Origin of the sequence: Pseudomonas sp. AU11447 (assembly GCF_001672555.2) — a bacterium.
GTDB classification, from domain to species: domain Bacteria; phylum Pseudomonadota; class Gammaproteobacteria; order Pseudomonadales; family Pseudomonadaceae; genus Pseudomonas; species Pseudomonas nitroreducens.
On the sequence record NZ_LZDG02000046.1, the window covers coordinates 1 to 57,671 of the forward strand.

Here is a 57,671-nt window from a genome sequence, read left to right on the forward strand (position 1 = left end):
TGTGTTCAYCGCSCGCAGCGTGGAATACGCCGAGGACCGCAGCTGGGTGGTGTTCAACCTGCGCCCGGAAGCACGCTTCCACGACGGCAAGCCGATCACTGCCTATGACGTTGCGTTTTCCTACCGCACCCTGCTCAAACACGGCCACCCGATGTACCGCACCAACCTGCAGGAAGTGCAGCGGGTCGACATCCTTTCTGCTCGGAGCATCCGCTTCGTCTTCAAGCGCCACGACAACCCCTTGCTGATCCTGCGCCTGGGCGAAATGCCGGTGCTGCCGCAACACTACTGGAAAGGCCGCGATTTCCAGGCCACCACGTTCGATCCACCACTGGGCAGCGGGCCGTACCGGATCACCGAAGTAGTGCCGGGACGTCGCCTGGTGTTCGAGCGGGTCAAGGACTGGTGGGGCAAGGACCTGCCGGTGAACCGCGGCAAGTACAACTTCGACCGCGTCGAGGTGGACTTCTACCGCGACGCCGGCATCGCCTTCGAAGCCTTCAAGGCCGGCGAATTCGACATCTACATCGAGCACCAGGCGAAGAGTTGGCGCAGCAACTACCGCTTCCCGGCGGTTCGCCGGGGCGAGGTCGTCAAGGTGGAAATCCCCCACCAGATCCCCACCCAGACCCAGGCGCTGTTCCTCAACACCCGCCGGGCGACCTTCGCCGACCGCCGCCTGCGCGAGGCGCTGGGGATGATGTTCGACTTCGAGTGGACCAACCGCGCCCTGTTCAACGACGCCTACGCGCGCGCCAGCAGTTACTACCCCAACAGCACCTTCGCCGCCACCGGGGCGCCCCAGGGGAAGGAATGGCTGCTGCTGTCCCCGTATCGCCAGCAACTACCCGAAGCGTTGTTCAAGCGTCCCTTCACCGTACCGGTGACCAAGGGCGCCGGCATCCCGCGGGAAACCCTGCGCCACGCATTGGGTCTATTGGCCGAAGCCGGCTGGAAGCTCTCCGGCGACCGGCTGCTGGATGCCAACGGCAAACAGCTGCGTTTCGAAATCCTGCTGGTCAATCCCAGCCTGGAGCGGATACTCCAGCCCTATCGCGAGAACCTCGCCAGCATCGGTATCGATGCGAGCTTGCGCACCGTGGACCGCGCCCAGTACAAACAGCGTCTGGACCAGTTCGACTACGACATGATTCTGATGACCCTGCCACAGACCCTCAGCCCCGGCCTCGAACAATGGCAGTACTTCCATTCCAGCCAGGTGGCGGTCAAGGGCAGCAAGAACTATGCGGGCATCGCCAATCCCGTAGTGGACGCGATGCTCGAAAAACTGCTGGGCGCCACTGACCGCGACCAGCAGGAAGCCGCCGCTCGCGCCCTGGACAGGGTGCTGCTGTGGCAGCACTACAGCATTCCCAACTGGTACCTGAACAAACATCGACTGGCGTACCGCAACCGCTTCGCCTTCGTCACCACGCCGCCCTATACATTGGGCCTGCGCGCGTGGTGGCAAAAAGACCAGGAGAACACCCTATGAAAAGCCCCCGCCGCGCCGCGCTCTGCGCCGGCCTGTTGCTGGGACTGCTGGGCAGTGCGCAGGCCGCGCCGCAGCACGCCATCACCCTGTATGACGAGGCGCCGAAATACCCGGCGAACTTCAAGCATTTCGACTTCGTCAATGCCGATGCGCCCAAGGGCGGCACGTTGCGTCTCTCCGACTTCGGCGGCTTCGACAGCCTCAACCCCTTCATCGCCAAGGGCAACTCGGCGCCGCAGATCAACCTGATCTACGACACCCTCACCTTCCACTCCCTCGACGAGCCGTTTACCGAATACGGCCTGCTCGCCGAGAAGATCGAGAAGGATCCGGAGCACCGTTTCGTGCGCTACTACCTGCGCCCCGAGGCACGCTTCCAGGACGGCACGCCGGTCACCGCCGAGGACGTGGTGTTCACCTTCGAGACGCTGATGAAGGATGGCGACCCGATGTACCGCAACTACTACGCGGACGTCGACAAGGTGGTGGCCGAGGACAAGCTGCGCGTGCGCTTCGACTTCAAGCACGGCGACAACCGCGAACTGCCGCTGATCCTTGGCCAGCTATCGATCCTGCCCAAGCACTGGTGGGCCAACCGCGACTTCAACAAGACCAACATGGAACCGCCGCTGGGCAGCGGACCGTACCGCATCGCCAAGGTCGAGGCCGGCCGCTCGATCCGCTACGAGCGGGTCAAGGACTGGTGGGGCGACAAGCTGCCGGTGAACCGCGGCTTCAACAACTTCGACGCCGTGGTGGTGGAGTCCTACCGCGATCTGACCGTCGCCCTGGAGGCCTTCAAGGCCGGGCAATTCGACTTCAACGACGAGCGCATCGCGAAGAACTGGGCGACCGCCTATGATTCGCCCGCCGTGCGTGACGGCCGCATCGTCCGCGAGGAGCCGGTGAACGGTAATCCGTGGGGCATGCAGGCCTACGCCTTCAACATCCGCCGCCCGGTGTTCCAGGACCCGCGCGTGCGCGAAGCGATCACCAACCTGTTCGACTTCGAGTGGACCAACAAGCAGCTGTTCTTCGGCTCCTACCTGCGCGACGGCAGCTACTTCGAGAACTCCGAGATGGCCGCCAAGGAGTTGCCTGACGCGGAAGAGCTGAAAATCCTCGAACCGCTGCGCGACAAGCTGCCACCGCAGGTCTTCACCCAGGTCTACGTACCGCCCACCAGCGACGGCAGCGGCATCATCCGCGAGCAGAAGCGCAAGGCCTACCAACTGCTGCTGGAGGCCGGCTACAAGATCGAGAACGACAAGATGGTCGGTCCGGACGGCAAGCAGCTGAGCTTCGAGTTCATGCTCGCCCAGGCCGACTTCGAGCGTGTGCTGCTGCCCTTCAAGCGCAACCTCGCGGAGCTGGGCATCGACATGCAGCTGCGCCGGGTCGACGTCTCGCAGTACATCAACCGCCTGCGTTCGCGGGACTACGACATGATCGTCAGCAGCTGGCCGCAATCCAGCTCGCCGGGCAACGAGCAGCGCGAGTTCTGGCACTCCAGCAGCGCCGACAAGCCGGGCAGCCGCAACTTCATCGGGCTGCGCGATCCGGGCATCGACGCCCTGGTCGAAGGCCTGATCAACGCCGGCTCCCGCGAAAGCCTGGTGCGCCACGCGCGCGCCCTCGACCGCGCGCTGCTCTGGGGCCACTACGTGGTGCCCAACTGGTACCTGGGCAACTGGCGCATCGCCTACTGGAACCGCATCGCCCACCCGGAAAAGCTGCCGCCCTACAGCTATGCGCTGCAAACCTGGTGGCAGGCCCGCGAAAAAGCCGAGCCGACCAAGACCGTAGCCAAGGCTGCAGCCGAAGCGCCAGCTGACAGCGCCGTCGCCCAAGGGGCCAACTGATGCTGGCCTACATCCTGCGGCGCCTGCTGCTGATCATCCCCACCCTGTTCGGCATCCTGCTGATCAACTTCATCATCATCCAGGCCGCCCCCGGCGGCCCGGTGGAACAGATGATCGCCAAGCTGGAAGGCTTCGATGCCGCCAGCGGCGGCGCCACCGGGCGTATCTCCGGCGGCGGAGGCGAAGTGGCCGCGGCGGGTACGCACTATCGCGGGGCCCAGGGCCTGGACCCGGAGCTGGTGAAGGAAATCGAAAAGATGTACGGCTTCGACAAGCCGGCACCCGAACGCTTCTGGATCATGCTCAAGAACTACGTGCACCTGGACTTCGGCCAGAGTTTCTTCCGCGATGCCAAGGTCACCGACCTGATCGTCGAGAAGCTGCCCGTCTCCATCTCCCTGGGGCTTTGGAGCACGCTGATCATGTACCTGGTGTCGATCCCGCTGGGCATCGCCAAGGCGGTGCGCCACGGCAGCCATTTCGACGTCTGGACCAGCTCGGCGATCATCGTCGGCTACGCGATCCCCGCTTTCCTCTTCGCCATCCTGCTGGTGGTGCTGTTCGCCGGCGGAAGCTACTGGGACTGGTTCCCGTTACGAGGGCTGACCTCCAACAACTTCGACGAACTGACCTGGGCCGGCAAGGTCCGCGACTACTTCTGGCACCTGGCGTTGCCCATCACCGCCCTGGTGATCGGCAACTTCGCCACCATCACCCTGCTGACCAAGAACAGCTTCCTCGACGAGATCGGCAAGCAGTACGTGGTCACCGCCCGCGCCAAGGGCCTGACCGAACGCCGCGTGCTCTACGGCCATGTGTTCCGCAACGCCATGCTGCTGATCATCGCCGGCCTGCCCTCGGCCCTGCTGGGCATCTTCTTCACCGGCTCGCTGCTGATCGAGGTGATCTTCTCCCTCGACGGCCTGGGCCTGCTCAGCTTCGAGGCGGCGCTGAACCGCGACTACCCGGTGGTGTTCGGCACGCTGTTCATCTTCACCCTGTTCGGCCTGATCATGAAGCTGGTCAGCGACGTCCTCTACACGCTGGTCGATCCGCGCATCGACTTCGAGAACCGGGAGTAATCCGATGCGCCTTTCTCCCATCAATCTGCGCCGCTGGGCGCGCTTCAAGGCCAACAAGCGTGGCTGGTGGTCGCTCTGGCTGTTCCTCACGCTGTTCATCCTCAGCCTGGGCGCCGAGCTGATCGCCAACGACAAGCCCCTGGCGATCCACTACGACGGCCAGTGGTACTTCCCGGTGGTCAAGCGCTACCCGGAAACCGCCTTCGGCGGCGAGTTCCCCATGGAGGCCAACTACAAGAGCCCGTACATGCGCGAGCAGATCGCGCAGAAGGACGGCTGGATCCTCTGGCCGCCGATCGCCTACAGCTACGACACCATCAACTATGACCTGCGCGTGCCGGCTCCTTCGGCGCCCACCGCGGAGAACTGGCTGGGCACCGATGACCAAGCCCGCGACGTGATGGCACGGGTGATCTACGGCTTCCGCGTATCGGTGCTGTTCGCCCTGATCCTCACCGTGCTCAGCTCCATTGTCGGCGTCGTCGTGGGCGCGCTGCAGGGCTTCTATGGCGGCTGGATCGACCTGCTCGGCCAGCGCTTCCTGGAAATCTGGTCGGGCCTGCCGGTGCTCTACCTGCTGATCATCCTCGCCAGCTTCGTGCAGCCGAGCTTCTGGTGGCTGTTGGGAATCATGCTGCTGTTCTCCTGGATGAGCCTGGTGGACGTGGTGCGCGCCGAGTTCCTCCGTGGCCGCAACCTGGAGTACGTGCGCGCGGCGCGCGCCCTGGGCATGCGCAACGGGGCGATCATGTTCCGCCACATCCTGCCCAACGCGATGATCTCCACCCTGACCTTCATGCCCTTCATCCTCACCGGCGCGATCGGCACCCTGACCTCCCTGGACTTCCTCGGCTTCGGCCTGCCCGCCGGCGCGCCGTCGCTGGGCGAGCTGGTCGCCCAGGGCAAGTCCAACCTGCAGGCGCCCTGGCTGGGCATCACCGCTTTCGTGGTACTGGCCGTGATGCTGAGCCTGCTGGTATTCATCGGCGAAGCGGCCCGCGATGCCTTCGACCCGAGGAAGTGAGATGAACCAGAACGAGAACCTCATCGAAGTCCGCGACCTGTCCGTCGATTTCCTCTGCGGCGACGAGCAGGTGCGCGCGGTGGAACACATCAGCTTCGACATCCGCAAGGGTGAGACCCTGGCACTGGTGGGCGAAAGCGGCTCCGGCAAATCGGTGACCGCGCACTCGATCCTGCGCCTGCTGCCCTACCCCACTGCCAGCCATCCTTCGGGCAGCATCCATTACGCCGGCAAGGACCTGCTCAAGCTGCCCGAGCGCAAACTTCGGGGTATTCGCGGCAACCGCATCGCCATGGTGTTCCAGGAACCCATGACCTCGCTGAACCCGCTGCACAGCATCGAGAAGCAGATCGGTGAAGTATTGGCGCTGCACAAGGGCATGAACGGCGCCCAGGCACGCGCGCGCACGCTGGAGCTGCTGGAGCTGGTGGGCATCCCCAACCCGGCCAGCCGCCTCAAGGCCTATCCGCACGAACTCTCCGGCGGTCAGCGCCAGCGGGTGATGATCGCCATGGCCCTGGCCTGCGAGCCGGAACTGCTGATCGCCGACGAACCGACCACGGCGCTGGACGTCACCGTGCAGCTGAAGATCCTCGACCTGCTGCGTGAGTTGCAGGAGCGGCTGGGGATGGCCTTGCTGCTGATTACCCACGATCTCAACCTGGTGCGGCGCATCGCCCACCGCGTCTGCGTGATGCAGCGCGGCTGCATTGTCGAGCAAGCGGATTGCGAAGCCCTCTTCGAGGCCCCCCAGCACCCCTACACGCGCGAATTGCTCGGAGCCGAGCCCAGTGGTACCCCCGCACAGAACGAGCCAGGAGCGCCCTTGCTGGAGGTCGACGACCTGCGCGTGTGGTTCCCGATCAAGAAAGGCGTGTTCCGCAAGACCGTCGATCACGTCAAGGCCGTGGACGGCATCGACTTCAGCCTGCCGCGTGGCCAGACCCTGGGCATCGTCGGCGAGAGCGGCTCAGGCAAGTCGACCCTCGGCCTGGCCATTCTGCGCCTGATCAACAGCCAGGGCGGCATCCGCTTCGAGGGACAGGCCATCGAAGGCATGAACCAGGCGGAAGTCAGGCCCCTGCGGCGCGAGATGCAGGTAGTCTTCCAGGATCCGTTCGGCAGCCTCAGCCCGCGCATGTCGGTGGGCCAGATCGTCGGCGAAGGCCTGGAGATCCATGGCATGGGCACAGCCGAGGAACGCGAGCAGGCGATCATCGATGCGCTCAGGGAGGTCGGGCTCGACCCGGACACCCGACACCGCTACCCCCACGAGTTCTCCGGAGGCCAGCGGCAGCGCATCGCCATTGCCCGAGCGCTGGTGCTCAAGCCAGCGCTGATCCTGCTGGACGAACCGACCTCGGCACTGGACCGCACCGTGCAGCGCCAGGTTGTCGAGCTGCTGCGCGGCCTGCAGACCAAGTACAACCTGACCTACCTGTTCATCAGCCACGACCTGGCGGTGGTGAAAGCCCTCAGCCACCAGTTGATGGTGATCCGCCATGGCAAGGTGGTCGAACAGGGCATGGCCGAGGATGTCTTCGCCGCGCCGCAGCATGCGTACACACAGCAACTGCTGGAAGCAGCGTTCATGGTCCCGGCACCGACCTGACCTCACATGATCAAGGAGTGAATATGGGATTTCTCGCAGGCAAGCGCGTACTGATCGTCGGAGTCGCCAGCAAACTGTCCATCGCCTCCGGTATCGCTGCGGCGATGCACCGGGAAGGCGCCGAACTCGCCTTTACCTACCAGAACGACAAGCTCAAGGGCCGCGTGGAAGAGTTCGCTGCTGGCTGGGGCTCCAGCGCGGAGCTGTGCTTCCCCTGTGACGTCGCCAACGACGCGGACATCGCAGCCGTGTTCGCCGAGCTGGGGAAGCAGTGGGATGGCCTGGACTGTATTGTCCACTCGGTGGGCTTCGCACCGGGCGACCAACTCGACGGCGACTTCACCGAGGTCACCACCCGCGAAGGCTTCCGGATCGCCCACGACATCAGCGCCTATAGCTTCATCGCCCTGGCCAAGGCCGGCCGCGAGCTGATGCAGGGCCGCAACGGCAGCCTGCTCACCCTCTCCTACCTGGGCGCCGAGCGCACGATGCCCAACTACAACGTCATGGGCATGGCCAAGGCCAGCCTGGAAGCCGGCGTGCGCTACCTGGCCGGCAGCCTCGGCCCGGAGGGTACTCGGGTCAACGCCATCTCCGCAGGCCCCATTCGCACGCTCGCCGCCTCGGGCATCAAGAGCTTCCGCAAGATGCTCGCCGCCAACGAACGCCAGACACCGCTGCGGCGCAATGTGACCATCGAGGAAGTCGGCAACGCCGGTGCATTTCTCTGCTCGGACCTGGCCAGTGGCATCAGTGGCGAAATCCTCTATGTCGATGGCGGTTTCAACACCACGGCGATGGGTCCGCTCAGCGACGACTGAGGCTTTGCGACAGGCAAAGAAAAAGGCCGCGAATGCGGCCTTTTTTCTTTATCGGATAAAACGAGGGCCGCTTGCGCGGCCCCGGTCTCTTACTTCTTGGCTTCGTCGAATTTCTCGACTTTCGCCTGATCCTGCAGGTAACGGCGGAAGGCGGAGAAATCATCCTGGCCGCTACGCGAGGCGAGGAAGCGCTGGTACATCGCCTTCTCTTCCTCGGTCGGCTTGGCCTCCGGCTCGCTCACACCGCTGAGCTTGACCAGCACGAAGTCACCGTTCTGCAGCGCGACACCGCCCAGGCTGGGCTTGTCGGCACCTTCCGGACGCGCCATGCGGAACACGCTCTGCAGCACGACCGGATCGACACCTTCCTGACCACGGGCAGCCGCTTCCACGACCTTCCACTGCTGGCCTTCCTGGGCCTGGGTCAGCGGGATCTTGCCATCGCGCAGGCCAGCCAGCAGAGCTTCACCGCGGGACTTGGCATCGACTGCTGCGTGCTCGACCTGCAGGCGCTTGAGGATATCGGCACTGACCTGCTCCAGGGTTTCCTGCTCAGGCTTGTGGTGTGCCTTCACGCGCAGCACGACCACGGTGTCCGGATCCAGTTCGATGGCGCCGCTGTTGGCACCCTCCTCCAGCACTTCGGGGCTGAAAGCGGACTGAATGACCTGGCGATTGGCCGTAACACCTTCGCCGCCTTCCTTGCCGAACGGCTTGCTGGTCTGCACCTTCAGGCCCATGTCCTGAGCCGGCTGGCCCAGATCGGAAGCCTCGTAGGCGGAGCTTTCCAGCTGCTTGGTGGCATCGACGAAACGCTGCTCGACCAGTTGGGTCTTGGCTTCGTGCTCCAGCTTGGCTTTCAGGCTGTCGAAAGTCGGAACTTCCGGCGCTTCGACGCCCAGCAGCTTGATCAGGTGCCAGCCGTAGGAGGTTTTCACCGGAGCAGAGACTTCGCCCTTCTTCAGCGCGTACAGCGACTCTTCGAAGGCCGGGTCATACACGCCACGACCAGCGAAACCGAGGTCACCACCGTTGGCGGCAGAGCCGGTGTCGTTGGACAGCTCCTTGGCCAGCTTGGCGAAGTCCTCGCCCTTGTCCAGGCGCGCCTTGATCTCGTCGATCTTGGCCTTGGCCTGTTGGTCATTCTGCTTGTCGTTCACCTCGATCAGGATGTGCGCGGCGTCGCGCTGCTCGGCCAGGCCGGCGATTTCCTTCTGATAGAGGGCATCGAGGTCTTCCTTCTTCACCTCGACCTGGTCGAAGAAGGCGGACTTCTTCAGCTCGACATAGTCGATGGTGACCTGTTCGGGAGTCATGAACTCGGTGCTGTGGGCGTCGTAGTACGCCTTGATCTCGCTGTCCTCGACCTTGCTCTTGGCCGGGTCGGCCTTGAGAGTCAGGGTGGCGAAGTCACGGGTCTGCTTCTCCAGGCGAGCGAAGGCGTTCAATTCGTCATCGGTGACGAAGCCGGTACCGGCGATGCCAGCGCGCAGTTGGCCGATCAGCATTTCCTCGCCGAACATGCGGCGGAACTGCATGCGGTCATAGCCCATCTGGCGAATGACCTGATCGAAGCGGTCGGCGTTGAACTTGCCGTCTACCTGGAACTCGGGAGTCGACAGGATCAGTTGGTCCAGCGCCTGCTGGGAAAGCGCGAACTTGTCGTTCTGGGCGGCCTGCAGGACCAGCTTGCGCTCGATGAGCGACTTCAGCGCGGAATCCTTGAGCAGCTTGTCGTCGAGCATGGACGAATCGAAGTCCTTGCCCAGGCGCTGCATCAGCTGGCGACGCTGCATGTCCGCAGCCTGCTGCAGTTCCGGCAGACTGATGTCCTCACCGTTGACCTGAGCAGCGACGTTCTCGTGGTGGGTTGCGCGAATGATCTGATCGAACCCGGTCAAAGCCATGAGGACAACGATCACGCCCAGGATGGTCTTGGTGATCCAGCCTTGGGAATTGTCCCTGATGTTTTGCAGCATGCGGCCCCCGACGCGGCCACGGCCCACCGTCAATGGCGGCGCGGCGTGGAAAAAAAAGCGGATATAAGAAAGGCGCATCCGAGGATGCGCCTTCTCGTAACTGGTGGAGCTTGCGGGCGTTGAGCCCGTGACCCCTGATGATTCCAACCGACCTACGCCAGCCGGGTCATCGCTCCGTGACCGGCCCAACCGAAGTTGAACCGGTCCAGGTCAAGTCCAAAAAGACGCTTAGTTGACAGCGTCCTTGAGGGCTTTACCGGCCTTGAAGCCCGGGATCTTAGCAGCAGCGATCTTGATCGGCTTGCCGGTTTGCGGGTTGCGACCGGTGCGAGCAGCACGCTCTTTGACAGCGAAGGTGCCGAAGCCGACCAGTACGACGGAGTCACCAGCCTTCAGGGCGCCAGTTACGGACTCGATCACCGCGTCCAGAGCGCGACCGGCAACAGCTTTCGGGATATCAGCAGATGCGGCGATAGCATCGATCAGTTCCGACTTGTTCACTCTAAGTCCCCTTATTTCTGTTGAGTATGTTTCTATGTGTTAGGTGTAAGCAAAAGCAGGTGCTGGTTTGCCAACTGACAAAGCAAGTGCCGCTTTATAACAAGGGCTCAAAAACAGTGTCAAGAAAGCCCCCCAACTAATGCGTGCTGATTCGCTCCTTGGAATCAGACTCGCGCTTCTCATCCTTTGCAACCATCTCGGGAGCCGCATCGGGCAAGGGCTCCGGGGCGTATTGCAGCGCAATTTGCAGGACCTCGTCAATCCATTTAACCGGTTTAATAACGAGATCGGCCTTAATATTATCCGGAATTTCCCTAAGGTCTCGCACGTTTTCCTCGGGAATGATCACAGTCTTGATTCCACCCCGGTGCGCAGCCAGAAGTTTTTCCTTCAGGCCACCAATGGCCAGCACCTGACCCCGCAGGGTGATTTCGCCGGTCATGGCAACGTCGGCCCGAACGGGAATCTGGGTGATCGCCGAGACCAGCGCCGTGCACATGCCGATGCCCGCGCTAGGGCCGTCCTTGGGCGTCGCGCCCTCCGGCACGTGGATGTGGATATCGTGCTTCTCGTGGAAGTCCGAGGCGATGCCCAGGCTCTTCGAACGGCTACGAACCACAGTCAACGCAGCGGTGATGGACTCCGCCATGACATCGCCCAGCGAGCCGGTCTTGGTCAGTGCGCCCTTGCCGGGGACCATGGCCGATTCGATGGTCAGCAATTCGCCGCCCACCTGCGTCCACGCAAGGCCGGTCACCTGGCCGATCTGGTCCTGCTGCTCGGCCAGGCCGTAGCGGAACTTGCGCACGCCCAGGTAGTTCTCCAGCGAATCCGGAGTCACCACTGCATCGATGCGCTTGGCCTTGCCACCATCCTTGACCGCCTTGCGGCAGACCTTGGCAATCTGGCGCTCCAGGCTCCGCACACCGGCTTCGCGGGTGTAATAGCGGATGATGTCACGGGTAGCCGCTTCCTCGAAGACCAACTCGCCCTTCTTGAGACCATTGGCCGCAGTCTGTTTCGGTACAAGATATTTCGAGGCGATGTTGATCTTCTCGTCCTCGGTGTAACCCGGCAGGCGGATGACCTCCATGCGGTCCAGCAGCGGCGCCGGAATATTCATGGAGTTCGCCGTGCAGAGGAACATCACGTCGGAAAGGTCGTAGTCGACTTCGAGGTAGTGGTCGTTGAAATTGTGGTTCTGCTCCGGATCGAGCACTTCCAGCAGCGCAGACGCGGGGTCGCCACGCATGTCGCTGCCCATCTTGTCGATCTCGTCCAGCAGGAACAGCGGGTTGCGCACGCCGACCTTGGTCATTTTCTGGATCAGACGACCGGGCATGGAGCCGATGTAGGTACGGCGGTGACCGCGAATCTCAGCCTCGTCACGCACGCCCCCCAGGGCCATGCGCACGAACTTGCGGTTGGTCGCACGGGCGATGGACTCGGCCAGCGAAGTCTTGCCGACGCCGGGTGGGCCGACCAGGCAGAGTACCGGGCCTTTCAGCTTCTTCACGCGCTTCTGCACGGCGAGGTACTCAAGGATGCGCTCCTTGACCTCCTCCAGGCCGTAGTGGTCCGCATCGAGGATATCCTCGGCCTTGTCCAGGTCGTGGCGTACCTTGCTCTCTGCCTTCCACGGCACATTCACCAGCCAGTCGATGTAGGAACGCACCACAGTCGCTTCGGCGGACATCGGCGACATCTGCTTGAGCTTGTTCAGCTCGGCAGTGGCCTTGGCCAAGGCTTCCTTGGTCAGACCAGCGGCATCGATGCGCTTCTTCAGCTCCTCGACTTCGTTGTGGCCCTCGTCGATGTCACCCAGTTCTTTCTGGATGGCCTTCATCTGCTCGTTGAGGTAGTACTCGCGCTGGCTACGCTCCATCTGCTTCTTCACGCGGCCGCGGATGCGCTTCTCGACCTGCAGCAGGTCGATTTCGGCGTCCAGCATGGCCAGCACGTGCTCGACGCGGGCGGACAGCTCGGTGATCTCGAGGATTTCCTGCTTCTGCTCGATCTTCAGCGCCATGTGCGCGGCCATGGTGTCCACCAGGCGACCGGGCTCGTCGATGCTGTTGAGCGAGGACAGGACCTCGGCGGGCACTTTCTTGCCCAGTTGCACGTATTGTTCGAACTGGCTGAGCAGGCTGCGGGTGAAGACTTCCGACTCGCGCTCGCCGACGGAAACCTCGTCAATGATCGAAACTTCGGCGCGGCAGTAGGCCTCCTCATCGATGAAGCGCTCTACCTGGCCGCGCTGCTCGCCTTCGACCAGCACCTTGACGGTGCCATCGGGCAGCTTCAGCAGTTGCAGGACGGTGGCCACGGTGCCCATGCGGTACAGGCCGTCTGCACCCGGATCATCGTCAGCCGGGTTTTTCTGCGCCAGCAACAGGATCTGTTTGTCGCCGGTCATGGCGGCCTCGAGGGCCTCGATGGATTTCTCACGTCCCACGAACAGCGGGATGACCATGTGCGGATACACCACTACGTCACGCAGGGGCAGCAGGGGCAACTCGACGAGTGTTTTCATGATATTCGGCTCTACAGCGGCACTTGGCCAAAACGATGGGATTGAACCCTTCGGCCTAAGATGGGGTTAGGACTGTGAAAAAACAAGCGCGGTAGATGGGAAGAAAAAAGGGGCCCTAGGGCCCCTTCTGGTTTCAGGCGTCAGGTGCCGCCTTGGCCGGCTGCTCGCTGTTCTCGTAGATCAGCAGCGGCTGGGAGGAGCCATCGATGACACTTTCGTCGATGACCACCTTGCTCACATCGTTCTGCGAGGGGATCTCGTACATGGTGTCGAGCAGGATGCCTTCGAGGATCGAACGCAGGCCACGGGCACCGGTCTTGCGCTCCAGCGCGCGGCGGGCGACGGCCTTGAGCGCATCCGGACGGAACTCGAGGTCCACACCCTCCATTTCGAAGAGCTTGGCGTACTGCTTGGTCAGCGCGTTCTTCGGCTCGGTCAGAATCTGCATCAGCGCAGGTTCGTCCAGCTCGTCGAGGGTCGCGATGATCGGCAGACGGCCGACGAATTCGGGGATCAGGCCGAATTTCACCAGATCTTCCGGCTCGACCTCTCGCAGCGCTTCACCGACCTTCTTGCCCGCTTCCTGGCTGCGAACTTCGGCGTTGAAGCCGATGCCGCCCTTGGTGGAACGATTCTGGATGACCTTTTCCAGGCCAGCGAACGCGCCACCGCAGATGAACAGGATGTTGCGGGTGTCGACCTGCAGGAACTCCTGCTGCGGGTGCTTGCGGCCGCCCTGGGGCGGTACGGAAGCCACAGTGCCTTCGATCAGCTTCAGCAGGGCCTGCTGAACGCCTTCGCCGGACACGTCGCGGGTGATCGACGGATTGTCGGATTTGCGCGAGATCTTGTCGATTTCGTCGATGTAGACAATGCCCATCTGGGCTTTCTCAACGTCGTAATCGCACTTCTGCAGCAGTTTCTGGATGATGTTCTCGACATCCTCGCCCACGTAGCCAGCCTCGGTGAGGGTGGTGGCATCGGCGATGGTGAAGGGAACATTGAGCAGGCGCGCCAGGGTCTCGGCGAGCAGGGTCTTGCCCGAGCCGGTCGGACCGATGAGCAGGATGTTGCTCTTGCCCAGTTCGACGTCGTCCTTGCGCTCGCGCTGATTCAGGCGCTTGTAGTGGTTGTACACCGCTACTGCCAGGGTTTTCTTGGCACGTTCCTGGCCGATCACGTACTGATCGAGGATGGTGCGGATCTCTTTCGGCGCCGGAAGCTTGTGCGCACTGCTCTCTGCCTGTGCTTCCTGCACCTCCTCGCGGATGATGTCATTGCACAGGTCGACGCACTCGTCGCAGATAAAGACCGAGGGGCCGGCAATCAACTTGCGCACTTCGTGCTGGCTCTTGCCGCAGAAGGAGCAATACAGCAGCTTGCCGTTGTCCTCGCCGTTGCGGGTGTCAGTCATTCGATCGTTCCAATCGGGGATATACGTGAAGGACAAGATGAAGGCATTCGCAGGCATTTTCAAGCCCGCGAGCGGCCGGATTACCGGCCGCAGTGCAGCGGAGAGACTCAGGCGGCAGAAGGACGCTGAGTGAAGACCTGATCGATCAGACCGTACTTGACAGCATCGTCGCCACTCATGAAGCGGTCACGGTCGGTATCGCGGGCGATGACATCCAGCGGTTGGCCGGTGTGGTGCGCCAGCACCTGGTTCAGGCGCTCCTTGATGAAGAGGATTTCCTTGGCATGGATCTCGATGTCCGAGGCCTGGCCCTGGAAGCCGCCCAGCGGCTGGTGGATCATCATCCGCGAATGCGGCAGGCAGTAGCGCTTGCCAGCGGCGCCGCCAGCCAGCAACAGGGCACCCATGCTGCACGCCTGGCCCACGCAGATGGTGGACACGTCGGGCTTGATGAACTGCATGGTGTCGTAGATCGACATGCCGGCAGTCACGGAGCCGCCCGGGGAGTTGATGTAGAGGTGGATGTCCTTGTCCGGATTCTCCGCCTCGAGGAACAGCAACTGGGCCACCACGAGGTTGGCCATGTAGTCCTCGACCTGGCCGACCAGGAAGATGATCCGCTCCTTCAGCAGGCGCGAATAGATGTCGTAGGAACGCTCACCGCGGGCGGACTGCTCCACCACCATCGGCACCAGACCACCAGCAGCCTGAATGTTCGGAACTTGCGGCATATAAGGATTATGCATGTCCGACGATCACTCCCTAATAAAAAGTCATATCTCTATAGACGCACAAGCCAGCCCGAAGGCTGGCTTGTGACAATCGAACGAAGCGCTGGATCAGGCTGCTTGCGGAGCTTCTGCAGGCTTGACCGCGTCTTCGTAGGATACCTGCTTGTCGGTCACATTGGCCTTCTGCAGGACAGTATCTACAACTTGTTCTTCCAGTACAACCGAACGGACTTCGTTCAGTTGCTGGTCGTTCTTGTAGTACCAGGAAACAACTTGTTCCGGCTCCTGATAAGCGGAAGCCATCTCTTCGATCATTTCGCGAACGCGGGCTTCATCAGCCTTCAGCTCGTGCTGCTTGACCAGTTCAGCGACGATCAGACCCAGCACGACGCGGCGCTTGGCCTGCTCTTCGAACAGCTCGGCCGGCAGTTGGTCGGGCTTGATGTTGCCACCGAACTGCTGGACAGCCTGGACGCGCAGACGGTTGACTTCGTTACCGATCAGGGCTTTCGGAACTTCGATCGGATTGGTCTCGACGAGACCTTCCATCACCTGGTTCTTCACCTTGGACTTGATGGCCTGACGCAGCTCACGCTCCATGTTCTTGCGAACTTCGGTGCGGAAGCCTTCCAGAGTGCTTTCCTTCACGCCGAACAGAGCGAAGAACTCTTCGTTCAGTTCCGGCAGTTTCGGCTCGGCAACGCTGTTGACAGTAGCGGTGAACTCGGCGGCTTTGCCGGCCAGGTCCAGGTTCTGGTAGTCCTCGGGGAAGGTCACGTTCAGCACGCGCTCTTCACCGGCCTTGGCACCGACCAGGCCCTCTTCGAAGCCCGGGATCATGCGGCCGGAACCCAGCACCAGCAGGGTGCCCTTGGCGGAACCACCAGCGAAGGCTTCGCCGTCGATCTTGCCGACGAAATCGATGTTCACCTGGTCGTCGTTCTGAGCGGCACGGTCAACGGCTTCGAAGCGGGTGTTCTGCTTGCGCAGGATTTCCAGCATGTTGTCGAGATCGGCATCAGCCACGTCGGCCTGCAGACGCTCAACCTTGATGCCGTCGAAACCGGCAACCTGGAACTCGGGGAAGACTTCGAAGGTAGCGATGTACTCGAGGCCCTTCTCCTTCTCGAACACCTTCGGCTCGACCGACGGTGCGCCAGCCGGGTTCAGCTTCTGCTCGACCACGGCTTCGTAGAAGGTTTCCTGGATCAGGTCACCGAGGGCTTCCTGACGAGCGGCGGCTTCGTAGCGCTGACGGATCACGCTCATCGGCACCTTGCCGGGACGGAAGCCAGGAACCTTGGCGCGACGAGCGGTCTGCTGCAGACGCTTGTTGACTTCGGTCTCGATACGCTCGGCCGGCACGCCAACGGTCATGCGGCGCTCAAGAGCGGAGGTGCTTTCAACGGAAACTTGCATGGATATTCCTCGTGGCACAGACGTAAGCCGGTCCTTCCGGCTCCCAGAATCAAGGGCAAGCATTCTAGTAGCTAGAAATGCAGAAGTCACCCTGAGTGGAAGCTGCGGAAATTCACGGATGCGAGAGCTTATGGAAAGAAGATGGTGCGGACGGAGAGACTCGAACTCTCACAGCTTGCGCCACTGGAACCTAAATCCAGCGTGTCTACCAATTTCACCACGTCCGCAGGGTACCGCAGAAACGAAAACGCCAGGCTCAAGGCCTGGCGCTTCGGAATATGGGGTGGACGATGGGAATCGAACCCACGACACCAGGAGCCACAATCCTGTGCTCTACCAACTGAGCTACGCCCACCATATTACACTTGCTTGTACCGAACGCCACATGGCGCACCCGGCAGGACTCGAACCTGCGACCATCCGCTTAGAAGGCGGATGCTCTATCCAGCTGAGCTACGGGCGCTTTAAGTGGCGGCAACCCTTGCTAAGCAGACTCAGTGAAACCACTGAATCGGTTGGCACCGCCTCTTTCGTGTTTCAGGCTGTGCTCGGCAAGCGGGGCGCATGTTATCGATGAGGCCCTACCCCGTCAACAACTTTTTTAAAAAAAATTCAAAGAGATAAAGGAGTTACGGCAAATCAGGGGTGCGCGCCTTTGCCTTATGGAGGCAGCGTGCGAAAATGCGCGCCTTCTTTTCACCCGCCTTAATGGTTATCCCCCCGACATGACTGCAAAACTGATCGACGGCAAAGCGATCGCCGCCAGCCTCCGCCAGCAGATTGCCCAACGCGTCAACGAACGCCGCCAGCAAGGACTGCGCATCCCCGGCCTGGCAGTGATCCTGGTCGGCAGCGACCCCGCCTCTCAGGTCTATGTCGCGCACAAGCGCAAGGACTGTGAAGAGGTCGGCTTCCTCTCCCAGGCGTACGACCTTCCCGCCAGCACCACCCAGGAAGAACTGCTGGCGCTGATCGACCGCCTGAACGCCGACCCGGCCATCGACGGCATTCTGGTGCAGTTGCCGCTACCCGCCCACCTCGATGCGTCCCAGTTGCTGGAGCGCATCAACCCGGACAAGGACGTGGACGGTTTCCATCCCTTCAACGTTGGCCGACTGGCCCAGCGCATCCCGCTGCTGCGCCCCTGCACGCCGAAGGGCATCATGACGCTGCTGCAAAGCACCGGTGTCGACCTGTACGGCCTGGACGCCGTCGTCGTAGGCGCTTCCAACATCGTCGGCCGCCCCATGGCGCTGGAACTGCTGCTGGCCGGCTGCACCGTCACCGTCACCCACCGCTTCACCCGCGACCTGGCCGACCACGTTGGCCGTGCCGATCTGGTCGTGGTTGCCGCCGGCAAACCCGGCCTGGTGAAGGGCGAATGGATCAAGGAAGGCGCCATCGTCATCGACGTGGGCATCAACCGCCAGGAAGACGGCAAGCTGGTGGGCGACGTGGAATATGACGTGGCTGCCGAGCGCGCCAGCTGGATCACCCCGGTTCCGGGCGGCGTCGGCCCGATGACCCGCGCCTGCCTGCTGGAAAATACCCTGTACGCCGCCGAACACCTGCACACCTGACAGGTTTTCGACGAGCAAGAAAAAGGCCGCTGATCAGCGGCCTTTTTCATTTCCAGGGAAGCTATTACTCGGCAAGACGCCAGGTAGTGCCGCCCTTGCCGTCTTCCAGCACCACGCCCAGAGCGGTCAGCTCGTCGCGGATGCGGTCGGATTCGGCCCAGTTCTTTGCCGCGCGAGCATCCAGGCGCGCCTGGATCAGCGCATCGACCTGCGCCGCATCGACCTTGCCGGCCGCGCCTGCCTGGAGGAACTCGTCGGCGTCCATCTGCAGCACGCCGAGCAGAGCACCCAGTTCACGCACACGCGCAGCCAGCGCGGCAGCCGCTGCCGGATCGCTGTCACGCAGGCGGTTGACCTCGCGGACCATCTCGAACAGCACGGCCACCGCTTCCGGCGTACCGAAATCGTCATCCATGGCCGCGCCGAAACGCTCGACGAACTCCTCGCCACCTCGGGCAGCCACCTGCGGAAGGCCGCGCAACGCGGTGTAGAAACGCTCCAGCGCGCCCTTGGCTTCCTTCAGGTTGTCTTCGGAGTAGTTGATCGGGCTGCGGTAGTGGCTGGAAACCAGCAGGAAGCGCACGACTTCCGGGTGGTACTTCTCCAGCACTTCGCGAATGGTGAAGAAGTTGCCCAGGGACTTGGACATCTTCTCGCCGTCCACGCGCACCGCGCCGGCATGCATCCAGCTAGCGGCATAGAGCTTGCCGGTGGCTGCCTCGCTCTGGGCGATTTCGTTCTCATGGTGCGGGAACACCAGGTCCGGGCCGCCGCCATGGATGTCGAAGGTCTCACCCAGGCAGCAGGTGGACATCACCGAGCACTCGATGTGCCAACCCGGGCGACCGGCACCCCAGGGCGACTCCCAGCTCGGCTCGCCCGGCTTGGCGCCTTTCCAGAGCACGAAGTCCAGCGGGTCTTCCTTGGATTCGTCGACCTCGATGCGCGCACCGATGCGCAGGTCTTCGATCTTCTTGCGCGACAGCTTGCCGTAGCCGGCGAACTTGCCGACCCGGTAGTAGACGTCGCCGTTACCGGGCGCGTAGGCGTAGCCCTTGTCGATCAGGGTCTGGATCATCTCGTGCATGCCGGCGATGTGACCGGTGGCGCGCGGCTCGATGTCCGGACGCAGGACCGACAGGCGTGCCTCGTCCTCGTGCATCGCAGCGATCATGCGGGCGGTCAGGTCTTCGAACGATTCGCCGTTCTCCTGGGCGCGACGGATGATCTTGTCGTCGATGTCGGTGATATTGCGCACGTAGGTCAGGTCATAGCCGCGATGGCGCAGCCAGCGGGCGATGACATCGAACGCGACCATTACGCGGGCATGGCCGATGTGGCAGAAGTCGTAGACCGTCATGCCACACACGTACATGCGCACCTGGTTGCCGACCAGCGGCTTGAAGGTGTCCTTGGTCTTGGACAGCGTGCTGTAGATCTGCAAGTCAGCCATCCCTTACTGCCCCCAGGAATCGCGCAGGGTCACGGTGCGGTTGAACACCAAGGCGCCAGCCTTGGAATCCTTGGCGTCGGCGCAGAAGTAGCCTTCGCGCTCGAACTGGAAGCGGTCCTCGGCGGTGGCGCTGGCCAGCGACGGCTCGGCGCGGCAGCCCTTCAGCACCACCAAGGATTCGGGGTTGATGTTGTCGAGGAAGCTGCCACCCTCTTCCGATTTCTCCGGGTTGGCGGAGCGGAACAGGCGGTCGTACAGGCGCACTTCGCACTCGACGCTCTCGGCGGCCGGCACCCAGTGGATCACGCCCTTGACCTTGCGGCCCTCGGGGTTCTTGCCCAGGGTGTTCTCGTCGTAGCTGCAGCGCAGTTCGACGATGTTGCCGGCGGCGTCCTTGATGGCTTCATCGGCGCGGATCACGTAGCTGCCGCGCAGGCGCACTTCGCCACCCGGGATCAGGCGCTTGTAGCCGGCCGGCGGGACTTCCTCGAAGTCGCTGGCGTCGATGTAGATCTCGCGGCTGAACGGCAGCGCACGCACGCCCATGTCCTGCTTCGGATGGCGCGGCAGTTCGAGGTTCTCGACCTGGCCTTCCGGGTAGTTGGTGATGACCACCTTCAGCGGCTTGAGCACGCACATGGCGCGACCGGCGTTGGCATCCAGGTCGTCACGGATGGCGAACTCCAGCATGCCGATGTCCACCAGGCCGCCGGCGCGGTTCACGCCGATCATGTCGCAGAAGGCACGGATCGACGCCGGGGTATAGCCGCGGCGGCGGTAGCCGGAGAGGGTCGACATACGCGGGTCGTCCCAGCCATTCACGTGGTTCTCATCCACCAGTTGCTTGAGCTTGCGCTTGCTGGTGATGGTGTAGTTCAGGTTCAGGCGCGCGAATTCGTACTGGCGCGGCTGGGCCGGGACCGGCAGGTTGGCCAGGAACCACTCGTACAGCGGGCGGTGATCCTCGAACTCCAGGGTGCAGATGGAGTGGGTGATGCCCTCGATTGCGTCCGACTGGCCATGGGTGAAGTCGTAGCTGGGATAGATGCACCACTTGTCGCCCGTCTGGTGGTGATGCGCATGACGGATGCGATAGAGGATCGGGTCGCGCAGGTTGATGTTCGGCGAGGCCATGTCGATCTTCGCGCGCAGCGAACGGGCGCCGTCCGGGAACTCGCCGGCCTTCATGCGGGCGAACAGGTCCAGGTTCTCTTCCACGGAGCGATCACGGAACGGGCTGTTCTTGCCCGGCTCGGTCAGCGAACCGCGGTAGGCGCGCATTTCCTCGGCGTTGAGATCACAGACGAAGGCCTTGCCGGCCTTGATCAGGTCTACCGCCCAATCGTGCAACTGGTCGAAATAGTTGGACGCGTAGCGCACCTGGCCGGCCCACTCGAAGCCCAGCCACTTCACATCGGCCTCGATGGCGTCGATGTATTCCTGGTCTTCCTTCGCCGGGTTGGTGTCGTCGAAGCGCAGGTGGCAGTCACCGCCGAACTCCTTGGCCAGGCCGAAGTTCAGACAGATGGACTTGGCATGACCGATATGCAGGTAGCCGTTGGGCTCCGGCGGGAAGCGGGTGACGATCTTCTGGTGCTTGCCACTGTCCAGGTCGGCCTGGACGATGGGGCGCAGGAAGTTGGCGGCAACAGTGGCTTCTTTCGTATCGGCGGTAGGCTTGCTCATGGTGTCCTTGATCATTCCGTCGTTCAGCCAGGGTAGGCCGGCCAAACCAAAGCGCTTATCATAGCCGAAGCTGTCAACCCCCTGACAGGCCTTCGATTTTTCCAAAGAGCGGAATTCCCTGATGACTACCACCGTCAAACTGCAGACCAACTTCGGCGATATCACCCTTGAACTCTTCGACGACAAGGCGCCGGAAACCGTGGCCAACTTCAAGGAGTACGTTAAGGCCGGCCACTACGACAACACCGTGTTCCACCGCGTGATCAACAACTTCATGATCCAGGGCGGCGGTTTCGAACCGGGCATGAAGCAGAAGAGCACCCGCAAGTCGATCAAGAACGAAGCCAACAACGGCGTTGGCAACAAGATCGGCACCGTCGCCACGGCCCGTACCATGGAGCCGCATTCGGCCAGCGCGCAGTTCTTCATCAACGTCGCCGACAACGACTTCCTCAACCACAGCGCGCCGACCGTGCAGGGTTGGGGCTACTGCGTGTTCGGTGAAGTGAAGGACGGCATGGACGTGGTCAACAAGATCAAGACCGTCGCTACCACCATGCGCTCCGGCCACCAGGACGTACCGGCCGACGACGTGATCATCGAGAAAGCCGAAATCATCGGCGAGTGAGTCGATGAGCGTCCTGTTCATCTCGGACCTGCATCTCGAAGCGGAACGCCCGGACATTACCCGGGCGTTCTTGCATTTCCTCTCCACCCGCGCCCGCAGCGCGCAAGCGCTGTACATCCTCGGCGACTTCTTCGAAGCCTGGATCGGCGACGATGGCATGGACGAGTTCCAGCATTCCATCGCCCGCGCCCTGCGAGAACTGACCGACAGCGGCACGCGCATCTACCTGATGCACGGCAACCGCGACTTCCTGATCGGCAAGGCATTCTGCCGCGAAGCCGGGTGCACCCTGCTGCGCGACCCGAGCCTGATCGACCTGGGCGGCGAGAAGATCCTGCTGATGCACGGCGACAGCCTGTGCACCCTCGACGTGGCCTACATGAAGCTACGCCGCTGGCTGCGCAACCCGCTGACGCTGTTCATCCTGCGCAACCTGCCGCTGGCTACCCGCCACAAGCTGGCACGCAAGCTGCGCAAGGAAAGCCGCGCGCAGACGCGCATGAAGGCCAGCGAGATCGTCGACGTCACCCCGGCGGAAGTGGAGAAGATCATGCGCGACAAAGGCGTGCGCATCCTCATCCACGGCCACACCCACCGCCCCGCCGTCCACGAACTGGAGATCGACGGCCGCCCCGCGCGGCGCATCGTCCTCGGCGACTGGGATCGCCAGGGCTGGGCGCTGGAAGCCGACGAACAAGGCATGCAGCAGGCACCCTTCCCTCTCTGATCGGCACGGCCACTCCTGTAGTGGCCTTCTGATGCCGACCCAATCGCACTATCAGACGTTTCCACTTGACCGATACTCGCAATCTTACGCAGCATCGCCGGCTCGCTCATTCAAGGAAGAAACATGCTGATCTCCAAGGGAAATCTCATCAAATTCGGCGCTGCTCCTCTGGCGCTGGTCGCTGCCGGCTTCATCCTGTTCAACGGGGTCTTCTTCTATAACGAAGCGGGCTTCATGACCCACGTGCGGACCATCTTCGGCGACGAGAAGATCGTCGACGACGTGGGCTACGCCACCAAGTGGTTCGGTCGCGCCACCACCTGGAAGAAGGCCATCAGCGTGCAGTCCGTTCTGATCATGGACGACAACGACAACAACCCGGACAACGACGGGCTGGGCGCCACCATCGAAGCCTTCCCCATCGTCTTCCTCGGCAACGTCGACGCCAAGGTCGAGTCCTCCGCGCGCTTCCGCCTGCCCGGCGGCGACCAGTTCCTGAAGATGGCCCAGGAGTACCGCAACCCGGACAACTTCATCCGTACCGCGCTGATCCCGGCGATCAAGGAAACCCTGCAGGCCACCGCCTCGCTGATGACCGCCGACGATTACTACGCCGGCGCCCGCAGCGAATTCGCCGCGGAGTTCGAGAACCAGCTCAACGACGGCCTTTACCTGATCAAGCGCAAGGAAGTCCGCGGCCCGCGCGGCGCTGTCCCGCACCAGACCGCGATCCTCCAGGCCGGCACCGAACAGGGCAGCTTCGGCGACAACAATGCCAGCCAGTTCGTGACCGAGAAGGTCACCGACGGCAAGGGTATCCCGGTACGCAAGCAGCAGCAGTTCCGCAAGTTCGGCGTGGAAGTGGTCGAAGCGCGCATCACCAACGTCGACCCCAACCCACAGTACAAGCAGCGCATGGTCAAGGTGCAGCAGGCCCTGGCCGAGCTGGCCGTGGCGCGCCAGAACCGCCTGAAGGAAGAGGAAGAGAAACTGCTGGTCACCGCCCGCGGTGAGAAGGAAGTGGAAGCCAAGCGCCAGGAAACCCTGCGCGACCAGATCGAGCGCACCACCCAGGCGGAAACCGAGAAGCAGTTGGCCGTCATCAACGCCGAACGCGAGAAGCAGCGCGCCGAGATCGAAAAACAGACCGCCGAACTGCTGCGCGACAAGGCGGCAGTCACCGCGCAGGCCACCAAGATCACCGCCGACGCCGATGCCTACGCCCGTGAAGCAGTGATCAAGGCGGACGGCGCGCTGCAACCCAAGCTGGACGCGCTGATCGCCATCAACAAGGTCTGGGCCGAAGCCGCCGCCCAGGCACCGGTGCCCAGCGTGATGATGGCCGGCGGGCAGACCAGCGCCAGCAGCCGCCAGGACGAGATCGGCCAGCTGATGGGCGTGCTCGCCACCAAGGCGGCGCGCGACCTGGCGCTGGACCTGAAGGTAAAAGACTGACGCCGCATCTGTAGGAGCGAGCTTGCTCGCGAACCAGCCCAGCGCCGGAGCTGCCGGAAAATCTGTTCGCGAGCAAGCTCGCTCCTACGAAGAACCAAGAAAAAAGCGCCCGTCTGGGCGCTTTTTTTGTTGCGGGGCGCCAGTCAGGCCACCAGCTCCGCCGGCACGCCGCTGTGAAAACGGAACTCGCTGTCCGGCGACTGAATCAAGCCAGCCTCCACCTCGCGAATCTCCGCCACCCGGCGGTCGATATCGGCGTCATCGCCATAACGGCGCGCCAGGCTCAGATAGCCCTGGAAATGCCGCGCCTCGGATTTCAGCAGCGAGCCGTAGAACTTCGCCAGGTCGGCATCCAGATGATCCACCAGCGCAGCGAAACGCTCGCAGCTACGGCATTCGATGAAAGCGCCAACGATCAGGGTGTCCACCAGCTTCTGCGGCTCGTGGTTGCGCACTACCGAGCGCAGGCCTGAGGCGTAGCGGCCGGCGGAAATCGGCCGCAGCGGGATGCCGCGCTTCTTCAGGATCGCCAGCACCTGCTCGTGGTGGCGCAGTTCCTCGCGGGCCAGGCGCGACATGAAGTTCACCAGCTCCTCGTGGGCGCTGTACTTGGCGATCAGGGCCAGGGCCGTGCTGGCGGCCTTGAACTCGTTGTTCTTGTGGTCGATCAGCATGACCGCCTGATCCCGCAGCGCGGCTTCCACCCACGCATCCGGCGTGGCACAACCGAGGAATTCCCTGATTTCGGACAGCATCTTCTTGCTCCAGACGACTCAGCGCACCGGCGCCTGGCTGGCCGGTGCAATAAAGGCGGAGCATTATACGGGGGCCGCCGCGCGGAACCAGCTTCCGGCGTTGATATGCCTCAACGTCATGAACGGGATATCCCGACTACAGTGGTTCCACATAAACAACGCGCACGAAGGGAGACGATCATGCAAGCCATCCGTAGCATCCTCGTAGTCGTGGACCCGGACCAGCCGGAAGGTCTCGCGCTGAAACGGGCCCGTTTGATCGCCAGCGTGACCCAGTCGCACCTGCACCTGCTGGCCTGCGAGCGGCGCGCCGACTACAGCGCCAAACTCGAAGAAGTGGCCGAGGTGCTGCGCCAGGAAGGTTTCAGCGCTTCCAGCCGCCAGGCCTGGAAGGACAACCTGCACCAGACCGTCATCGCCGAGCAGCAGGCCGAAGGCTGTGGGCTGGTGATCAAGCAGCACAGCCCGGACAACCCGCTGAAAAAGGCCCTGCTCACCCCGGACGACTGGAAGCTGCTGCGCTTCTGCCCTGCCCCCGTACTCCTGGTGAAGACCAGCCTGCCCTGGGCCGGCCGCAACATCCTCGCCGCCGTGGACGTAGGCAACAACGATATCGAACACCGCACGTTGCATGCCGGGATCGTCAGCCACGCCTACGACATCGCCGGGCTCGCACACGGTCAGTTGCACGTGATCAGCGCCCACCCCTCGCCCATGCTCTCGGCCGCCGACCCGACCTTCCAGCTCAGCGAGACCATCGAGGCCAAGTACCGCGAGGCGTGCAAGGCATTCCAGGCCGAATACGGCGTGGACGACCAGCACCTGCACATCGAGGAAGGCCCGGCGGACGTGCTGATTCCCCGCGCGTCCCACAACCTCGATGCCGCGGTGACGGTGATCGGCAGTGTGGCGCGCACCGGGCTGTCCGGCGCGCTGATCGGCAACACTGCCGAAGTGGTGCTCGATTCCCTGGAGAGCGACATCCTGGTGCTCAAGCCGGACGACATCATCGCCCACCTGGAAGAAATCGCCGCCAAGCCCTGACCGATCACGTTGAAACCCAACCTGTAGGAGCGAGCTCGCTCGCGAACCGCCCAGCGCCGGAGCCATCGGTGAACTCTGCTCGCGAGCAGGCCCGCTCCTGCAAAAAGCCCACAAAAAAGCCGCCCATCAGGCGGCTTTTTCATTGCCGAGCAACGCTCAGACCCGCGACTCCAGCCCCTCGGCCAGGAAGCTCGGCGCGATATAGCGCTCGTAATGCGCCTCGGAGAGGATGAAGAACTCCTTGTCGATGGCGTCGCGCAGGTCCGGCAGTGTCCAGCCGCGGAACTCCGGCAGCAGTGCTAGGCCATAGGCTTCCACCTGGTTGATCATCCGCGAGCCGCGGGCGATCAGCTGGTAGGCCCAGCAATAGGGTGACTGCTCGGGCACGAAGCGTATCTGCCGCTGCTCCAGCTGGCTGCGCAGCAGCGACGCATCGAAGACTTCCAGCTTGGCCATCATCACCTGCGCCAGCAGGACTTCCAGACGGCTCAGGACCGCCCGCTTCTCCTCGTCGCCGTAGCGGTTCCAGTTCACCACTTCGTGGTGGAAACGCTTGCAGCCACGGCAGACCAGGTCGCCATAGACCGTCGAGCAGAGCCCGACGCAGGGAGTTTTGATGCGTTGCGAAGACATGGTTGAACAGGTTGCCGGCAAAGCGGGCATGTTAGCCCTTTGTCTAGGCAAGTTCACCCTCGGGCGCCACGCAAATCGGCTTACCAAGGCCCATTAATTCCATTAGAATGGCTGCGCCTTTTTGGCGTCATTGTCCGAAAGAAGCTGTTTTCAAAGCGTCACGAAGCACAGATTCCGGCAGCCGCGCGGTCTGGGCGCCTCCCTCAAGCGCCCAGTCCCTCACGTCCCAGGCCCCACCGGCGTAAAACTTTGAAAACAGCTTCTGCCCGGAGATCGCCGGTGCCGTCGTAGGTCAGTGGATTACCGTCCACCATGCCTGACGAATGGATCGGAGGGGTCTCCTGGATACGCGTCCTCCGGGACCACTGATGAGGGAAATACTGTGCTTGAAGCCTATCGCAAACACGTAGAAGAGCGTGCCGCCCAGGGCGTCGTGCCCCAGCCGCTGAACGCCGAACAGACCGCAGGTCTGGTCGAACTCCTGAAGAACCCGCCGGCCGGCGAAGAAGAATTTCTCCTCGACCTGATCACCAACCGCGTACCGCCGGGCGTGGACGAAGCCGCCTACGTCAAGGCCGGTTTCCTGTCCGCCGTTGCCAAGGGTGAAGCCACTTCCCCGCTGCTGGACAAAGCCCGCGCCCTCGAGCTGCTGGGCACCATGCAGGGCGGCTACAACATCGCCACCATGGTCGAGCTGCTGGACAACGCCGAGCTGGCCGAAGTCGCCGCCGCGCAACTGAAGCACACCCTGCTGATGTTCGACGCCTTCCACGACGTCGCCGAGCGCGCCAAGAAAGGCAACGCTGCCGCCAAGGCCGTGCTGCAATCCTGGGCCGATGGCGAGTGGTTCAAGGCCCGTCCGGCTGTCGCCGAGAAGCTGACCCTGACCGTGTTCAAGGTCCCCGGCGAAACCAACACCGACGACCTGTCCCCCGCTCCGGACGCCTGGTCGCGCCCCGACATCCCGCTGCACGCCCTGGCCATGCTGAAAATGGCCCGCGACGGCATCGAGCCGGTCCAGCCGGGCTCCGTCGGTCCGCTGAAGCAGATCGAAGCCGTGAAGGCCAAGGGCTTCCCGGTCGCCTACGTCGGTGACGTGGTCGGCACCGGTTCGTCCCGCAAGTCCGCCACCAACTCGGTGCTGTGGTTCTTCGGCGACGACATCCCCTACGTTCCGAACAAGCGCGCTGGCGGCTTCTGCTTCGGCACCAAGATCGCCCCGATCTTCTACAACACCATGGAAGACGCCGGCGCCCTGCCGATCGAGTTCGACTGCACCAACCTGGCCATGGGCGACGTCATCGACGTGTACCCGTACGAAGGCAAGGTCGTGCGTCATGACAGCGGCGAAGTGGTCACCACCTTCGAGCTGAAGACCCCGGTTCTGCTGGACGAAGTCCGCGCCGGCGGCCGTATCCCGCTGATCGTTGGCCGTGGCCTGACCGAGAAGGCCCGTGCCGAGCTGGGCCTGGCTCCGTCCGACCTGTTCAAGAAGCCGGAAGCTCCGGTGGACAGCGGCAAGGGCTTCACCCTCGCCCAGAAGATGGTTGGCCGCGCCTGCGGTCTGGCCGAAGGCCAGGGCGTACGTCCGGGCACCTACTGCGAACCGAAGATGACCACCGTCGGTTCCCAGGACACCACCGGCCCGATGACCCGCGACGAGCTGAAAGACCTGGCTTGCCTGGGCTTCTCCGCCGACCTGGTGATGCAGTCCTTCTGCCACACCGCTGCTTATCCGAAGCCGATCGACGTCAAGACCCACCACACCCTGCCGGACTTCATCATGACCCGCGGCGGTGTCTCCCTGCGTCCGGGCGACGGCATCATCCACAGCTGGCTGAACCGCATGCTGCTGCCTGACACCGTCGGCACCGGCGGCGACTCGCACACCCGCTTCCCGATCGGCATCAGCTTCCCGGCCGGTTCCGGCCTGGTGGCCTTCGCCGCTGCCACCGGCGTCATGCCGCTGGACATGCCCGAATCGGTTCTGGTGCGCTTCAAGGGCCAGCTGCAACCGGGCATCACCCTGCGTGACCTGGTCCATGCGATCCCCTACTACGCGATCCAGGCCGGCCTGCTGACCGTCGAGAAGAAGGGCAAGAAGAACATCTTCTCCGGCCGCATCCTCGAGATCGAAGGTCTGAACGACCTGACCGTCGAGCAAGCCTTCGAGCTGTCCGACGCCTCCGCCGAGCGTTCGGCTGCCGGTTGCACCATCAAGCTGCCGGAAGAGGCCATCGCCGAGTACCTGAAGTCCAACATCACCCTGCTGCGCTGGATGATCGGCGAAGGCTACGGCGACGCCCGCACCCTGGAGCGCCGCGCGCAAGCGATGGAAGCCTGGCTGGCCAACCCGCAACTGCTGGAAGCCGACAAGGACGCCGAGTACGCCGCGGTTATCGAGATCGACCTGGCCGACGTCAAGGAGCCGGTACTCTGCGCTCCGAACGACCCGGACGACGCTCGCCTGCTGTCCAGCGTCGAAGGCCGCAAGATCGATGAAGTCTTCATCGGCTCCTGCATGACCAACATCGGTCACTTCCGCGCTGCCGGCAAACTGCTGGACAAGGTCAAGGGTGGCATTCCGACCCGTCTGTGGCTGGCTCCGCCGACCAAGATGGACGCCCACCAGCTGACCGAGGAAGGCTACTACGGCATCTACGGCAAGGCTGGCGCGCGCATGGAAATGCCGGGCTGCTCGCTGTGCATGGGTAACCAGGCTCGCGTACAGACCGGTTCGACCGTGGTCTCCACTTCGACCCGTAACTTCCCGAACCGTCTGGGCGATGCCACCGACGTGTTCCTGGCATCCGCCGAGCTGGCCGCTGTCGCTTCGATCATCGGCAAGCTGCCGACCGTCGAGGAGTACATGGCCTATGCGAAGGACATCGACAGCATGTCTGCCGATATCTACCGCTACCTGAGCTTCGACCAGATCGCCGAGTTCCGCGAAGCTGCAGCCAACGCGAAGATCCCGGCCGTTCAGGTCTAAGTGATCCCAGCGTGACGAAAAGCCCCGCCTGAGTGCGGGGCTTTTCTTTTGCAGGATGCGAAATAGACGCCTGCAGCCCTACCCTAACGATGGGCCTAATACTTATTGACCGGTTGCGCCCCGGGCCTCGAGGTCTAAGGTGGACAACAGGCTCCTGCCGATTTCCGTGCCCAGGTGCCCTTGTGGAACCCTCCAGAGGTGCGCTCCCTTCCTCTGCGCCCCGCTCTCCATGGCGGGGCTTCTTTTTTCTGCCGCTTCCCTGGCACAGCCCTTGCTCCGCTTTCACAAACGGTGATCCAACGGCGGGTCGCCCTCTGACAATGGCGTCGCTGCCACCGCCCCTCGAAGGCCGGTGGAGCGGCGCCTTTTTGTATTGAGCGTGCATGAGCGCGCGTTCAGAGGTGGAGATGATCGACAGTACCAGCGCACTGCCGGGCAACCTGGCCTGGGTAGCCGGCTCCGATGCCCCGGAGAAGGCCGCGCTCAACCTGGGCTTCATGGCCCTCACCGATTCCGCCTCCCTGGTGGTGGCCGCGACCCAGGGCTTCGGCCAGCCTTATGGCCTGACCTTGAACCTGCAACGCCAAAGCTCCTGGGCCGGCCTGCGCGACCGTCTGCTGAGCGGCGCGCTCGATGCGGCGCAAAGCCTCTACGGCCTGATCTACGACCTGCAACTGGGCCTGGGCGGCGCCCCGGCCACAGACATGGCCGTGCTCTTGGGCCTATGCCAGAACGGCCAGTCGATCAACCTTTCCGCCCCCTTGATGCGCGACGGCGTGACCTCTGCTGAAGCACTGCAAAGCCATGTGCGCCAGAACGGTGCGCAACTCACCCTCGCCCACACCTTCCCCACGGGCACGCACGCGATGTGGCTCTACTACTGGCTGGCCGCCCACGGCATTCATCCGCTGCAGGACGTGCGCAGCCTGGTGGTGCCGCCAGCGCAGATGGTCGAGCACCTCAGGGCCGGGCGCATCGACGGCTTCTGCGCCGGTGGCCCCTGGGGCGCGCTGGCCGTGGACGAAGGCATGGGTTTCACCCTCGCCACCAGCCAGCAGATCTGGCCCGACCACCCGGAAAAGGTCCTGGGCACCACTCGAGCCTTCGTCGAGCAATACCCCAACACCGCCCGCGCGCTGGTCATGAGCCTGCTCGATGCCAGCCGCTTCATCGAAGCCAGTGAAGACAACCTGCGCAGCGCCGCCCAGTTGATCAGCAGCGAGGACTACATCGACGCCCCGCTCGCCAGCATCGAACCGCGCCTGCTCGGCCGCTACCAGGACGGCCTAGGTCACGCCTGGCAGGACGCACACCCGCTGCGCTTCTTCAACGACGGGCAGGCGAACGTCCCCTGGCTCTCCGACGGACTGTGGTTCATGACCCAGTTCCGCCGCTGGGGCCTGCTGCGCGAGGACGTCGACTACCTCGGCATCGCTCGTCAGGTCCAACAGTTCGCGCTGTACCGCGAAGCCGCCAGCGCCGTCGGTGTCAGCGTGCCGGACAGCGAAATGCGCACCTCTACGCTGATCGATGGCCGCCTCTGGGGCGGTAACGATCCGGCCGGCTATGCCCGCAGCTTCGAGCTGAATGCCCTGGCGGAACGAGGTTGAGCATGCTGCGCGTTCTGCTGATCAACGACACCCCGAAGAAGGTCGGGCGCCTCAAGGCTGCCCTGGTGGAGTGCGGCTTCGAGGTGATCGACGAATCCGGCCTCACGGTCGACCTCGCGCAGCGGGTGGAAGCCCTGCGCCCCGATGTGATCCTCATCGACACCGAATCTCCCGGCCGCGACGTGATGGAGCAGGTGGTGCTGGTCAGCCGCGACCAGCCGCGCCCCATCGTCATGTTCACCGACGAGCACGACCCGCAGGTGATGCGCCAGGCCATCCGCTCCGGGGTCAGTGCCTACATAGTCGAGGGCATCCAGGCCCAGCGCCTGCGGCCGATCCTCGACGTCGCCATGGCCCGTTTCGAGAGCGACCAGGCCCTGCGCGCCCAGCTGCAGGCACGCGAGCAGCAGTTGGCCGAACGCAAGCGAATCGAGCTCGCAAAGGGTCTGCTGATGAAGATGAAAGGCTGCGCCGAGGAAGAGGCCTACACCCTGATGCGCCGCCAGGCCATGGGCCGCCAGCAGAAACTGTCGCAGGTGGCGGAACAGATCATCGCGATGCACGAAATGCTCGGCCACTAACATCAAAGAGACAGGACCGGCCAACTGCCAGCGGCGGCAAGGCGCGATCATTTCGCCAGCCGCCAAGCTGGCCCCTGCCCTCCCGGCAACGTCCTATGCTGCGCCCGCCCGGCTTCAAGGCCGGGCCCCCGGAGCGTCATCGGCAGGGTTCGATGGCGCATCGCAGTGGCCGCCGCCGGCTAGGCACCTCGGCGCCCACCCGACCTCGCCGCACGCGCGGCTCAGCAAGGGCAAGCCCATGATCGACCTCAGCACCTGGAACCTCAGCGTTCCCACCGACCCACGCCCCACCGAAGTCACCACCGAGCAGATCGCCAGGGGCTACCAGAGCCGCTATTTCAAGAGAGACGGCAGCCAGCTGGTGTTCTGGGTGCCCGTCACCGGCTCGCACACCTCCGACAGCGTCTATCCCCGCAGTGAACTACGCGAGACAACCACCGCCGGCGAAGTCGCCAACTGGTACTACAACCAGGGCGACAACGAGCTGCGCGTGACCATGAGCGTCCAGCAGGTGCCATCGAAGAACAAGATCATCATCGGCCAGATCCACAGCCGCTCGCCCTATACCGGTGATGGCGAGCCACTGGTCAAGCTGCAGTACCACTATCTGCCAACCCTGGAGAGCGGGCGCCTCGAAGCCCTGGTGCGCAACCACCCCGACGACAGGGCCAGCATCAATGTCCCGCTGATCGACAACATCGCACTGGATCAGACCTTCAACTACAGCCTGCGCGTCACCTCGGTGGGCAACCTGGCCATTCGCGTGGAAACCTCCGACGGCCGCGCCAACTACTACCGCAAGATCCTCAGCACCACCTGGTCCAAGCAACTGCTCTACTTCAAGGCCGGGGCCTATATCAACGACAACTACGGCAACAGCGGCGAAGGTGCGCGGGTGACCGTCTTCCACCTGAACATGGCACATCGCTGACCAGCCATTCAGTGGCCTGATGAGGCGCGGGAGCGGCGGACTGCGCGTAGAATGCGCGGCACATCCGCACTACCCGCCGCCTTGTCACCGAGATCGCCATGGCCCGCCTGAAACTGGAATTCCCCGAAGAACTGTTCATCTACAGCACCAAGCTCACCGTTCGCGTCACCGACATCAACGGCGCCAACCACCTGGGCAACGACTCGATGATCTCGATGATCTCCGAGGCCCGCGCGCGCTTCCTGTTCGACTACGGCATCCGCGAGACCGGCATCATCGTCACCGACCTCGCCACCACCTACCGCGCCGAAGCCCACGCCCGCGACCAGCTGCTGTTCGAGGTCGGCGTCATGGACTTCAACAAGTACGGCGGCGACATCATCTTCCGCATCACCCGCCCGGCCGACGGCACCCTGGTGGCGATGGCCAAGTCCGGCTTCGTATTCTTCGACTACAAGATCGGCAAGGTCGTGGAGATACCGACGGCATTCCGCGACACCTTTCCCAACGTCAACTGGATCGCCTGACGCTCCAGCAGGGCGCGCGCCATCCATCGGAGCGCCCCACGTTGGATCATTACTGATCCCACCTCACCCGGCATCGCCCTGATCCGCCGCGGTTCTGTCACCTTGGCCCGCACCTTGCTCAGTAAAGGGCGGCGGTAGTCAACGGCGATTACCCAACCTACGACAAAGGCGTCGCATCCACACCCGCAGCTTGCGGTGGGTGGAGCGACGCCTTTTTCGTTTGCCCCGGCGCAGGGGCTCAGCAGGACCTTTCCCGAGCCCGGCGGCTGCCACGAGTGCGCCTGACCGGAGCCCTCAACCGTTGCTGATGAGGTGTTCGATGAACACGAGTTTCTGGAAAGCCGGCCATGCGCCGACCCTCTTCGCCGCCTTCCTGTATTTCGACCTGAGCTTCATGGTCTGGTACGTCCTCGGCCCGCTGGCCGTGCAGATCGCCACCGACCTGCAACTGACCACCCAACAGCGCGCGCTGATGGTCGCCACGCCTATCCTCTCCGGCGCCATCCTGCGCTTCCTGATGGGCCTGCTGGCCGATCGCTGGTCACCCAAGGCCGCGGGCATCCTCGGTCAAGTAATCGTCATCTGCGCGCTGTTCGGCGCCTGGCAGCTGGGCATCCACAGCCTGGAGCAGGCGATGATCCTCGGCGTGCTGCTGGGCATGGCCGGCGCCTCGTTCGCCGTGGCGCTGCCACTGGCCTCGCAGTGGTATCCGCCGCAGCACCAGGGCAAGGCCATGGGCATCGCCGGCGCGGGCAACTCCGGTACCGTGCTCACCGCGCTGTTCGCCCCGGCCATCGCTGCCGCCTTCGGCTGGCAGAACGTCTTCGGCTTCGCGCTGATCCCGCTGCTGGCCACCCTGCTGGTGTTCGCCCTGCTCGCCCGCAACGCTCCGGAGCGGCCGCCGGTCAAGTCCCTGGCGGATTACCTGAAGGCCCTGGGCGACCGTGACAGCTGGTGGTTCATGTTCTTCTACAGCGTGACCTTCGGCGGCTTCCTCGGCCTGGCCAGCACCCTGCCCGGTTACTTCCACGACCAGTACGGCCTCGACCCGGTGACGGCCGGCTACTACACCGCCGCCTGCGTCTTCGCCGGCAGCCTGATGCGCCCGTTGGGCGGTGCCCTGGCCGACCGCATCGGCGGCATCCGCAGCCTGCTGGTGATGTACACCGTCGCCGCGATCTGCATCGCCGCCGTAGGTTTCCACCTGCCCAGCGCGGTGGCCGCGCTCAGCCTCTTCGTGGCCGCCATGCTCAGCCTCGGCGCGGGCAACGGAGCGGTGTTCCAACTGGTGCCGCAACGCTTCCGCCAGACCATCGGCGTGATGACGGGCCTGATCGGCATGGCCGGCGGCATCGGCGGCTTCTGCCTGACGGCCGGCCTGGGTGCGATCAAACAGGCCACCGGTGACTACCAGATCGGCCTCTGGCTGTTTGCCAGCCTCGGCGTACTGGCCTGGTTCGGCCTGCACGCCGTGAAGGCCCGCTGGCGTACCACCTGGGGCAGCGCGGCCGTTACCGCCGCGCGGGTCTGAACGATGCGCCCTTGTAGGAGCGAGCTTGCTCGCGAACCGCTTAACGCCCGAGTCGCCGGGAAATCCGTTCGCGAGGCCGATTTTGTTCCCGACAACATTCGGCATTCCCCACATCCCTGTGGGTCACAAGCTCGCTCCTACAGGTGTCGGCGATGACTTTGCTGATTTCCTTCGCCCAGGCCAGCGCCACCGGCCCGCGCGCCGAGAACCAGGACGCCCTGCGAGTGGTCACCCCGCCCGCCGGGCTGGCCGCCAGCAAGGGGCACCTGTTCGCCATCGCCGACGGCGTCAGCCACTGCGCCGACGGCGGCCTGGCCGCGCGCCTAACGCTGCAGGCGCTGGCCGCCGATTACTACGCGACTCCCGAGACCTGGGCCGTCGCCCAGGCTCTCGACCGCCTGCTGATCTCGCAGAACCGCTGGCTGCAGGCCAACGGCGGCGGCCAGCCGCTGCTCACCACCCTCACTGCGCTGGTCCTGCGCGGCCGGCGATTCACCCTTGCCCACGTCGGCGATTGCCGCCTGTACCGCTGGCACGCAGGCGTTCTGGATTGCCTGACCCAGGATCATGTCTGGGAACAGCCCGGCATGCAGCACGTGCTCAAGCGCGCGCTGGGCCTCGACCAGCACCTGGTGGTGGACTACTGCGACGGCGAACTGGAAGCCGGGCAATGCTTCCTGCTGGTCAGCGACGGCATCTGGGCCGCCCTGGGTGACAGGGTCATCCAGCGCCTGCTGGAGGACGCACAGAGCCTGCAAGCCTGCGTCGACGCACTGGTCAGCGCCGCCCACCTGGCCGGCAGCCAGGACAACGCCAGCGCCCTGCTGCTGCAGGTAGACGAACTGCCGCCCGCGAGCCTCGGCGACGCCCTTGCCCAACTCGTCCACTGGCCCGCAGCGCCAGCACTGAGGGACGAACAGGAGTTCGAGGGCTGGCAGGTCGAAGGCAAGCTGGCCCAGTCCCGCCAGTCGCTGATCTACCGCGTGCGCGACCGGCAGAATCGTCCCTGGCTGCTCAAAACCTTGCCGCCAGCACTGCGCGATTCTCCGGAAGCCGCCCAGTCGCTGCTGCTGGAGGAATGGTTCCTGCGTCGCGTGCAAGGCCGCTACTTCCCCGAACTGCACAGCCTGCCGCAGCGCCAGCACCTCTATTACGTGATGCGTGAGTACCCGGGGCAGACGCTGGACGAGCAGCTGAAACTCAACGGCCCGCTGAACCTGCCCGACTGGCTCGACCTCGCCCAGCGCCTGCTACGTGGCCTGGGCCAACTGCACAGGCGCAACATCCTGCACCGCGACATCAAGCCGGAAAACCTGCATTGGGCCGACGACGGCGAACTGCGCCTGCTGGACTTTGGCCTCGCCTACTGCCCCGGATTGTCACAGGAAGACCCGCACGACCTGCCCGGCACCCCGAGCTACCTGGCGCCGGAATCCTTCCAGGGCGCGCCGCCGGATGCGCGCCAGGACCTCTACGCCGCCGGTGTCACGCTGTATCGACTGCTCTGCGGCCAATACCCCTATGGCGAGATTGAAGCCTTCCAGCATCCTCGTTTCGGCACGCCCGCACCGGCCAGCCGCTATCGCCCGGACGTACCGGCCTGGCTCGACGACTGGCTGGCAAAGCTGATCGCCGCCCAGCCGCAACAGCGCTTTGAAACCGCCGAGGAATGCCTGCTCGCCCTGGAGCAAGGCGAACGGCAGGCACCGGCGCGCCCGCGCCCCCTGCTGGAGCGCGAGCCGCTGAGGGTCTGGCGCGGCGTTGCCCTCACCTCACTGGCGATCAACCTGGGGCTGCTGCTCTGGTTGTTGCACCAGGGCTGAGGGCGCACCAGTTCGGCCCAGAACGCATCACCGCAGTGCAGCAAAAACGACGATTCGCCGGGCGATCTACCTGGAAGCCCCGGAAACCGGAGATCGAGCAAGTTGGCACAGCCCCTGCAATAACCGTTTCAACAATCTACAAAAGCGCGTCCCTCAACGAAGAGGCTCGCACTTCCCGATCGAACGGGACTTGGACAAAGGCGTCCTCGCTGGGTAACCGGCGGGACGCCTTTTTTGTTTTCCGTGATTTTTCCGTGACGCGGAGCCCTGACATGAAAAAGCTCAAGCTCGTACTGATCGGCAACGGCATGGCCGGCGTACGCACCCTCGAAGAACTGCTGAAGATCGCGCCCGACCTCTACGACATCACCGTGTTCGGCGCCGAGCCCCACCCCAACTACAACCGCATCTTGCTCTCCCCCGTGCTGGCCGGCGAGCAGGCCTTCGAGGACATCGTCCTCAACGACCTCAACTGGTACAGCGAGAACGGCATCCGCCTGCTGCTCAACCGCAAGGTCACCCGCATCGACCGCCATCGCCGCAAGGTGTACGCCGAAGATGGCACCGAGGCCGAGTACGACCGCCTGCTGATCGCCACCGGCTCCAACCCCTTCATCCTGCCGGTGCCGGGCAGCCGCCTGCAGGGCGTGATCGGCTACCGCGACATCGCCGACACCCAGACCATGATCGACACTGCCGGCACCCACAGCCACGCGGTGGTCATCGGCGGCGGCCTGCTCGGCCTGGAGGCGGCCAACGGCCTCAAGCAGCGCGGCATGGACGTCACCGTGGTGCACCTCTCCGACTGGCTGCTGGAGCGCCAGCTGGACCGCACCGCCGGCAAGCTGCTGCAGGAAGCGCTGGAGTCGCGCGGCATCCACTTCCGCCTGAACACCCATACCGAAGAGCTGATCGATGACGGCAGCGGCCGCGTCTGCGCTATCCGCTTCAAGGACGGCGAAGTGATCGCCGCCGACCTGGTAGTCATGGCCGCTGGCATCCGCCCCAACACCGAGCTGGCAGAAAAAACCGGGCTGCCCTGCAACCGCGGCATCCTGGTCAACGACACCCTGCAGACCTATGACCCGCGCATCTACGCCCTGGGCGAATGCGCCAGCCACCGCGGCATCGCCTACGGCCTGGTGGCGCCGCTGTTCGAGCAGGCCAAGGTCTGCGCCAACCACCTGGCCATGCTCGGCTTCGCCCGCTACCAGGGTTCGGTGACCTCCACCAAGCTCAAGGTCACCGGCATCGACCTGTTCTCCGCCGGCCAGTTCATGGGCGGCGAAGGCACCGAGACCATCACCCTCTCCGACCCTATCGGCGGCGTGTACAAGAAGCTGGTGATCAAGGACGACGTGCTGGTCGGCGCCTGCCTGTACGGCGACACCGCTGACGGTGGCTGGTACTTCCGGCAGATCCGCGAGAACCACAACGTCGCACAGATCCGCGACCACCTTATGTTCGGCGAGAGCAGCCTCGGCGACGTCGGCCACCAGGGCCAGAACAGCGCGGCAAACATGCCCGACACCGCCGAAGTCTGCGGCTGCAACGGCGTGTGCAAGGGCACCATCGTCAAGGCGATCCAGGAGAACGGCCTGTTCAGCGTCGACGAGGTGAAGAAGCACACCAAGGCCGCCAGTTCCTGCGGTTCCTGTGCGGGGCTGGTGGAGCAGATCCTGATCAGCACCGTGGGCGGCGCGGCGGACGTGAAGCCCAAGAGCGAGAAAGCCATCTGCGGCTGCAGCGACCTTAACCACGGCCAGGTGCGCCAGGCGATCCGCGAGCATCACCTGATCACCCTGGGCAGCGCCATGCGCTTCATGGACTGGCGCACCCCGGACGGCTGCGCCACCTGCCGTCCGGCACTCAACTACTACCTGATCTCCACCTGGCCGGGCGAGGCCAAGGACGATCCGCAGTCGCGCCTGATCAACGAGCGCGCCCACGCCAACATCCAGAAGGACGGCACCTATTCAGTCGTTCCGCGCATGTGGGGCGGCGTTACCAACGCCGCCGAGCTGCGCCGTATTGCCGACGTCGCCGACAAGTACCAGGTGCCCATGGTCAAGGTCACCGGCGGCCAGCGCATCGACCTGCTGGGCGTGAAGAAGGACGACCTCCCGGCCATCTGGAAGGAGCTGGACATGCCCTCCGGCCACGCCTACGGCAAATCCATCCGCACCGTGAAGACCTGCGTGGGCAGCGAGTTCTGCCGCTTCGGCACGCAGAATTCGACCCAGCTGGGCATCGATCTCGAGCACGACCTGTTCAACATGTGGTCGCCGCACAAGGTCAAGCTGGCGGTCTCCGGCTGCCCCCGCAACTGCGCCGAGGCCGGTATCAAGGACATCGGCATCATCGGCGTGGACTCGGGCTGGGAGCTGTACATCGGCGGCAACGGCGGGATCAAGACCGAGGTGGCGGAGTTCTTCGTCAAGCTCACGACCGCTGACGAAGTCCGCGAGTACAGCGGCGCCTTCCTGCAGCTCTACCGCGAGGAAGCCTTCTACCTCGAGCGCACCGTGCACTACCTGCAACGGGTCGGCATGCAGCGCATCAGGAAGGCCGTGCTCGACGACGCGGAGAACCGCCAGGCGCTCAATGCGCGGCTGCAATTCTCCCTGTCACTGGAACAGGACCCATGGCAGGAGCGCATCGCCCAGCAACCGCTGAAGAAGGAATTCGAACGGATTCCGCTCAAGCAGCTGGAACCCGCCTGAGTGCCCGCCGGGCCCCACCATCGGGGCCCTTACTACCGATTGCCGGAGACACCCCATGAACTGGTTCGACATCTGCGCCCTGGACGACATCAACCCGCTGGGCTCGCGCGTCATCGCCGGCCCCCAGGGCGACATCGCGATCTTCCGCACCTCTGACGACGAAGTCTTCGCCCTTGATGACCGCTGCCCGCACAAGGGCGGCCCGTTGTCCCAGGGCCTGATCTACGGCAAGCGCGTGGCCTGCCCCCTGCACAACTGGCAGATCGAGTTGGAAAGCGGTGAAGCCGTGGCTCCCGACCAGGGCTGCGCCCATCGCCACGAGGCGAAGGTCGAGGATGGCCGCGTGCTGCTAGCCCTGCGCGGCGACCTCGCCCACTGCGCGTGATTTCCCGTGCTTCTGATTCAGAGCGAGGCTGCGCCATGATCAACAACCGTCGCACCACCGCATCTACCTGCTGTTACTGCGGCGTAGGCTGCGGCGTACTGATCGAACACGACGACGAGCGCATCCTCGGCGTGCAGGGCGACCCGCAGCATCCAGCCAACTTCGGCCGCCTGTGCAGCAAAGGCTCGACCCTGCACCTCACGGGCGATGAAGATGCCCGCGCGCAGTTCCCCGAGCTGCGCCTGGGCAAGGGCCTGGCTCGTAGCCGAACAGACTGGGATACGGCGCTGGAGCATGCCGCTGGCGTCTTCGCCGAAACCATCCGCGAGTACGGGCCGGAGAGCGTGGCCTTCTATGTGTCCGGCCAGTTGCTCACCGAGGACTACTACGCCTTCAACAAGCTGGCTCGCGCGCTGGTCGGCACCAACAACATCGACAGCAATTCGCGCCTGTGCATGTCCTCGGCGGTGGTCGGCTACAAGCGCAGCCTGGGCGCAGACGCCCCGCCCTGCAGCTACGCGGACATCGAGCTGGCCGACTGCGTAATGATCGCCGGCAGCAACATGGCCTACGCCCACCCCGTGCTATTCCGCCGCCTGGAAGAGGCCCGCGCGCGACGCCCTGAGATGAAGCTGATCGTCATCGACCCGCGCGTCACCGACACCGCCGAGCAGGCCGACCTCCACCTGGCCATCCTGCCCGGCACCGACGTCGCGCTGTTCCACGGCATCCTGCACATCCTGCTCTGGGAAGGCTGGATCGACCGCAATTTCATCGACGCCCACACCGAAGGCCTGGAGGAGCTGAAAGCCCTGGTGCGCGACTACGGCCCGCTGGCCGTGGCGGAAATCTGCGGCATCAGCGTCGACGACCTGCAACGCGCCGCTCAGTGGATCGGCCAGGCACCATCCTTCCTGTCGCTCTGGTGCATGGGCCTCAACCAGTCCAGCGCCGGCAGCGCGAAGAACAGCGCCCTGATCAACCTGCACCTGGCTACCGGGCAGATCGGCCGCCCCGGCGCCGGCCCCTTCTCCCTCACCGGCCAGCCCAACGCCATGGGTGGCCGCGAGACCGGCAGCCTGTCCAACCTGCTGCCCGGCCACCGTGACGCCGCGAATGCCGAGCACCGAGCGGAAGTCGCCGCTTACTGGGGAGTCGAAAAGCTCCCGGAAAGTCCCGGCCTGAGCGCCATCGAACTCTTCGATGCGGTCCGTGACGGCCGCATCAAGGCCCTGTGGATCGCCTGCACCAACCCGGCCCAATCACTGCCGGACCAGACCCGCGTGCGCGAAGCCCTGGCCGCCTGCCCATTCGTCATCGTCCAGGAAGCCTTCACCACCAGCGAGACCTGCCAGTACGCAGACTTGCTGCTGCCGGCCGCCAGTTGGGGCGAGAAGGAAGGCACGGTGACCAACTCCGAGCGCCGCATCAGCCACGTGCGCCCGGCTGTTCCGGCCATTGGCGAGGCGCGGGCGGACTGGAATATCGTCTGCGATTTCGCCCGGCGCCTGGAGCAACACCTGCGTCCCGGCGAGCCCAGCCTGTTCGATTTCACATCACCGTCCGCGCTGTTCGACGAATACAAGCTGCTGACCCGTGGGCGCGACCTTGACCTCTCCGGCATCGACTACGCGCTGCTGGACACCCATGGTCCGCAGCAGTGGCCCCTCCGCCCCGGTACGCTACGCGGTACCGAGCGCCTGTATGGCGAAGGACAGTTCCCCACTGCCAATGGCCGCGCCAGGCTGATCGCCGAGCCCTATCGCGCACCGAAGGAAAAGCGCGATGCGCGCTATCCGCTGATCCTCAACACCGGCCGCTTGCGCGATCAATGGCACGGCATGACCCGCACCGGCACAGCGCCGCAACTGTTCGGCCACGTCGAAGAAGCCGTGCTCGGCCTGCACCCGGACGAACTGCGCCGCCGGCGCATCAGCGACGGCCAACTGGTCCGTCTGCACAGCCGCCGCGGTGAACTGGTGCTGCCAGTGCAGGCAGACGAGCGTTTGCGCCCCGGCCAGGCCTTCCTGCCTATGCACTGGGGCGACCGCTATCTCAAGGGGCTCGGCATCAACGTCCTGACCCTGCCTGCCGTGGACCCACTATCACGCCAACCCGAACTGAAGCACGCCACGGTCGAGGTCAGTCGCGTCGAATTGCCCTGGCAGTTCTTCGCCTTGGTGGAAGGCGAGGTGCAGAAGCGCTTCGATGCCTTGCGCGCTCTGTTCGAAGAACTGCGCTACGCCAGCTTCAGCCCCACCGGCCGCGAGAGACCGGCACTGGTGATCCGCGCTGCGCACGTCGAGGCGCCCAGCGCGGAGTGGTTGGCCCGCATCGATGCTCTGCTCGGTCTGGCCGATGGCCCGGTGATGGCGTATGACGACCCACGCCGCACCGTCGGCAAACGCGTGCGTATCGAACAATCACGAATTGTCTCGCTGCGCCTGGCCGGCGAAACCGCCGCTCGCGCCTGGCTGCGCGAACTCTGGAAGGAAGGCCGCGCCGACCAGGAACTGCGCCGCTGGCTGCTCGCCCCGCTCAGCGTCGCCCCCGGCAAAGCCGGCGCGGCGGCGGACAAGACATTGTGCAACTGCCTGAACGTCAGCCAGAGCCGCATACAAGCCGGCATCGACAAGGGCCTGGACCTGGAAGGCCTCAAATGCGAACTCAAGTGCGGGACTGCCTGCGGTTCCTGCGTACCGGAAATCAAGCGTCTGCTGGCCCGCAAGCCGCTCGCAGCAAGCGCCTGAACCATGCCGCGAAGACGGCAGCCTGAGGAGAACGACATGAGTGGAAAAGTCTGGCTGATCGGCGCCGGTCCGGGTGACCCCGAGTTGCTGACCCTGAAAGCCGTGCGCGCCATGGCTCAAGCCGAAATAGTACTGATCGACGATCTGGTGAATCCGGCGGTATTGGAACACTGCCCGTCGGCCCGGGTGATTGCCGTCGGCAAACGCGGCGGCTGCCGCTCTACACCGCAGGACTTCATCCAACGCCTGATGCTGCGCTACGCAAGCCAGGGGCGCCGCGTGGCGCGCCTGAAAGGCGGCGACCCGTGCATCTTCGGCCGTGGTGGCGAAGAGGCAGACTGGCTCAAGGCACGGGGAATCGAGTGCGAGCTGGTCAACGGCATCACCGCAGGACTGGCAGCCGCTACCCAATGCGGCATTTCCGTGACCCTGCGCGGCGTCAGCCGTGGAGTGACCCTGGTAACCGCCCACACTCAGGACGATAGCCCGTTGGATTGGCGAGCCCTGGCGGAAGGCAGGACAACCCTGGTGGTGTACATGGGCGTGGCGAAACTGGCTGAAATCCGCGACGGGCTGCTCGAAGGCGGCATGGCTGCCTGCACGCCGGTGGCGATGATCGAGAACGCTTCCCTGCCCGCCCATCGCGAATATCGCAGCCAGTTGGGCGACATGCTGGAAGACGCCCAGCACTTCGCCCTGAAGAGTCCGGCAATCCTGGTGGTCGGCGAAGTCGCAGCTGCTGCGCAGCAGGCAATACTGGCCTGTAGCGCCTGAGCCTTACTTTCCTGCAGGCAAAGAAAAACCCGGCCTAGGCCGGGTTTTTCTCAGGAGCTCGGACCGATTACTGCTTGGCCTGGGCTTCTACTTCGGCTTCTACGCGGCGGTTAACAGCGCGGCCTTCGGCAGTTGCGTTGTCAGCAACCGGACGGGACTCACCGTAACCAACAGCGTTTACGCGGCCGCCTTCAACACCGTACTCGTTTACCAGTACGTCACGAACGGCGTTAGCACGACGCTCGGACAGTTTCTGGTTGTAGGCGTCGGTGCCGACGGAGTCGGTGTGGCCTTCAACGGTGGTGGAGGTGGACGGGTACTGCTTCATGAAGTCAGCCAGGTTTTTGATGTCAGCGTAGCTGTTCTCTTTAACCTTGGACTTGTCGAAGTCGAACTTCACGTCCAGCTGAACGCGAACGACTTCAGCCACAGCCGGGCAGCCGTTGGCGTCAACGGTGACGTTGGCCGGGGTATTCGGGCACTTGTCGACGTTGTCGCAGACGCCGTCGTTGTCGGAGTCGGAGCAGACTTCAGCAACCGGCTCGGGAGCCGGGGCCGGCTTGGCGCCGCCACCGAAGTTCATACCAACGCCCAGGCCTGCCATCCACTCGCCCTGGTGACCGTTGTCACGCTTCTCCAGGCCGTACTGACCGTCGAGGCTGGCTTTGGCGTAGAAGTTCTCGGTGAAGTAGTACTTCAGACCGGTACCGACCATGGCCATGGTCAGGTTCTGACGGCCACCGTTGTCGGAGTTGATGTTGGTCAGGCTCTGGTGGCCAACGCCGGCGGAAACGTACGGACGCAGGTTGCCAGCACCCGGAGTGCCGAAGTGGTAGATGGCGTCCAGAGTGCTCAGGTTGCCATGGACCTTCTTGTTGCCGGTCTCGTAGGTGCCACGTACGTCGTGGTACTCACCGTAGGACAGAGCCAGCTCGACGTCGTCGGTCAGGAAGTAGCCGACCGAGCCGCCGTACAGGTCGGCGTTCTTCATGTTGCGGGTGCTGTCGGTGAAGTAGCGCTTGCCGAAGGCTTCGACTTCGACGGCGCCCTGGCCTTGAGCGAACGCGTTGACAGCGGCGGTGGCGATCAGCGAGCCAACTACGACGCCTAAGGTGTTCTTCAGTTTCATCCGTTAAATCCCCATCTTGGTGGTCAATAAGTTGTCCAACCATAGGCCGTACAACTTGGGTGGCAAGTTTATCAGAATTTCCCAAACAGAGAGACAATATTTCCCCGACTAAGATTCCGTCACATTGGAAAACTTTTCTCTCATTCGATCGAGTGCACGCTTGTAGCGCATTTTCGTGGCGCTAAGCCCCATGTGCATGATATCGGCGATCTCCTGGAACTCCAGTTCAGCTACAAATCGAAGGACTAGGATTTCCCGATCAATGGGATTGACATGAACTAGCCAGCGGTCTAGCCCACCCCGTTCTTCGACTTTCGGAGACTTCTCTTCAGATGCCTCCTCGACTGGATCCAGACTCAGCGCATCGAGCAATCTGCGTTTGCGCCGCTCCTTCCGATACTGGGTTATGCACTCGTTGTAAGTGATGCTGTACAGCCAGGTCTTGAACTTCGATTTGCCCTCGAAGTTCTTCAGACCATACAACACCTTGAGCATGACCTCTTGACACACATCATCGGCGTCCCGGTCGTTGCCCAGGTAGCGCGCACAGACGTTGAACAGCGTGCGCTGGTAGCGGCGCATCAGCTCTTCATAGGCCCGTGTCACGTGGTAAAGCTCCTCGTGAGAACGCTCCACCAGCTCCTCATCGGTGAGCTGGCGCGGGTCATAGCGCAAGGACAATGATTGCGGCTTGTTCAAGTCGGGTCGGGCCAGGTCAAGTCAGCGTCCGGCGCGGCTTTCGGTAAGCCGGACCGGCAATCGGTCATCATCTTCAGCGACTGGTCACACGCTGATCGAGCAGGATGCGGTTGGCGATCGACACCAGCTCACCCTCGTCTGTCAGCAGGATAGTCTTGATGGTACCAATTTCCTCGATGATGCCTTCGACATCCGCCACTTTCACCTGTTGTCCGACCTGATACAGCTCCCGCACGTAGATCCCCGCGATAATCTGCCCCGCCACTTCGCGACTGCCCAGGCCCAGCGCCAGCGCAGCGGCCAGACCGATGGTGATCAGCACGATGGCGATGATGTAGTTCAGCAGGTCGGTCTTCACCTCGAGCTGGCCGATGGCGACCGAGATGCTGATGATGATGACCAGCCACTGAGCGACACGACCCAAGCCGTTGGAATATTCGAGGCCGACGCCATCGGCAGCGCCACGCACAAGGCTGTTGGCCAGTTGAGCGAGCAGGATGCCGACGATCAGCACCAGTGCTGCGCCGAACACCTTGGGCAGGTACAGCGCGAGCATGTCCAGGGTCGCCGAGACACGCTGAAGGCCCAGGGACTCCGCGGCGGAGACGAGAAACACCAGCAGCACGAACCAGTAGATGATCTTGCCGATCAGGGTCGAAACCGGCACCTGGATCCCGGCGCGCGACAGCAGCTTGGTCAGGCCGGTACCCGCCATCAGGCGGTCGAGGCCGAGCTTGGCGAGCAACTTGGAAAGCAGCGCGTCCAGCAGCTTGGCGACGACGAAGCCGAGCAGCACGATTACCAGGGCGGCGAGGAGGTTCGGGATGAACCCGGCCAGCTTGCCCCACAGGGTGTTCATCGCGGTGAGCAGGCTTTGCGTCCAGATGTCGAATTGCATGTTCAGTCGGCCTTGTCAGCGGAAGGGGCGGAATTCTGCGCGTGGCGCGAGACGGGTGCAAGGTGTGCGGCGCCACGGCTCACGCCGATGGAAAGGGCCTGGAACCAGTGCCCAATCAGGCTGAACAGATCGCCCGCGCCCACCTGGCGGTTGGCGGTCTTGAGCACGCGGTCCAGGCGCGAGTTGTCACCCGGCTGTTCCGGGGGCATTCGCAGCAGATCGCGCAAGGATTCTTCAAATGGGTCGTGCATACGCACCTCGCCTGTGTGAGGTACTTGACGCCCCCACCACCTCGAAAGTCACACCTAGAGCCAACGCAGGCGGCGGAAGATCCACCATTGGAATGTCGCCAGACCACCGATCAACAGGCAGGCAGCGACGAACCCATAAGGCGCATCCGCACCCGGAATGCCACCGACGTTGATGCCCAGGAGCCCGGTCACAAAGCTCATGGGCAGGAAAAAGCCGGTGATGATACCAAGCAGGTACATGGTGCGGTTCATTCGCTCGGTAATTCGACGATGTTCGGCTTCCTGGATCAGGCTGATGCGCTCTCGGACAAGCTCCAATTCTTCCAGGTTGCGGGTCAGGCGGTTGTATAGCTCGTTCCAGTAGTCGGCGTCGTCGGCCACCGTCCAGGACAGCTTGAACTTGACCATCTGCGAGTAGATCTCCCGCTGGGGCGCCAGATATCGCCGCAGGCCTGCGGCACGTCGACGCAGGGTGCGCAACTGATGCTGGTCGGGAATGCTGCGCTCGTCCTCCTCGATGGCTTCTTCCATGGCGTCAAGCTGATCGGCCAGGCCGCCGATCAGGGTGTCCACGCGATCGGTGAGGTAATGGGCCAGGTAGAGAACGACTTCCGACGCGGTCTTGGGGCCACGCCCCGCATCCAGGTCGGTGCGCAGGTCAGCCACGGCCTTGAGCGGACGCAAGCGCAGGGAAATCACGCGTTGCGACTCGGCATAGACCCGCAGCGAGACCATGTCCTCCGGAACTGCACCGGGATTCAGGTTCACCCCGCGCAGGAACAGCAGCAGGCGCTCGCCGCCCAGGTCCACCAGGCGCGGGCGTGTCGCCTCCTCCAGCAGCAGGTCGCAGGCAAACTCGTTAAGCCCGCTGGACTCGCGCAACCAGGCCTGAGCTTCGGGCACACCGCGATCCCAGTGCACCCAGAGGCTTTCCTCGGGCTTGAGGTCCAGCAGCGGCAATTCGCTACGGGTGATCCGCCGACCGCCACCATGGCCATCCAGCACGAAGCCGTCGATCAACCCGCGTTCCGTGCCGCTTTCGTACTGCTGCATGCCCTCTCCCCTCGCTCCAGATCGTGTGAACGCAGCCCCATGAAAAATGCCGGAAGCTTCCGCTCCCGGCATTGACTCGAAACCTTGTGGGAAGGTTCGAATTATTCCGGCATTTTCAACGCTTTAGGCGAAACGATGATGCCGTTGTTGTCGGCATAGATGAACTCGCCCGGGCGGAAGGTGATGCCGCCGAAGGTCACGGCGACGTTCAGGTCGCCGATGCCGCGCTTGTCGGTCTTCATCGGGTGGCTGGCCAGGGCCTGCACGCCCAGGTCGGTCTGCGCGATCACGTCGACGTCACGGATGCAGCCGTACACCACGATGCCTTCCCAGCCGCTCTTGGCGGCTTTCTCGGCGAGCATGTCGCCCAGCAGCGCGCGACGCAGCGAGCCGCCGCCATCCACCACCAGCACCTTGCCCTTGCCATCCTTCTCGACCTGCTCCTTGACCAGCGAGTTGTCCTCGAAGCACTTGATGGTGACGATCTCGCCACCGAAGGAGTCCCGCCCGCCGAAGTTGCTGAACATCGGCTCGACGACCTGGACCAGCTCCGGGTAGGCATCGCACAGATCGGGGGTGACGTAATGCATGGAGACGCTCCTCTTGATGAAATCCGGCAGGGTTTCAGGCCTGGATGTGACTGAAAGCCGCAATGGCGTCACAGTCTACTCCCTGCCACGCCAAGCTCAAGCCTGCGCCAGAGCGCCCTGCCCCGCTGGCAGGCAACCGTGTTCCAGCCAATGCTGCAGCTGTGGCCAGACTTCGCGCTGGGCGCCTTTGCTGATCAGCATGTCAACGTGGCCGAAATCCTCGGAGAAGCCTTGACGACGCCCCAAGTGCAGATATTCACGCACCTCGGAGCCAAACTGCTCCAGTAGCTTGCGGCAGGCCCAGGCAGGGTCCTGGATATCGCCATCGGAGCCGATCGCCAGGACGGGCACGGAGACTTTCTGCAGCCCGGCCCACCAGTCGTTACCCCTCTCACCGAAACAGCCGAACAGGCTGTACCAGTGCATGGCCTCCAGCGCCAGGCCCAGCGGCTCGTCCTCCGGACCACGCTTGAGCCGGGCCCCGGACAGGCCACCCATGCGCTTGAGCAGGAACCGCCCGCCCCATGCCACTGGCGGCAACTTCAACGGCCAGTAAGTACGGCTGACCTGGCTGCCGCAAAGCGCCGCACTGGCCGCTTGCTGATCATCCAGGTAGCCGCCACCCAGGGCGGCGGCGAGGGTCACGCCGCCCAGGGAGTGGCCGAGCCAATGCGGCACCTGGCCACTCTGCTCGACCACGAAATTGGCGATGGCCGGCAGGTCGAAGCGCGCGTAGTCGGCGACCCGGTTACGGTCGTAGTCCTCGTTGCGCGGCGACAGGCCGTGGCCACGCATTTCCGCGATCCACACGTCGAAGCCGGCACGCGCCAGGTGGGCGCCCAGGCCAATGCCCTTGGGTGAGTACCAGAAGCGGCGATTGGAAAAGCTGCCGTGCAGCAGGATCACCGGCACACCCCGGCGCCCGTCGGGGCGCCCCAGGCGGGTGACGGCCAGCTCGACGCTGGAGTCCGGGCTGTTGTTGGGCTTGAGGCGGTAGACGTCCTCGGTGAGGTCGCCCCGCAATTCGGCGCTCACGAGCGCGACGGGAAATAGTTGACTGCTGCTTTGCATGGAATCGCTTGCACAAAAAAGGGCGGGTGAAATCACCCGCCCTTCTCAGGATGGTAAGGGAGACGTCAGGACTGGCCTTCGGCGAGGAAGAACCAGGTATCGAGGACTGAGTCGGGGTTCAGCGACACGCTCTCGATGCCCTGCTCCATCAGCCACTTGGCGAGGTCCGGGTGGTCCGACGGGCCCTGGCCGCAAATGCCGATGTACTTGCCGGCACGGTTGCACGCCTGGATGGCGTTGGACAGCAGCTTCTTCACGGCCGGGTTACGCTCGTCGAACAGGTGCGCAACGATGCCCGAGTCACGGTCCAGGCCCAGGGTCAGCTGGGTCAGGTCGTTGGAGCCGATGGAGAAGCCGTCGAAGAACTCGAGGAACTCGTCGGCCAGCAGGGCGTTGGACGGCAGCTCGCACATCATGATGACGCGCAGGCCGTTCTCGCCACGCTTGAGACCATTGGTGGCCAGCAGATCGACGACCTGGGAGGCTTCGCCCAGTGTGCGGACGAACGGCACCATCAGCTCGACGTTGGTCAGGCCCATCTCGTTGCGGACCTTCTTCATCGCACGGCATTCGAGCTCGAAGCAGTCACGGAAGGATTCGCTGATGTAGCGCGAGGCGCCACGGAAGCCGAGCATCGGGTTCTCTTCTTCCGGCTCGTAGAGCTTGCCGCCGATCAGGTTGGCGTATTCGTTGGACTTGAAGTCCGACAGACGCACGATGACTTTCTTCGGCCAGAAGGCAGCGGCCAGGGTGCTGACACCCTCGACCAGCTTCTCGACGTAGAAGCCGACCGGATCGTCGTAACCGGCGATGCGCTTCTCGACGCTTTCCTTGATGTCCGCCGGCAGGCTGGCGAAGTTCAGCAGCGCCTTGGGGTGCACGCCGATCATGCGGTTGATGATGAATTCCAGGCGGGCCAGGCCCACGCCCTCGTTCGGCAGCTGGGCGAAGTCGAAGGCGCGATCGGGGTTGCCGACGTTCATCATGATCTTGAACGGCAGGTCGGGCATGGCATCGACCGAGTTCTGACGAACGTCGAAGCCCAGCTCGCCCTCGTAGATCAGGCCGGTATCGCCTTCCGCGCAGGACACGGTCACACGCTGGCCATCCTTCAGCGCCTGGGTGGCGTTCCCGCAGCCGACGACGGCCGGGATACCCAGTTCGCGGGCGATGATCGCAGCATGGCAGGTACGGCCGCCACGGTTGGTGACAATGGCGCTGGCGCGCTTCATCACGGGTTCCCAGTCCGGGTCGGTCATGTCGGAGACCAGCACGTCGCCCGGCTGGACCTTGTCCATTTCCGAAACATCGTGGATCACCTTCACCGGACCGGCGCCGATGCGCTGGCCGATGGCGCGGCCTTCGACCAGGACCTTGCCTTTTTCCTTGAGCAGGTAGCGTTCCATCACGTTGGCGCTGGAACGGCTCTTCACGGTTTCCGGACGGGCCTGCACGATGTACAGCTTGCCGTCGTCACCGTCCTTGGCCCACTCGATGTCCATCGGACGCTCGTAGTGCTTCTCGATGATCAGGGCCTGCTTGGCCAGTTCGGTCACTTCGGCGTCGGACAGGGCGAAGCGGGCGCGATCGGCCTTCTCCACATCGACCACCTTGACCGATTTACCGGCCTTGGCTTCGTCGCCGTAGATCATCTTGATGGCCTTGCTGCCCAGGTTGCGGCGCAGGATGGCCGGGCGGCCGGCTTCCAGGGTCGGCTTGTGTACGTAGAACTCGTCGGGGTTCACCGCGCCTTGCACCACGGTCTCGCCGAGGCCGTAGGCACCAGTGATGAACACCACGTCACGGAAACCGGATTCGGTATCCAGGGTGAACATCACCCCGGCGGTGCCGGTTTCCGAACGAACCATGCGCTGCACGCCGGCGGACAGGGCGACCAGCTTGTGGTCGAAGCCCTGGTGCACACGGTAGGCGATGGCACGGTCGTTGAAGAGGGAGGCGAAGACTTCCTTGGCCGCGCGGATCACGTTGTCCACGCCGCGGATGTTCAGGAAGGTTTCCTGCTGGCCGGCGAAGGACGCATCCGGCAGGTCTTCGGCGGTGGCGGAGGAACGCACGGCCACGGCCATGTTGTCGTTGCTGCCGGCCATCTCGGCAAAGGCCTTGCGGATCTCGGCATCGAGGCGCTCGGGGAACTCGGCGTCCATCACCCACTGGCGGATCTGCGCGCCGGTCTTGGCCAGGGCGTTGACGTCGTCCACGTCCAGGGCGTCGAGCGCCGCATGGATGCGATCGTTCAGGCCGCTCTGGTCGAGGAAGTCACGGTAGGCCTGGGCGGTAGTGGCAAAGCCACCCGGTACGGAAACGCCGGCACCGGCGAGGTTGCTGATCATTTCGCCCAGGGATGCGTTCTTGCCCCCCACATGTTCGACATCGTGGACGCCGAGCTTATCGAGGGAAACTACGTACTCTACCAAGGTGATCTCTCCACTAAGTGTTGGAAAAGGTCATACGAGTCGGAGCGGCCCCACCCTTCTGGCCGGAGCCGGAAAAATGGGTGAGAATGCCCCGGCAAAGGGCCTTGCAAACGTGGGGCCTATCATAACCAGGATTCGATCCTACCTAATAAGGCCCGCAGCGCACATGAAACGAACTGCATTCTTCATTTCCGACGGCACCGGCATCACTGCCGAAACCCTCGGCCAGAGCCTTCTGGCGCAGTTCGAGAACATCAACTTCACCAAACTGACGCGACCTTACATCGATACCGAAGAAAAAGCGCGCGTCATGGTACAGCAAATCAACCGGGCTGCGGAGGCGGACGGGGCAAGACCGATCATCTTCGATACCATCGTCAATCGTGAGATCCGTTCGGTCCTTGCGCAATCCAACGGTTTCATGATTGACATCTTCTCGACCTTTTTGTCCCCGCTCGAGCAAGAATTATCCTCAGACTCGTCGTATTCCGTCGGAAAATCCCACAGCATCGGCCATAACCCGCACTACATGGAGCGGATCGATGCGGTGAACTTCGCCCTCGACAACGACGACGGCGCCCGCACCCACTACTACGACAAGGCCGACCTGATCCTGGTCGGCGTCTCGCGCTGCGGCAAGACGCCCACCTGCCTCTATATGGCCCTGCAATACGGCATCCGTGCGGCCAACTACCCGCTGACCGAAGAGGACATGGAGCGCCTGCAACTACCCAATGCGCTCAAACCCTACAAGCACAAGCTGTTCGGCCTGACCATCGACCCGGACCGGCTCACCGCCATCCGCCACGAACGCAAGCCCAACAGCCGCTACGCCAGCTTCGCCCAATGCGAGTTCGAAGTCCGCGAGGTGGAGAACCTGTTCCGTCGCGAAAACATCGCCTACATCAATTCCACGCACTTCTCGGTGGAGGAAATCTCCGCGAAGATCCTGGTGGAAAAAGGCGTCGAGCGTCGCCTGAAGTAATCCCCCGGAGACTCATCGCCTCTCCGCTCGACGGCCGGTCATACCGGCCGTTGATCTTTCGGCAGCTTCTCGCCGCTGCGCCTATCATTCTCCAGACCCACGAATTACCCGTGACCTATGTCATGGGGGCGGGCATTCCACTGCAACGGCACAGGAGAGCGCCATGCGAGAATGTCAGTACCTGGTTCTGGTCGTCTTGCTGGCACTATCGGGTTGCGATTCGGATGAACCACCCAAAGCCAAGGCCGCCAACCCGAGCCCCCCAGCCAACACTCAGCCCGCCGCCGTGCCAGCGCCGCCCCCGGCCCAGGCTGCTACACCCGCGCAACCAGCCACCGCCACCGCCCCTGCCCCTGCCCCTGCCCCTGCCCCTGCAGAGCAACAGTCCCAGGCCGTATTCACCCCTGAGCAACTGGACCAGATGCTCGCGCCCCTGGCGCTGTATCCCGACTCTCTGCTGGCGCAGGTGCTGATGGCGACTACCTACCCCGGCAATGTGGCCGACGCGGCAGCATGGTCGAAGGCGAACCCCAAAGTCAGTGGCGACGACGCCGTGAAGCAGGTGGCAGATCAGCCATGGGACCCCAGCGTCCAGTCGCTGGTTGCCTTCCCACTGGTGCTGGCGACACTGGGACAGGACCCGGTCTGGGTACAGCGGGTCGGCGATGCCTTCCTGGCCCAGCCTGATGCGGTGATGGACGCCATCCAGCGCCTGCGTCGCCAGGCCCAGGCCGCCGGCAATCTGCAGTCGAATGAGCAGCAGACCGTCACTGTCAAACCGGCGCCGCCGGCTCCCGCTCAGCCCGCGCCCAGCGGTGGTACCGCGGTTGTGCAGCAATCGGCGCCAGCGCAGACGATCATCATCGAGCCGGCCAATCCGCAGGTGGTCTACGTCCCCAGCTACAACCCGACGCAGGTCTATGGCACCTGGGCCTACCCGTCGAGCCCACCGGTCTACTACCCGCCTCCGCCCGAATACCCGGTAGCCACTGCACTGGCGACCGGCTTGGCATTTGGCGCAGGCGTCGCCATCGTCGGCTCGCTCTGGGGCGACTGCGACTGGGACGACCACGAGATCGACGTGGACGTGGAGCATTACAACAACTTCAACAGCAACCGGAACGTCAACGTCAACCGCGACTTCAACAGCAACCGCACCGTCAACGGCAATCGCACCGCCTGGCGCCATGACCCGACCTACCGCAACGGCGTGCCCTATCGCGATACCCGCAGCCGCGAGCAGTACAACCGCCGGCTTGCCGGTGGCGAGCAGCGCGAGGCCATGCGCGGCTTCGACTCGGCCAAGGCGCAGGAGCGCTCTCGCGCACGGGAAAGCCTGGCCCAGCGGGGAGTCGCACCGCCTGCGAACAATCAGCAGGCACGTGAGCGCGCCCAGGCTGCGACCCGCGATCTGCGCGACAACCCGCAGGCCCACCAGCGTGCGCAGCAGGCCAACCGCGAACCGCGTGACGTCAATCAGGCCCGCGAACGCGCGCAGAACGCCACCCGCGAGCTGAAGAACAACCCCGAGGCCCGTCAGCGCGCGCAGAACGTGGCGCAGAACCGCAACGCACAATCCCAGCAGCGACCGAGGGCGCAGAACAACCAGAAAATTCGTGAACAGGCCCGCCAGCAGCACGCCCGTACCCAGGCTCCACGCAACAACGCCTTCGCCGGCGCCAACAATCCGCGGCAGACCCGCGAGCTCGCCAACCGCGGCCAAGTCAGCCGCGCCGCTGCCAGCCGCCCGCAGGCGGCGCGCGCCGGCCATGCCGTACAACGACCTGCCCGCGCGCCTCGTGGCGGCGGACGTCGATAGGAGACGAGTCATGCATATCGCATCGCGCCTGCTGGCGCTCGCCCTCCTGGGTTCGTTGCCCGGCGTCCTGCTGGCGCAGGAGTCCTTCCCCACCCCGGAAGCCGCCGCCGACGCCTTCATCGCCGCGCTCGGCACCGAAAAAGCCGATCCGGAGCGCCTCGCTGCCCTGCTCGGCAATGACTGGCACAACTACATCCCCACCGAAGGTATCGACCGCGACGAGGTGGACGCCTTCCTCGCGCACTATCGGGACAAGCACGAAATCCACAAGGACAACGCCAAGCGCGCACATCTGGTGGTGGGTAACGATCCCTGGACGCTGCCCCTGCCCATCGAGCAGGAGAAAAAAGGCTGGGCATTCAACACCAAGGCCGGCGGCGAGGAAATCCGCATCCGCCGCATCGGCCGCAACGAGGAATCGACCCTGGAAGCCGTGCAGGCCTACCACGATGCGCAGATGGACTTCGCCGAGGTCGACCGCAACGGTGACGGCATCCTGGAATACGCACAGAAGTTCGTCAGCAGCGACGGGCAACACGATGGCCTGTACTGGCCCGAGGAAGAAGGTGGCGAGGAGAGCCCGCTCGGCCCGCTGTTCGGCGACGAACTGCCTGGTGACGGCTGGCACGGCTACCACTACCGCATCCTCACGGCCCAGGGGCCATCAGCACCGGGTGGCGCCTACGACTATAAGATCGGCGGCAGGATGACTCGCGGCTTTGCCCTGATCGCCTGGCCGGTGAAGTACGGCGACAGCGGTGTCATGAGCTTCATGATCAGCCACGACGGCGAGATTTTCTCGAAGAACCTCGGCCCGGAGAGCGGCAAGATCGCCATGAAGATGAGCCGCTTCGACCCGGACAGCAGTTGGACCGAAGTCACTGCGCAGGAAGAAAAACCCTGACGCCCTGAACCCGTCCGGCCTTCCTGCGGTCGGACGGGGCGGGGAAAGTCTGCCACTCGCCTCGCTGCTCGGCAGGTACGCGTCGACCTGTCATGAGCCTGAAACAAATACCCTGCCAAGGCGCCAACCGACTGTCGCCAGCGAAAAACCACATGATAGAATTCGCCGCGCTATTGCCTGGCGTCACCAGGCCCCGCCGGCCGGCATGCCGGCCACAGCCACATGGGGTGACGACCGGGGCGTTTCTTTTCAAGGCTTTGCGGCCACTCACTCATCAAGGCCCATGAGACTCAAGCCCACAGCCCTGCTCCTCTTCCTGAGCATCTTCCTGCTTCCCGGCATCAGCGCCGCTGCCGGCAAGACCGTCTATGGCCTGAACGAATACGCGCGGATCAACGACCCGGACATCGAGCTGGCCGCCAAGCTCGATACCGGCGCCAAGACCGCCTCCCTCAGCGCCCGCGATATCAAGCGCTTCAAGCGCGACGGCGAGACCTGGGTGCGCTTCTACCTGGCCACCGACACCGCAGACAGCCAGCCCATCGAGAAACCCCTGGCGCGCATCAGCAAGATCAAGCGCCGCCACGGCGACTACGACCCCGACGAAGGCAAGGCCTATACCGCGCGCCCGGTGATCGAACTGGAGCTGTGCATGGGCAAGGCCCTGCGCACCATCGAAGTGAACCTTACCGACCGCAGCGCCTTCCAATACCCGCTTCTGATCGGCTCCGACGCGCTCAAGCGCTTCGGCGCCCTGGTCGACCCGAGCCTGAAATACGCTGCCGGCAAGCCCGGCTGCCAACCCGTAGCGAAACCTGCCGAGTAATCCCATGCGCTCTCTTACCCTGCATCTGAAGGTCCTGATCGCCATCCTGCTGACGCTGGGCGTCGCGATCACTGCCTACCAGATCTTCGTCCTCGGCATTCCCATGACCGAGGCCGAGACCGACGACCTGTGGAACATCGACGCCAAAGTCGAGTTCGTCGCCACGCCGAAGACCCCGGTAAAGGTGCAGATGTTCGTGCCGCCGCTGACCCAGGATTACGTCAGCCTCAACGAGAGCTTCGTTTCCAACAACTACGGTGTGGGCATCAACCGCTCGGACGGCAACCGCAAGGTGACCTGGTCCTCGCGTCGCGCCAGCGGCCAGCAGACTCTCTACTACCGCCTGGTGCTGACTAAGCGCTATGCCGGCGCCAGCGGCGAAAAAGCCAAGGAGAAAGGCCCGATCTTCCGCGACAGCCTGCCGCTCGAAGGCCCGGACAAGATCGCCGCCGAAGCGCTGATCGCGCCCATCCGCCAGCATTCGGCGGATGTCGAGACCTTCGTCAGCGAAGCCATCAAGCGCGCCAACAACCTCAATGACGACAACGTGAAGCTGCTGCTGGCCGGCGATACCAGCCTGGACAAGCGCTCCCATGTGGTCGAGACCCTGCTCGCCGTGGCCCACGTGCCGCTGGAGCGCGTGCACACCATCCGTCTGGTCGCCAACCAGCCGCAACAACCCGAACTCTGGCTGCGCAGCTACAACGGCAAGGAGTGGCTGTACTTCAACCCGGAAACCGGCGAACGCGGCCTGCCCAACGACCGCCTGATCTGGTGGCTGGGTGACGAGAGCCTGCTGTCCATCGAGGGCGGCAAGAAAGCGACGGTCAATTTCAGCCTGAACAGCAGCGAGATGAACGCCATCCGCCTGGCCAAGCTGTCGGACGAGAACACCGACGCGGCCTTCCTCGAGTACTCGCTGTACGGCCTGCCGCTGTCTACCCAGCAGACCTTCCAGATCATGATCATGATCCCGTTCGGCGTGCTGGTGATCCTGGTGCTGCGCAACCTGATCGGCCTGCAGACCCTGGGTACCTTCACCCCGGTGCTGATCGCCCTGGCCTTCCGCGAGACCGGCCTGCAGTGGGGCATCGGCCTGTTCACGGTGATCACCGCGCTGGGCCTGTCGCTGCGTTCCTACCTGGAACACCTGAAGTTGCAGATGCTGCCGCGCCTGTCGGTGGTGCTGACCTTCGTGGTGGTGATGATCGCCGCCATCAGCCTGCTCAGCCACAAGCTCGGCTTCGAGAGCGGCCTGTCGGTCGCCCTGTTCCCGATGGTGATCCTGACCATGAGCATCGAACGCCTGTCGATCACCTGGGAAGAGCGCGGCGCCGCCCACGCGATGAAGGCGGCCATCGGCACCCTGTTCGCCGCCGCACTGGCGCACATCCTGATGCGCGTACCGGAACTGGTGTACTTCGTGTTCACCTTCCCGGCCGTGCTGCTGATCCTGGTGTCGTTCATGCTGGCGATGGGTCGCTACCGCGGTTACCGCCTGACCGAACTGTTCCGCTTCAAAGCCTTCCTCAAGGACTAAGCCATGTTCGGCCTGATCAAGCGATGGAAAGCCCTGGAAGCCAAAGGCATCATGGGCATCAACCGACGCAACGCGGACTACGTGCTCAAGTACAACCAGCGGCACCTGTACCCGATCGTCGATGACAAGATCATCACCAAGCAGCGCGCCATCGAAGCGGGCATCCACGTACCGGAAATGTACGGGATCATCTCCACCGAGAAGGAGATCGAACGCCTGCCGGAAATCATCGGCGAGCGCAGCGACTTCGTGATCAAGCCGGCGCAGGGCGCCGGCGGCGACGGCATCCTGGTGATCGCCGACCGCTTCGAGGAACGCTACAAGACGGTCTCCGGGCGGATCATCAGCCACGAGGAAATCGAGCACCAGCTATCGAGCATCCTCACCGGCCTGTACTCCCTGGGCGGCCA

The 57,671-nt window shown here is 63.8% G+C and carries 46 protein-coding genes and 3 tRNA genes (1 of these 49 running past the window's edge); 28 read left to right on the plus strand and 21 right to left on the minus strand.

The genetic code is table 11. The features are described from left to right. The 6 genes from A6723_RS16005 to fabI all read left to right on the plus strand — a co-directional run. The coding region (locus A6723_RS16005) for an extracellular solute-binding protein (RefSeq protein WP_064979808.1) at positions 1-1,495 on the plus strand (1,495 nt) is incomplete at its 5' end. Beyond that, entirely contained in the window at positions 1,492-3,357 is a 1,866-nt protein-coding gene (locus A6723_RS16010; protein ID WP_054907724.1) for an extracellular solute-binding protein, read from the plus strand. The genes A6723_RS16005 and A6723_RS16010, both read left to right, overlap by 4 nt. After that, positions 3,357-4,439 (plus strand): microcin C ABC transporter permease YejB, encoded by a 1,083-nt coding sequence (locus tag A6723_RS16015; RefSeq protein WP_024763285.1) that lies wholly within the window; start codon positions 3,357-3,359, stop codon positions 4,437-4,439. The genes A6723_RS16010 and A6723_RS16015 overlap by 1 nt, the downstream gene beginning before the upstream one ends. 4 nt (positions 4,440-4,443) lie before the next feature. Next, on the plus strand, positions 4,444-5,463 hold the full coding sequence (locus A6723_RS16020) for an ABC transporter permease (RefSeq protein ID WP_054907725.1): 1,020 nt from the start codon (positions 4,444-4,446) through the stop codon (positions 5,461-5,463). 1 nt (position 5,464) lies between these two features. After that, positions 5,465-7,075 carry an ABC transporter ATP-binding protein gene (locus tag A6723_RS16025; RefSeq protein WP_054907726.1) on the plus strand — a complete coding sequence of 537 codons (1,611 nt, stop codon included), beginning with the start codon at positions 5,465-5,467 and terminating at the stop codon, positions 7,073-7,075. Between the two features lie 23 nt (positions 7,076-7,098). Continuing rightward, positions 7,099-7,896 (plus strand): enoyl-ACP reductase FabI, encoded by a 798-nt coding sequence (gene fabI, locus A6723_RS16030; RefSeq protein WP_054907727.1) that lies wholly within the window; start codon positions 7,099-7,101, stop codon positions 7,894-7,896. 89 nt (positions 7,897-7,985) lie between these two features. On the opposite strand, the gene A6723_RS16035 is transcribed toward fabI, so the two are convergent. The 9 genes from A6723_RS16035 to A6723_RS16075 all read right to left on the minus strand — a co-directional run bounded on the left by A6723_RS16035 (position 7,986) and on the right by A6723_RS16075 (position 16,936). Further along, the gene (locus A6723_RS16035; protein ID WP_054907728.1) at positions 7,986-9,875 is read right to left on the minus strand and encodes a SurA N-terminal domain-containing protein; all 1,890 of its coding nucleotides are present in this window, start codon (positions 9,873-9,875) and stop codon (positions 7,986-7,988) included. Between the two features lie 228 nt (positions 9,876-10,103). Beyond that, on the minus strand, positions 10,104-10,376 hold the full coding sequence (hupB, locus tag A6723_RS16040; RefSeq protein ID WP_003087931.1) for a nucleoid-associated protein HU-beta: 273 nt from the start codon (positions 10,374-10,376) through the stop codon (positions 10,104-10,106). 136 nt (positions 10,377-10,512) lie between these two features. Beyond that, positions 10,513-12,909, minus strand: a complete 2,397-nt coding sequence (gene lon, locus A6723_RS16045) for an endopeptidase La (RefSeq protein WP_054907729.1) — start codon at positions 12,907-12,909, stop codon at positions 10,513-10,515. A gap of 133 nt (positions 12,910-13,042) precedes the next feature. Then, entirely contained in the window at positions 13,043-14,323 is a 1,281-nt protein-coding gene (clpX, locus tag A6723_RS16050) for an ATP-dependent Clp protease ATP-binding subunit ClpX (RefSeq protein WP_045208395.1), read from the minus strand. A gap of 107 nt (positions 14,324-14,430) precedes the next feature. Then, the gene (clpP, locus tag A6723_RS16055) at positions 14,431-15,069 is read right to left on the minus strand and encodes an ATP-dependent Clp endopeptidase proteolytic subunit ClpP (protein ID WP_024763281.1); all 639 of its coding nucleotides are present in this window, start codon (positions 15,067-15,069) and stop codon (positions 14,431-14,433) included. A 93-nt stretch (positions 15,070-15,162) separates the two neighbouring features. Beyond that, positions 15,163-16,473 (minus strand): trigger factor, encoded by a 1,311-nt coding sequence (gene tig, locus A6723_RS16060; protein ID WP_054907730.1) that lies wholly within the window; start codon positions 16,471-16,473, stop codon positions 15,163-15,165. 142 nt (positions 16,474-16,615) lie between these two features. Then, positions 16,616-16,700, minus strand: a tRNA-Leu gene (locus A6723_RS16065). A gap of 52 nt (positions 16,701-16,752) precedes the next feature. Next, positions 16,753-16,828: transfer RNA gene (locus A6723_RS16070), tRNA-His, on the minus strand. A gap of 31 nt (positions 16,829-16,859) precedes the next feature. Next, positions 16,860-16,936, minus strand: a tRNA-Arg gene (locus A6723_RS16075). A 262-nt stretch (positions 16,937-17,198) separates the two neighbouring features. Here A6723_RS16075 and folD point away from each other — a divergent pair. Further along, a complete protein-coding gene (gene folD / locus A6723_RS16080; RefSeq protein WP_038803695.1) occupies positions 17,199-18,053 on the plus strand; it encodes a bifunctional methylenetetrahydrofolate dehydrogenase/methenyltetrahydrofolate cyclohydrolase FolD in 855 nt (284 codons plus the stop codon). A gap of 64 nt (positions 18,054-18,117) precedes the next feature. Here the strand turns inward: folD and cysS are convergent, their stop codons facing one another. Both cysS and A6723_RS16090 read right to left on the minus strand, forming a co-directional pair. After that, complete coding sequence (gene cysS, locus A6723_RS16085; RefSeq protein WP_054907731.1) at positions 18,118-19,506, minus strand: cysteine--tRNA ligase; 1,389 nt, start codon at positions 19,504-19,506, stop codon at positions 18,118-18,120. Positions 19,507-19,509: 3 nt separating this feature from the next. Beyond that, a complete protein-coding gene (locus tag A6723_RS16090; protein WP_054907757.1) occupies positions 19,510-21,192 on the minus strand; it encodes a glutamine--tRNA ligase/YqeY domain fusion protein in 1,683 nt (560 codons plus the stop codon). Positions 21,193-21,313: 121 nt separating this feature from the next. On the opposite strand from A6723_RS16090, the gene A6723_RS16095 reads away from it, so the two are divergent. From A6723_RS16095 to A6723_RS16105, 3 genes are all read left to right on the plus strand, one after another. Next, the gene (locus A6723_RS16095) at positions 21,314-21,820 is read left to right on the plus strand and encodes a peptidylprolyl isomerase (RefSeq protein WP_054907732.1); all 507 of its coding nucleotides are present in this window, start codon (positions 21,314-21,316) and stop codon (positions 21,818-21,820) included. 4 nt (positions 21,821-21,824) lie between these two features. Then, entirely contained in the window at positions 21,825-22,547 is a 723-nt protein-coding gene (gene lpxH / locus A6723_RS16100; protein WP_054907733.1) for a UDP-2,3-diacylglucosamine diphosphatase, read from the plus strand. 123 nt (positions 22,548-22,670) lie between these two features. Continuing rightward, on the plus strand, positions 22,671-24,002 hold the full coding sequence (locus tag A6723_RS16105; RefSeq protein ID WP_054907734.1) for an SPFH domain-containing protein: 1,332 nt from the start codon (positions 22,671-22,673) through the stop codon (positions 24,000-24,002). Positions 24,003-24,145: 143 nt separating this feature from the next. On the opposite strand, the gene A6723_RS16110 is transcribed toward A6723_RS16105, so the two are convergent. Further along, on the minus strand, positions 24,146-24,757 hold the full coding sequence (locus tag A6723_RS16110; RefSeq protein WP_054907735.1) for a tRNA-(ms[2]io[6]A)-hydroxylase: 612 nt from the start codon (positions 24,755-24,757) through the stop codon (positions 24,146-24,148). Positions 24,758-24,937: 180 nt separating this feature from the next. Here A6723_RS16110 and A6723_RS16115 point away from each other — a divergent pair, with 180 nt between their 5' ends. Further along, on the plus strand, positions 24,938-25,801 hold the full coding sequence (locus A6723_RS16115) for a universal stress protein (RefSeq protein WP_054907736.1): 864 nt from the start codon (positions 24,938-24,940) through the stop codon (positions 25,799-25,801). Positions 25,802-25,957: 156 nt separating this feature from the next. On the opposite strand, the gene A6723_RS16120 is transcribed toward A6723_RS16115, so the two are convergent. Further along, a complete protein-coding gene (locus A6723_RS16120; protein ID WP_054907737.1) occupies positions 25,958-26,434 on the minus strand; it encodes a DUF1289 domain-containing protein in 477 nt (158 codons plus the stop codon). Positions 26,435-26,816: 382 nt separating this feature from the next. On the opposite strand from A6723_RS16120, the gene acnB reads away from it, so the two are divergent. From acnB to cobA, 11 genes are all read left to right on the plus strand, one after another. Next, complete coding sequence (gene acnB / locus A6723_RS16125; protein WP_054907738.1) at positions 26,817-29,426, plus strand: bifunctional aconitate hydratase 2/2-methylisocitrate dehydratase; 2,610 nt, start codon at positions 26,817-26,819, stop codon at positions 29,424-29,426. A 407-nt stretch (positions 29,427-29,833) separates the two neighbouring features. Further along, on the plus strand, positions 29,834-31,036 hold the full coding sequence (locus tag A6723_RS16130; RefSeq protein ID WP_054907758.1) for a CmpA/NrtA family ABC transporter substrate-binding protein: 1,203 nt from the start codon (positions 29,834-29,836) through the stop codon (positions 31,034-31,036). Between the two features lie 2 nt (positions 31,037-31,038). Then, positions 31,039-31,617, plus strand: a complete 579-nt coding sequence (locus tag A6723_RS16135; protein ID WP_054907739.1) for an ANTAR domain-containing response regulator — start codon at positions 31,039-31,041, stop codon at positions 31,615-31,617. A 238-nt stretch (positions 31,618-31,855) separates the two neighbouring features. Continuing rightward, positions 31,856-32,548 (plus strand): polysaccharide lyase family 7 protein, encoded by a 693-nt coding sequence (locus tag A6723_RS16140; protein WP_054907740.1) that lies wholly within the window; start codon positions 31,856-31,858, stop codon positions 32,546-32,548. Between the two features lie 98 nt (positions 32,549-32,646). After that, a complete protein-coding gene (locus A6723_RS16145; RefSeq protein WP_024765720.1) occupies positions 32,647-33,075 on the plus strand; it encodes a thioesterase family protein in 429 nt (142 codons plus the stop codon). A 319-nt stretch (positions 33,076-33,394) separates the two neighbouring features. Further along, positions 33,395-34,606, plus strand: coding sequence for a NarK/NasA family nitrate transporter (locus A6723_RS16150; protein ID WP_054907741.1), 1,212 nt, complete (start codon positions 33,395-33,397; stop codon positions 34,604-34,606). Positions 34,607-34,758: 152 nt separating this feature from the next. Continuing rightward, positions 34,759-36,429, plus strand: coding sequence for a bifunctional protein-serine/threonine kinase/phosphatase (locus A6723_RS16155; protein WP_054907742.1), 1,671 nt, complete (start codon positions 34,759-34,761; stop codon positions 36,427-36,429). Positions 36,430-36,701: 272 nt separating this feature from the next. Further along, positions 36,702-39,152, plus strand: a complete 2,451-nt coding sequence (gene nirB / locus A6723_RS16160; RefSeq protein WP_054907743.1) for a nitrite reductase large subunit NirB — start codon at positions 36,702-36,704, stop codon at positions 39,150-39,152. A gap of 55 nt (positions 39,153-39,207) precedes the next feature. Further along, the gene (nirD, locus tag A6723_RS16165) at positions 39,208-39,537 is read left to right on the plus strand and encodes a nitrite reductase small subunit NirD (RefSeq protein ID WP_054907744.1); all 330 of its coding nucleotides are present in this window, start codon (positions 39,208-39,210) and stop codon (positions 39,535-39,537) included. A 35-nt stretch (positions 39,538-39,572) separates the two neighbouring features. Continuing rightward, entirely contained in the window at positions 39,573-42,287 is a 2,715-nt protein-coding gene (locus A6723_RS16170) for a nitrate reductase (protein WP_054907745.1), read from the plus strand. A gap of 36 nt (positions 42,288-42,323) precedes the next feature. Then, the gene (gene cobA / locus A6723_RS16175) at positions 42,324-43,061 is read left to right on the plus strand and encodes a uroporphyrinogen-III C-methyltransferase (protein ID WP_054907746.1); all 738 of its coding nucleotides are present in this window, start codon (positions 42,324-42,326) and stop codon (positions 43,059-43,061) included. 67 nt (positions 43,062-43,128) lie between these two features. Here the strand turns inward: cobA and A6723_RS16180 are convergent, their stop codons facing one another. The 8 genes from A6723_RS16180 to ppsA all read right to left on the minus strand — a co-directional run bounded on the left by A6723_RS16180 (position 43,129) and on the right by ppsA (position 51,187). Beyond that, a complete protein-coding gene (locus tag A6723_RS16180) occupies positions 43,129-44,190 on the minus strand; it encodes an OmpA family protein (RefSeq protein ID WP_054907747.1) in 1,062 nt (353 codons plus the stop codon). 108 nt (positions 44,191-44,298) lie between these two features. Then, entirely contained in the window at positions 44,299-44,889 is a 591-nt protein-coding gene (sigX, locus tag A6723_RS16185; protein WP_024765715.1) for an RNA polymerase sigma factor SigX, read from the minus strand. 73 nt (positions 44,890-44,962) lie between these two features. Next, a complete protein-coding gene (locus tag A6723_RS16190; RefSeq protein ID WP_024765714.1) occupies positions 44,963-45,787 on the minus strand; it encodes a mechanosensitive ion channel domain-containing protein in 825 nt (274 codons plus the stop codon). Positions 45,788-45,789: 2 nt separating this feature from the next. Next, positions 45,790-46,038, minus strand: a complete 249-nt coding sequence (locus A6723_RS16195; RefSeq protein ID WP_054907748.1) for a hypothetical protein — start codon at positions 46,036-46,038, stop codon at positions 45,790-45,792. Between the two features lie 54 nt (positions 46,039-46,092). After that, positions 46,093-47,091, minus strand: coding sequence for a zinc transporter ZntB (locus tag A6723_RS16200; RefSeq protein WP_054907749.1), 999 nt, complete (start codon positions 47,089-47,091; stop codon positions 46,093-46,095). A gap of 101 nt (positions 47,092-47,192) precedes the next feature. Beyond that, positions 47,193-47,681 (minus strand): ribonuclease E activity regulator RraA, encoded by a 489-nt coding sequence (gene rraA, locus A6723_RS16205; protein ID WP_054907750.1) that lies wholly within the window; start codon positions 47,679-47,681, stop codon positions 47,193-47,195. A 96-nt stretch (positions 47,682-47,777) separates the two neighbouring features. Next, a complete protein-coding gene (locus A6723_RS16210; protein ID WP_054907751.1) occupies positions 47,778-48,752 on the minus strand; it encodes an alpha/beta fold hydrolase in 975 nt (324 codons plus the stop codon). A gap of 65 nt (positions 48,753-48,817) precedes the next feature. Next, positions 48,818-51,187, minus strand: coding sequence for a phosphoenolpyruvate synthase (gene ppsA / locus A6723_RS16215; RefSeq protein WP_054907752.1), 2,370 nt, complete (start codon positions 51,185-51,187; stop codon positions 48,818-48,820). A gap of 166 nt (positions 51,188-51,353) precedes the next feature. Between ppsA and A6723_RS16220 the strand changes: the two genes are divergently transcribed. The 6 genes from A6723_RS16220 to A6723_RS16245 all read left to right on the plus strand — a co-directional run. Next, the gene (locus tag A6723_RS16220) at positions 51,354-52,172 is read left to right on the plus strand and encodes a pyruvate, water dikinase regulatory protein (protein ID WP_017516884.1); all 819 of its coding nucleotides are present in this window, start codon (positions 51,354-51,356) and stop codon (positions 52,170-52,172) included. Between the two features lie 163 nt (positions 52,173-52,335). After that, positions 52,336-53,991, plus strand: a complete 1,656-nt coding sequence (locus A6723_RS16225) for a DUF3300 domain-containing protein (RefSeq protein ID WP_054907753.1) — start codon at positions 52,336-52,338, stop codon at positions 53,989-53,991. 10 nt (positions 53,992-54,001) lie between these two features. Then, positions 54,002-54,895 carry a DUF2950 domain-containing protein gene (locus A6723_RS16230; RefSeq protein WP_064979811.1) on the plus strand — a complete coding sequence of 298 codons (894 nt, stop codon included), beginning with the start codon at positions 54,002-54,004 and terminating at the stop codon, positions 54,893-54,895. A 283-nt stretch (positions 54,896-55,178) separates the two neighbouring features. Continuing rightward, positions 55,179-55,721, plus strand: a complete 543-nt coding sequence (locus tag A6723_RS16235; protein WP_054908497.1) for an ATP-dependent zinc protease — start codon at positions 55,179-55,181, stop codon at positions 55,719-55,721. Positions 55,722-55,725: 4 nt separating this feature from the next. Then, on the plus strand, positions 55,726-57,261 hold the full coding sequence (locus A6723_RS16240) for an inactive transglutaminase family protein (protein ID WP_038803686.1): 1,536 nt from the start codon (positions 55,726-55,728) through the stop codon (positions 57,259-57,261). Between the two features lie 3 nt (positions 57,262-57,264). After that, positions 57,265-57,671 carry the start of an alpha-L-glutamate ligase-like protein gene (locus A6723_RS16245; protein WP_024765708.1) on the plus strand. Its footprint extends 580 nt past the window's final position, so 407 of the gene's 987 nt are visible here — the first part of the coding sequence; it begins with the start codon at positions 57,265-57,267; the stop codon falls past the right edge of the window.

Bases quoted from the DNA above. Each gene is read 5' to 3' on its own strand.
- A6723_RS16240 (WP_038803686.1), top strand. From the start codon at position 55,726: ATGCGCTCTCTTACCCTGCATCTGAAGGTCCTGATCGCCATCCTGCTG.
- folD (WP_038803695.1), top strand. From the start codon at position 17,199: ATGACTGCAAAACTGATCGACGGCAAAGCGATCGCCGCCAGCCTCCGC.
- A6723_RS16230 (WP_064979811.1), top strand. From the start codon at position 54,002: ATGCATATCGCATCGCGCCTGCTGGCGCTCGCCCTCCTGGGTTCGTTG.
- lpxH (WP_054907733.1), top strand. From the start codon at position 21,825: ATGAGCGTCCTGTTCATCTCGGACCTGCATCTCGAAGCGGAACGCCCG.
- tig (WP_054907730.1), bottom strand. From the start codon at position 16,473: ATGCAAGTTTCCGTTGAAAGCACCTCCGCTCTTGAGCGCCGCATGACC.
- A6723_RS16120 (WP_054907737.1), bottom strand. From the start codon at position 26,434: ATGTCTTCGCAACGCATCAAAACTCCCTGCGTCGGGCTCTGCTCGACG.
- A6723_RS16010 (WP_054907724.1), top strand. From the start codon at position 1,492: ATGAAAAGCCCCCGCCGCGCCGCGCTCTGCGCCGGCCTGTTGCTGGGA.
- A6723_RS16095 (WP_054907732.1), top strand. From the start codon at position 21,314: ATGACTACCACCGTCAAACTGCAGACCAACTTCGGCGATATCACCCTT.
- A6723_RS16145 (WP_024765720.1), top strand. From the start codon at position 32,647: ATGGCCCGCCTGAAACTGGAATTCCCCGAAGAACTGTTCATCTACAGC.
- cobA (WP_054907746.1), top strand. From the start codon at position 42,324: ATGAGTGGAAAAGTCTGGCTGATCGGCGCCGGTCCGGGTGACCCCGAG.
- A6723_RS16195 (WP_054907748.1), bottom strand. From the start codon at position 46,038: ATGCACGACCCATTTGAAGAATCCTTGCGCGATCTGCTGCGAATGCCC.
- A6723_RS16170 (WP_054907745.1), top strand. From the start codon at position 39,573: ATGATCAACAACCGTCGCACCACCGCATCTACCTGCTGTTACTGCGGC.
- A6723_RS16105 (WP_054907734.1), top strand. From the start codon at position 22,671: ATGCTGATCTCCAAGGGAAATCTCATCAAATTCGGCGCTGCTCCTCTG.
- clpX (WP_045208395.1), bottom strand. From the start codon at position 14,323: ATGACTGACACCCGCAACGGCGAGGACAACGGCAAGCTGCTGTATTGC.
- A6723_RS16150 (WP_054907741.1), top strand. From the start codon at position 33,395: ATGAACACGAGTTTCTGGAAAGCCGGCCATGCGCCGACCCTCTTCGCC.
- A6723_RS16235 (WP_054908497.1), top strand. From the start codon at position 55,179: ATGAGACTCAAGCCCACAGCCCTGCTCCTCTTCCTGAGCATCTTCCTG.
- A6723_RS16110 (WP_054907735.1), bottom strand. From the start codon at position 24,757: ATGCTGTCCGAAATCAGGGAATTCCTCGGTTGTGCCACGCCGGATGCG.
- A6723_RS16035 (WP_054907728.1), bottom strand. From the start codon at position 9,875: ATGCTGCAAAACATCAGGGACAATTCCCAAGGCTGGATCACCAAGACC.
- A6723_RS16210 (WP_054907751.1), bottom strand. From the start codon at position 48,752: ATGCAAAGCAGCAGTCAACTATTTCCCGTCGCGCTCGTGAGCGCCGAA.
- A6723_RS16090 (WP_054907757.1), bottom strand. From the start codon at position 21,192: ATGAGCAAGCCTACCGCCGATACGAAAGAAGCCACTGTTGCCGCCAAC.
- A6723_RS16135 (WP_054907739.1), top strand. From the start codon at position 31,039: ATGCTGCGCGTTCTGCTGATCAACGACACCCCGAAGAAGGTCGGGCGC.
- A6723_RS16140 (WP_054907740.1), top strand. From the start codon at position 31,856: ATGATCGACCTCAGCACCTGGAACCTCAGCGTTCCCACCGACCCACGC.
- clpP (WP_024763281.1), bottom strand. From the start codon at position 15,069: ATGCATAATCCTTATATGCCGCAAGTTCCGAACATTCAGGCTGCTGGT.
- A6723_RS16225 (WP_054907753.1), top strand. From the start codon at position 52,336: ATGCGAGAATGTCAGTACCTGGTTCTGGTCGTCTTGCTGGCACTATCG.
- A6723_RS16115 (WP_054907736.1), top strand. From the start codon at position 24,938: ATGCAAGCCATCCGTAGCATCCTCGTAGTCGTGGACCCGGACCAGCCG.
- nirB (WP_054907743.1), top strand. From the start codon at position 36,702: ATGAAAAAGCTCAAGCTCGTACTGATCGGCAACGGCATGGCCGGCGTA.
- A6723_RS16020 (WP_054907725.1), top strand. From the start codon at position 4,444: ATGCGCCTTTCTCCCATCAATCTGCGCCGCTGGGCGCGCTTCAAGGCC.
- rraA (WP_054907750.1), bottom strand. From the start codon at position 47,681: ATGCATTACGTCACCCCCGATCTGTGCGATGCCTACCCGGAGCTGGTC.
- A6723_RS16155 (WP_054907742.1), top strand. From the start codon at position 34,759: ATGACTTTGCTGATTTCCTTCGCCCAGGCCAGCGCCACCGGCCCGCGC.
- fabI (WP_054907727.1), top strand. From the start codon at position 7,099: ATGGGATTTCTCGCAGGCAAGCGCGTACTGATCGTCGGAGTCGCCAGC.
- A6723_RS16130 (WP_054907758.1), top strand. From the start codon at position 29,834: ATGATCGACAGTACCAGCGCACTGCCGGGCAACCTGGCCTGGGTAGCC.
- lon (WP_054907729.1), bottom strand. From the start codon at position 12,909: ATGAAAACACTCGTCGAGTTGCCCCTGCTGCCCCTGCGTGACGTAGTG.
- A6723_RS16025 (WP_054907726.1), top strand. From the start codon at position 5,465: ATGAACCAGAACGAGAACCTCATCGAAGTCCGCGACCTGTCCGTCGAT.
- A6723_RS16200 (WP_054907749.1), bottom strand. From the start codon at position 47,091: ATGCAGCAGTACGAAAGCGGCACGGAACGCGGGTTGATCGACGGCTTC.
- A6723_RS16220 (WP_017516884.1), top strand. From the start codon at position 51,354: ATGAAACGAACTGCATTCTTCATTTCCGACGGCACCGGCATCACTGCC.
- A6723_RS16180 (WP_054907747.1), bottom strand. From the start codon at position 44,190: ATGAAACTGAAGAACACCTTAGGCGTCGTAGTTGGCTCGCTGATCGCC.
- A6723_RS16015 (WP_024763285.1), top strand. From the start codon at position 3,357: ATGCTGGCCTACATCCTGCGGCGCCTGCTGCTGATCATCCCCACCCTG.
- nirD (WP_054907744.1), top strand. From the start codon at position 39,208: ATGAACTGGTTCGACATCTGCGCCCTGGACGACATCAACCCGCTGGGC.
- cysS (WP_054907731.1), bottom strand. From the start codon at position 19,506: ATGGCTGACTTGCAGATCTACAGCACGCTGTCCAAGACCAAGGACACC.
- A6723_RS16190 (WP_024765714.1), bottom strand. From the start codon at position 45,787: ATGCAATTCGACATCTGGACGCAAAGCCTGCTCACCGCGATGAACACC.